51 protein-coding genes and 1 tRNA gene (2 of these 52 cut by a window edge) are annotated in these 55886 nt (G+C 67.0%); 22 read left to right on the top strand and 30 right to left on the bottom strand.

From position 1 onward, the window contains the following. The 4 genes in view from AC07S4_RS13180 to AC07S4_RS13165 are tightly spaced (at most 1 nt apart) and all read left to right on the top strand, a layout consistent with a single transcriptional unit that may run on beyond the window. Window positions 1-312 carry the final stretch of a GNAT family protein gene (locus tag AC07S4_RS13180; protein WP_494987075.1) on the top strand. Its footprint begins 597 nt before the window's first position, so the window shows 312 of its 909 coding nt (coding positions 598-909); its start codon lies off the left edge, out of view; its stop codon occupies window positions 310-312. A 1-nt stretch (window position 313) separates the two neighbouring features. Beyond that, window positions 314-1198, top strand: coding sequence for a WxcM-like domain-containing protein (locus tag AC07S4_RS13175; protein WP_494987074.1), 885 nt, complete (start codon window positions 314-316; stop codon window positions 1196-1198). Beyond that, window positions 1199-1621 carry a GtrA family protein gene (locus AC07S4_RS13170; protein WP_494987073.1) on the top strand — a complete coding sequence of 141 codons (423 nt, stop codon included), beginning with the start codon at window positions 1199-1201 and terminating at the stop codon, window positions 1619-1621. After that, on the top strand, window positions 1618-3918 hold the full coding sequence (locus tag AC07S4_RS13165; protein WP_494987072.1) for a DUF7024 domain-containing protein: 2301 nt from the start codon (window positions 1618-1620) through the stop codon (window positions 3916-3918). Before AC07S4_RS13170 ends, AC07S4_RS13165 begins: the two co-directional genes overlap by 4 nt. Window positions 3919-3996: 78 nt before the next feature. Here AC07S4_RS13165 and AC07S4_RS13160 read toward each other — a convergent pair whose 3' ends face one another. Next, window positions 3997-5547: a DEAD/DEAH box helicase gene (locus AC07S4_RS13160; RefSeq protein ID WP_494987071.1), complete on the bottom strand. Its 1551-nt coding sequence runs from the start codon at window positions 5545-5547 to the stop codon at window positions 3997-3999. A 180-nt stretch (window positions 5548-5727) separates the two neighbouring features. Between AC07S4_RS13160 and AC07S4_RS13155 the strand changes: the two genes are divergently transcribed. Both AC07S4_RS13155 and AC07S4_RS13150 read left to right on the top strand, forming a co-directional pair. After that, window positions 5728-8895 (top strand): diguanylate cyclase, encoded by a 3168-nt coding sequence (locus AC07S4_RS13155; RefSeq protein ID WP_494987070.1) that lies wholly within the window; start codon window positions 5728-5730, stop codon window positions 8893-8895. Next, the gene (locus AC07S4_RS13150) at window positions 8892-9071 is read left to right on the top strand and encodes an oxidoreductase-like domain-containing protein (protein ID WP_494987069.1); all 180 of its coding nucleotides are present in this window, start codon (window positions 8892-8894) and stop codon (window positions 9069-9071) included. The genes AC07S4_RS13155 and AC07S4_RS13150 overlap by 4 nt, the downstream gene beginning before the upstream one ends. Window positions 9072-9074: 3 nt before the next feature. Here AC07S4_RS13150 and AC07S4_RS13145 read toward each other — a convergent pair whose 3' ends face one another. Beyond that, entirely contained in the window at window positions 9075-10802 is a 1728-nt protein-coding gene (locus AC07S4_RS13145) for a methyl-accepting chemotaxis protein (protein ID WP_494987068.1), read from the bottom strand. 148 nt (window positions 10803-10950) lie between these two features. On the opposite strand from AC07S4_RS13145, the gene AC07S4_RS13140 reads away from it, so the two are divergent. Beyond that, window positions 10951-11292, top strand: coding sequence for a hypothetical protein (locus AC07S4_RS13140; protein WP_494987067.1), 342 nt, complete (start codon window positions 10951-10953; stop codon window positions 11290-11292). On the opposite strand, the gene lpxO is transcribed toward AC07S4_RS13140, so the two are convergent. Beyond that, window positions 11279-12178 carry a lipid A hydroxylase LpxO gene (gene lpxO, locus AC07S4_RS13135; RefSeq protein WP_494987066.1) on the bottom strand — a complete coding sequence of 300 codons (900 nt, stop codon included), beginning with the start codon at window positions 12176-12178 and terminating at the stop codon, window positions 11279-11281. The two genes, AC07S4_RS13140 and lpxO, sit on opposite strands and share 14 nt — an antisense overlap. Window positions 12179-12272: 94 nt before the next feature. Here lpxO and AC07S4_RS13130 point away from each other — a divergent pair, with 94 nt between their 5' ends. Beyond that, window positions 12273-12587: a hypothetical protein gene (locus AC07S4_RS13130; protein ID WP_494987065.1), complete on the top strand. Its 315-nt coding sequence runs from the start codon at window positions 12273-12275 to the stop codon at window positions 12585-12587. Here the strand turns inward: AC07S4_RS13130 and AC07S4_RS13125 are convergent, their stop codons facing one another. Further along, window positions 12588-13583, bottom strand: coding sequence for a hypothetical protein (locus tag AC07S4_RS13125; RefSeq protein ID WP_494987064.1), 996 nt, complete (start codon window positions 13581-13583; stop codon window positions 12588-12590). 106 nt (window positions 13584-13689) lie between these two features. On the opposite strand from AC07S4_RS13125, the gene AC07S4_RS13120 reads away from it, so the two are divergent. Beyond that, on the top strand, window positions 13690-14340 hold the full coding sequence (locus AC07S4_RS13120) for a hypothetical protein (RefSeq protein ID WP_494987063.1): 651 nt from the start codon (window positions 13690-13692) through the stop codon (window positions 14338-14340). On the opposite strand, the gene AC07S4_RS13115 is transcribed toward AC07S4_RS13120, so the two are convergent. Both AC07S4_RS13115 and AC07S4_RS13110 read right to left on the bottom strand, forming a co-directional pair. Continuing rightward, window positions 14337-15236 carry a hypothetical protein gene (locus tag AC07S4_RS13115; RefSeq protein ID WP_494987062.1) on the bottom strand — a complete coding sequence of 300 codons (900 nt, stop codon included), beginning with the start codon at window positions 15234-15236 and terminating at the stop codon, window positions 14337-14339. The genes AC07S4_RS13120 and AC07S4_RS13115 overlap by 4 nt on opposite strands. After that, entirely contained in the window at window positions 15233-15706 is a 474-nt protein-coding gene (locus AC07S4_RS13110; protein WP_494987145.1) for a winged helix-turn-helix transcriptional regulator, read from the bottom strand. The genes AC07S4_RS13115 and AC07S4_RS13110 overlap by 4 nt, the downstream gene beginning before the upstream one ends. Before the next feature lie 88 nt (window positions 15707-15794). Between AC07S4_RS13110 and AC07S4_RS13105 the strand changes: the two genes are divergently transcribed. The 6 genes from AC07S4_RS13105 to AC07S4_RS13080 all read left to right on the top strand — a co-directional run bounded on the left by AC07S4_RS13105 (window position 15795) and on the right by AC07S4_RS13080 (window position 22811). Further along, window positions 15795-17018, top strand: coding sequence for an MFS transporter (locus AC07S4_RS13105; protein ID WP_494987061.1), 1224 nt, complete (start codon window positions 15795-15797; stop codon window positions 17016-17018). A 19-nt stretch (window positions 17019-17037) separates the two neighbouring features. Further along, entirely contained in the window at window positions 17038-18282 is a 1245-nt protein-coding gene (locus AC07S4_RS13100) for an AMP-binding enzyme (RefSeq protein ID WP_494987060.1), read from the top strand. Then, a complete protein-coding gene (locus AC07S4_RS13095; protein WP_494987059.1) occupies window positions 18279-18668 on the top strand; it encodes a phosphonate transporter in 390 nt (129 codons plus the stop codon). The genes AC07S4_RS13100 and AC07S4_RS13095 overlap by 4 nt, the downstream gene beginning before the upstream one ends. Next, entirely contained in the window at window positions 18665-19993 is a 1329-nt protein-coding gene (locus AC07S4_RS13090; RefSeq protein WP_494987058.1) for a sensor domain-containing diguanylate cyclase, read from the top strand. Before AC07S4_RS13095 ends, AC07S4_RS13090 begins: the two co-directional genes overlap by 4 nt. Beyond that, window positions 19990-21756: a putative bifunctional diguanylate cyclase/phosphodiesterase gene (locus tag AC07S4_RS13085; RefSeq protein ID WP_494987057.1), complete on the top strand. Its 1767-nt coding sequence runs from the start codon at window positions 19990-19992 to the stop codon at window positions 21754-21756. The genes AC07S4_RS13090 and AC07S4_RS13085 overlap by 4 nt, the downstream gene beginning before the upstream one ends. 104 nt (window positions 21757-21860) lie before the next feature. Further along, window positions 21861-22811 (top strand): alpha/beta fold hydrolase, encoded by a 951-nt coding sequence (locus tag AC07S4_RS13080; RefSeq protein WP_494987056.1) that lies wholly within the window; start codon window positions 21861-21863, stop codon window positions 22809-22811. A gap of 12 nt (window positions 22812-22823) precedes the next feature. Here the strand turns inward: AC07S4_RS13080 and AC07S4_RS13075 are convergent, their stop codons facing one another. The 8 genes from AC07S4_RS13075 to ybiB all read right to left on the bottom strand — a co-directional run bounded on the left by AC07S4_RS13075 (window position 22824) and on the right by ybiB (window position 31880). Then, window positions 22824-23096 carry a DUF4242 domain-containing protein gene (locus AC07S4_RS13075; protein WP_494987055.1) on the bottom strand — a complete coding sequence of 91 codons (273 nt, stop codon included), beginning with the start codon at window positions 23094-23096 and terminating at the stop codon, window positions 22824-22826. A gap of 850 nt (window positions 23097-23946) precedes the next feature. Then, a tRNA-Ile gene (locus AC07S4_RS13070) sits at window positions 23947-24025 on the bottom strand. 57 nt (window positions 24026-24082) lie between these two features. Further along, a complete protein-coding gene (rpoD, locus tag AC07S4_RS13065) occupies window positions 24083-26281 on the bottom strand; it encodes an RNA polymerase sigma factor RpoD (RefSeq protein WP_494987054.1) in 2199 nt (732 codons plus the stop codon). Between the two features lie 491 nt (window positions 26282-26772). Then, a complete protein-coding gene (dnaG, locus tag AC07S4_RS13060) occupies window positions 26773-28569 on the bottom strand; it encodes a DNA primase (protein ID WP_494987053.1) in 1797 nt (598 codons plus the stop codon). Window positions 28570-28657: 88 nt separating this feature from the next. Continuing rightward, the gene (locus tag AC07S4_RS13055) at window positions 28658-29107 is read right to left on the bottom strand and encodes a GatB/YqeY domain-containing protein (RefSeq protein WP_494987052.1); all 450 of its coding nucleotides are present in this window, start codon (window positions 29105-29107) and stop codon (window positions 28658-28660) included. A 133-nt stretch (window positions 29108-29240) separates the two neighbouring features. After that, the gene (gene rpsU / locus AC07S4_RS13050; protein WP_008451879.1) at window positions 29241-29453 is read right to left on the bottom strand and encodes a 30S ribosomal protein S21; all 213 of its coding nucleotides are present in this window, start codon (window positions 29451-29453) and stop codon (window positions 29241-29243) included. Between the two features lie 193 nt (window positions 29454-29646). Beyond that, on the bottom strand, window positions 29647-30855 hold the full coding sequence (locus AC07S4_RS13045; RefSeq protein WP_494987051.1) for a BaiN/RdsA family NAD(P)/FAD-dependent oxidoreductase: 1209 nt from the start codon (window positions 30853-30855) through the stop codon (window positions 29647-29649). Window positions 30856-30926: 71 nt separating this feature from the next. Continuing rightward, on the bottom strand, window positions 30927-31880 hold the full coding sequence (gene ybiB, locus AC07S4_RS13040) for a DNA-binding protein YbiB (RefSeq protein WP_494987050.1): 954 nt from the start codon (window positions 31878-31880) through the stop codon (window positions 30927-30929). Window positions 31881-32007: 127 nt separating this feature from the next. On the opposite strand from ybiB, the gene AC07S4_RS13035 reads away from it, so the two are divergent. Then, window positions 32008-33066: a 3-deoxy-7-phosphoheptulonate synthase gene (locus AC07S4_RS13035; protein ID WP_161073912.1), complete on the top strand. Its 1059-nt coding sequence runs from the start codon at window positions 32008-32010 to the stop codon at window positions 33064-33066. 4 nt (window positions 33067-33070) lie between these two features. Here AC07S4_RS13035 and AC07S4_RS13030 read toward each other — a convergent pair whose 3' ends face one another. Continuing rightward, complete coding sequence (locus AC07S4_RS13030; RefSeq protein WP_494987049.1) at window positions 33071-33385, bottom strand: Rieske (2Fe-2S) protein; 315 nt, start codon at window positions 33383-33385, stop codon at window positions 33071-33073. 171 nt (window positions 33386-33556) lie between these two features. On the opposite strand from AC07S4_RS13030, the gene tsaD reads away from it, so the two are divergent. Beyond that, window positions 33557-34597, top strand: a complete 1041-nt coding sequence (gene tsaD / locus AC07S4_RS13025; RefSeq protein WP_494987048.1) for a tRNA (adenosine(37)-N6)-threonylcarbamoyltransferase complex transferase subunit TsaD — start codon at window positions 33557-33559, stop codon at window positions 34595-34597. Window positions 34598-34607: 10 nt separating this feature from the next. On the opposite strand, the gene AC07S4_RS13020 is transcribed toward tsaD, so the two are convergent. The 5 genes from AC07S4_RS13020 to AC07S4_RS13000 all read right to left on the bottom strand — a co-directional run bounded on the left by AC07S4_RS13020 (window position 34608) and on the right by AC07S4_RS13000 (window position 39654). Then, a complete protein-coding gene (locus tag AC07S4_RS13020; RefSeq protein WP_494987047.1) occupies window positions 34608-35411 on the bottom strand; it encodes an ABC transporter ATP-binding protein in 804 nt (267 codons plus the stop codon). Window position 35412: 1 nt separating this feature from the next. Further along, complete coding sequence (gene ntrB / locus AC07S4_RS13015) at window positions 35413-36321, bottom strand: nitrate ABC transporter permease (RefSeq protein ID WP_494987046.1); 909 nt, start codon at window positions 36319-36321, stop codon at window positions 35413-35415. Window positions 36322-36330: 9 nt separating this feature from the next. Further along, window positions 36331-37566, bottom strand: coding sequence for a CmpA/NrtA family ABC transporter substrate-binding protein (locus AC07S4_RS13010; RefSeq protein ID WP_494987045.1), 1236 nt, complete (start codon window positions 37564-37566; stop codon window positions 36331-36333). A gap of 171 nt (window positions 37567-37737) precedes the next feature. Further along, window positions 37738-38646 carry a LysR family transcriptional regulator gene (locus AC07S4_RS13005; protein WP_494987044.1) on the bottom strand — a complete coding sequence of 303 codons (909 nt, stop codon included), beginning with the start codon at window positions 38644-38646 and terminating at the stop codon, window positions 37738-37740. Window positions 38647-38700: 54 nt separating this feature from the next. Then, window positions 38701-39654 (bottom strand): LysR family transcriptional regulator, encoded by a 954-nt coding sequence (locus tag AC07S4_RS13000; protein WP_494987043.1) that lies wholly within the window; start codon window positions 39652-39654, stop codon window positions 38701-38703. 109 nt (window positions 39655-39763) lie between these two features. On the opposite strand from AC07S4_RS13000, the gene AC07S4_RS12995 reads away from it, so the two are divergent. Next, window positions 39764-40615 (top strand): oxidoreductase, encoded by an 852-nt coding sequence (locus tag AC07S4_RS12995; RefSeq protein WP_494987042.1) that lies wholly within the window; start codon window positions 39764-39766, stop codon window positions 40613-40615. Between the two features lie 20 nt (window positions 40616-40635). On the opposite strand, the gene AC07S4_RS12990 is transcribed toward AC07S4_RS12995, so the two are convergent. The 6 genes from AC07S4_RS12990 to ybaK all read right to left on the bottom strand — a co-directional run bounded on the left by AC07S4_RS12990 (window position 40636) and on the right by ybaK (window position 45312). Beyond that, window positions 40636-41862 (bottom strand): metal-dependent hydrolase, encoded by a 1227-nt coding sequence (locus AC07S4_RS12990; protein ID WP_494987041.1) that lies wholly within the window; start codon window positions 41860-41862, stop codon window positions 40636-40638. A gap of 37 nt (window positions 41863-41899) precedes the next feature. Then, complete coding sequence (locus AC07S4_RS12985) at window positions 41900-42190, bottom strand: DUF427 domain-containing protein (RefSeq protein ID WP_494987040.1); 291 nt, start codon at window positions 42188-42190, stop codon at window positions 41900-41902. Window positions 42191-42211: 21 nt separating this feature from the next. Continuing rightward, the gene (locus AC07S4_RS12980) at window positions 42212-43267 is read right to left on the bottom strand and encodes a sensor domain-containing diguanylate cyclase (RefSeq protein ID WP_494987039.1); all 1056 of its coding nucleotides are present in this window, start codon (window positions 43265-43267) and stop codon (window positions 42212-42214) included. Between the two features lie 123 nt (window positions 43268-43390). Beyond that, window positions 43391-44053: a DsbA family oxidoreductase gene (locus AC07S4_RS12975; protein ID WP_494987038.1), complete on the bottom strand. Its 663-nt coding sequence runs from the start codon at window positions 44051-44053 to the stop codon at window positions 43391-43393. A gap of 58 nt (window positions 44054-44111) precedes the next feature. Next, the gene (plsY, locus tag AC07S4_RS12970) at window positions 44112-44741 is read right to left on the bottom strand and encodes a glycerol-3-phosphate 1-O-acyltransferase PlsY (RefSeq protein WP_494987037.1); all 630 of its coding nucleotides are present in this window, start codon (window positions 44739-44741) and stop codon (window positions 44112-44114) included. Between the two features lie 79 nt (window positions 44742-44820). Beyond that, entirely contained in the window at window positions 44821-45312 is a 492-nt protein-coding gene (gene ybaK / locus AC07S4_RS12965) for a Cys-tRNA(Pro) deacylase (RefSeq protein WP_494987036.1), read from the bottom strand. Window positions 45313-45348: 36 nt separating this feature from the next. Here ybaK and AC07S4_RS12960 point away from each other — a divergent pair, with 36 nt between their 5' ends. Further along, complete coding sequence (locus tag AC07S4_RS12960) at window positions 45349-46329, top strand: endonuclease/exonuclease/phosphatase family protein (RefSeq protein WP_494987035.1); 981 nt, start codon at window positions 45349-45351, stop codon at window positions 46327-46329. On the opposite strand, the gene AC07S4_RS12955 is transcribed toward AC07S4_RS12960, so the two are convergent. Together AC07S4_RS12955 and AC07S4_RS12950 are read right to left on the bottom strand one after the other, a co-directional pair. After that, entirely contained in the window at window positions 46326-48764 is a 2439-nt protein-coding gene (locus AC07S4_RS12955) for a putative bifunctional diguanylate cyclase/phosphodiesterase (RefSeq protein WP_494987034.1), read from the bottom strand. The two genes, AC07S4_RS12960 and AC07S4_RS12955, sit on opposite strands and share 4 nt — an antisense overlap. A gap of 319 nt (window positions 48765-49083) precedes the next feature. Next, window positions 49084-49386 (bottom strand): hypothetical protein, encoded by a 303-nt coding sequence (locus AC07S4_RS12950; RefSeq protein WP_494987033.1) that lies wholly within the window; start codon window positions 49384-49386, stop codon window positions 49084-49086. 446 nt (window positions 49387-49832) lie between these two features. On the opposite strand from AC07S4_RS12950, the gene AC07S4_RS12945 reads away from it, so the two are divergent. The 3 genes from AC07S4_RS12945 to AC07S4_RS12935 are packed head-to-tail and all read left to right on the top strand — an operon-like array spanning window position 49833 to window position 55006. Then, the gene (locus AC07S4_RS12945) at window positions 49833-51095 is read left to right on the top strand and encodes an efflux RND transporter periplasmic adaptor subunit (protein WP_494987032.1); all 1263 of its coding nucleotides are present in this window, start codon (window positions 49833-49835) and stop codon (window positions 51093-51095) included. Between the two features lie 3 nt (window positions 51096-51098). Next, window positions 51099-54230 (top strand): efflux RND transporter permease subunit, encoded by a 3132-nt coding sequence (locus AC07S4_RS12940; RefSeq protein ID WP_494987031.1) that lies wholly within the window; start codon window positions 51099-51101, stop codon window positions 54228-54230. Continuing rightward, on the top strand, window positions 54230-55006 hold the full coding sequence (locus AC07S4_RS12935; RefSeq protein ID WP_494987030.1) for a hypothetical protein: 777 nt from the start codon (window positions 54230-54232) through the stop codon (window positions 55004-55006). The genes AC07S4_RS12940 and AC07S4_RS12935 overlap by 1 nt, the downstream gene beginning before the upstream one ends. Before the next feature lie 127 nt (window positions 55007-55133). Here AC07S4_RS12935 and AC07S4_RS12930 read toward each other — a convergent pair whose 3' ends face one another. Further along, entirely contained in the window at window positions 55134-55736 is a 603-nt protein-coding gene (locus AC07S4_RS12930) for an immunoglobulin domain-containing protein (protein ID WP_494987029.1), read from the bottom strand. A gap of 116 nt (window positions 55737-55852) precedes the next feature. Further along, a protein-coding gene (locus AC07S4_RS12925; RefSeq protein ID WP_494987028.1) for a hypothetical protein crosses the window boundary here: on the bottom strand, window positions 55853-55886 show its end. Its footprint extends 143 nt past the window's final position; only the last 34 of its 177 coding nucleotides appear in the window; its start codon lies beyond the right edge, outside the window; its stop codon occupies window positions 55853-55855.

The following is a 55886-nucleotide window of genomic DNA, read 5'->3' as shown; positions in this document are numbered from 1 at the left end:
CGCGGCTTTGCCGACGACGTGATCGTGCCGGCCGAGGGGCCGGCGGACGCCTTCCTGACCGCCAACCACCTGGCCTCCCCCGCCAGCCTGGGCTTGGGCCAGCTGGGCCGCATGTCGCTGCTGGCCTCGCTGCGCCCGGGCTGGGCGGCGCGCATGATCTGCGGCCTGAGCGCGAAATTCCACGCGGCCGGTTTCGACGCCGCCTTCATCACCACGCAGGCCACCAACCGCGCCGTGCTCAAGGTGTGCTCGCAGGTCGGTTTCCGTATCGGCCGCGGCAGCCACATCTTCTCTACCTACAGCAGAGGCTAATATGCAACAGAACTCCTCCGCCGTCGTGCACGACGGCGCCCAGGTCGACGCCAGCGCCCAGCTGGGCGACTACGTGGTGGTGTACGGCGGCGCCGAACTGGCCGCCGGCAGCGCCGTGGCCGGCTTCACCCAGGTCTGGCCGGGCGTGCGCCTGGAAACCGGCGCCCGGCTGGCCGCCGGCGTGACGCTGGAGCGTCCCGACGAGGCCAGCGGCCACACCGTGTTCGGCACCCACAGCAAGGTCGGCGCCGGCGCCACCATCTGCGCCGGCGTCAAGGTCGGCCAGGGCGCCGTGGTCGAGGCCGGCACCGTGGTGAGCCACAGCGTGCCGCCCTACGCCATCGTGTCCGGCTCGCCGGCGCGCATCGTCGGCTACGTGGAAACGCTGACCCAGGCCGAGCGCCCGAACTGGCACCGCCAGGCCGAATTCCCGGCCACCCAGTCCACCGTGCCGCTGGGCGTGGGCGGCGTGACGCTGCACCGCTTCAAGGCCGTCAAGGACCCGCGCGGCGACCTGTCGGTGGGCGAATTCGCGCGCGAGATTCCGTTCGAGCCCAAGCGCTACTTCCTGGTCTACAACGTGCCGACCGAGAAGACGCGCGGCGAGCATGCGCACCACAAATGCCACCAGTTCCTGATCTGCGTCAAAGGCAGCTGCGCGGTGGTGGTGGACGACAACGCATCGCGCTGCGAAGTGCTGCTCGAATCGCCCGACCAGGGCATCTACCTGCCGCCGCTGACCTGGGGCATCCAGTACAAATACTCGAGCGACGCGGTGCTGCTGGTGTTCACCTCCGACTACTACGAAGCGGCCGACTACATCCGCGACTACGACGAGTTCGCCGCCGTGGTCGGCGCCAAAGCCAACGACAAACAGGGCGCCTGAGTGAGCCGGCAAGCCATGCTGGCGCGCTGGGCGCGCTTCCTGGTGGGCGGCGCCATCAACACCGGCTTCAGCTATCTGCTCTACCTGCTGCTGGCGCTGGCCCTGCCCTACCAGCTGGCCTATCTGCTGGCCTACGCGGCCGGCGTGGTGTTCTCCTACTGGTTCAACGCGGTGGTGGTGTTCCGCGTGCCGCTGTCCTGGGCCGGCTTCCTGGCCTTCCCGCTGGTGTACGCGGTGCAATACCTGATCTCGGCCGCCCTGCTCGGCCTGCTGGTCGAATGGCTGAAGGTGCCGCACAAGCTGGCGCCGCTGGCGGTGGCCGCCTGCATGGTGCCGCTCAGCTATGTGATCAGCAAACTGGTGCTGGCCTGGTCCGCGCGCCGCGTCGCCGCCGGGACGATTAATACAACGGAAATTAAATGAAAAACCATAACCATAGCGGCGCCGCAGACACGGCGCTGCTGGCGCCCCAGTCGCTGGGCGCCATCACGCGTGCCGAATGGCGCTGGTGGCTGCCGGGCGCGCTGCTGTGCTGTGTGCTGGCCAGCCTGATCACCTTCGGTTGGCCGCAGGGCCTGCTGCCCAATCTGAACCTGCCCATCTGGTACACCGGCGATGGCCTGAGCCATTCGTGGTTCATGAAACGCGTGATTGAAGGCTGGGTCCTGAGCAACGAGCACAGCGGCTACCCCTTCGGCTCCGACTTCCACGACTATCCGGGCGCCGATGTCGGCAGCCTGGTGCTGATGAAACTGCTCGGACTGATCAACGGCAACTTCGCCACCGTGTTCAACCTGTACTACCTGGGCGGCTTCGGCGTGTGCTTCGCCAGCGCCTTCGTGGTGCTGCGCGCGCTGCGCCTGGAGCGCCCCTACGCGGCGGCCGGCGCGCTGCTGTTCACCTTCATGCCCTTCCACATGATGCGCGTCTCGCATCTGTTCTACACCTGGTATTTCGTGGCGCCACTGTATTTCTACGCGGCGCTGCGCATGGCCGAGGGCAAGCTGTTTGAAGGCAAGCTGGCCAGCCGTCCGCTGGCCAAGCTGCTGAGCGCCGCCGGCCTGATGCTGATGGCCAGCTTCGGCGTCTACTACGCGCTGTTCGGCGTGCTGGTGTTCGCCACGGTCGCCTTCGCCGGCCTGTGCCGCAGCGACTGGCGTCCGTTCAAGTCGGCCGTGATCGCCTCCACTTTTGTGGTGCTGGGCGTGGCGCTCAATATCGCCCCCAACCTGGCCTACCAGCGCGTGCACGGCGCCAATCCCGAAGTGGCCAACCGCGAGATCGCCAACGGCGAGGTGTATGGCTTCAAGCTGATGCAGCTGCTGTTGCCGCGCGGCGGCCACCGCAGCAGCACCTTGAGCGGCCTGGCCGCACGCTACGAGGCCAGCACGCCGCTGGTCAACGAAAACAGCACCGCCGCGCTGGGCGCGGTGGGGGCGCTGGGCTTCGCGGCCATGCTGTGCGTGGCGGCGGCGGCCACGGCCGGCCGCCGCCCCGGCCGCCGCCTGGGCCTGCTGGCGCTGATCGTGGTGGTGCTGTTCCTGTTCGGCACCATAGGCGGGCTGGGCTCACTATTCTCCATCACGGTGTCCTCGTCGATACGCGGCTGGAACCGCATCAGCGTGTTCCTCGGTTTTGGCGCGCTGGCCGGGCTGATGCTGCTGCTGCAAAGCTGGCTGGCCGGCCGCCTGCAGGGTCGTCGGCTTGCGCTGGGCTCGGCCGCGCTGTGCGCCGCGCTGGCCGGCTTCGGCATGTGGGACCAGTCCGGCGCCGTGTGCACGGCCTGCCGCGTCCTGGTGGAAAAAGAGGTCAAGCAAAACCAGGACTTCGTCGGCGCCATCGAGGCGGCGCTGCCCAAGGGCGCGGCAGTCTACCAGCTGCCCTATATGGCTTTCCCCGAGGTGCCTCAGCTGCACCAGATGTCGGTGTACGACCATATGCGCGGCTATCTGCATTCCAAGGACCTGCATTGGAGCTATGGCGGCATGAAAGGGCGCGAAGGCGACCGCTTCTTCCGCAACCTGTCCGAGCAGCCTATGGAGCGCCAGCTCGACACCATTGCCAAGCTGGGCTTTTCCGGCATCTATCTCAACCGCAACGGCTACGCCGACAACGGCGCCGCCGTGGTCGCCAGCCTGACGGCCCTGACCGGCGCCCCGCCCGCGCTGGTCCGGGCCGACGGCCAGGTGCTGTTCTTCCGCGTGCCGCCGCCGGCCACGCCGCCGGTGGCGGTGCAGGGCAAGAGCGCGCGGCAAATCCTGCAGGCCCTGTACGGCGGCGCCAACGGCAAGCTGAACACGCCGGCCGCGCTGGCCGACGGCATCCGCTTCAGCGACAAAGCGTATCCGGTGATCGTGGCCGCGGTGCGCGGCGTGTCCGTGCCGGAAGCGTGGGGACGCTGGTCGGACGCCATGACCGGCCCCGCTGTGCAGATCGATTTCGTCGAGCCGCTGAGCAAGCGCTTCACGCTGGCCCTGACCTTGCAGCCCTTCGGCCCCAACGCCGGCCAGCCGCTGACGGTGCGGATCGGCAAGCAGAGCCACAGCGTGGTGTTGCAGCCCGGCCCGCAGACCTACCGCCTGCCCTTCGACCTCGGCGCGGATAGCGCGGACCGCCTGGAACTGGTGCCGCCACAGCCGGTGTCGCCGCAATCGCTCGGCGGCGGCGGCGACACCCGCCGCCTCGGCGTCGGCCTGATCCAGGTCAGCATCACGCCCTAGGACGGATTAGCGGCGGACGCAAAAAAAGCGCCGGGACGATATCATCGTCCCGGCGCTTTTTTATTGGCGCTGCGCGGTTCAGACCTTGCGCAGGCCGCCCAGCAAGGCGGCGATTTTCTGTTTCGGCTTGCTGCTCGACGGCAGCGGGGCCGGCGCCGGCACGCTGCTCTGGGCCGGCTCGTAAGGCTTGAGGAACCACGGATCGACCTTCTCGCGGCGCGGCAGCGGGCCGGAGCTGGAACGGCTGCGCTCCGGGCGCGCGCCGGCATAGCCGCCGGCACTGCCGCCGCCGCTGCTGCCGCCACCGCTGCGTTCCGGCGCCGCGCGCGTTTCGCCTTCCGGACGGCGGCTGCTGCCGTGACGGCGTTCGCCGTGGCGCTCGTCGCCGCGTTCGCCTCGCGCGGACGACGGCGCGAAGCCGTCGAGTTCGCCGCGCTTGATGGTCTGCTTGATCAGTTTTTCAATGTCGACCAGCAGGCGCTCGTCCTTGTCCGTGTAGATCGAGATGGCGTCGCCCGAGGCGCCGGCGCGGCCGGTGCGGCCGATGCGGTGCACATAGTCTTCCGCGTTGTACGGCAGGTCGTAGTTGATGACGCAAGGCAGGTCGGAGATGTCCAGGCCGCGCGCCGCCACGTCGGTGGCCACCAGCACGTCGATCTCGCCCTTCTTGAACGACTCCAGCGCGGCCATGCGTTCCTGCTGCGTCTTGTCGCCGTGGATGGCGGTGGCTTTCATGCCCTCCTGTTCCAGGCTGCGCGACAGGCGCGAAGCGCCGATCTTGGTGTTGGAGAACACGATCACCTGCTTGAGCTCGCGCTGGCGCAGGATGTGGGCCACCACGTCGCGCTTGTGCTCTTCGCTGACCTTGTACACCACCTGGGTCACGCGCTCGGCGGTGGCGTTGCTGCGCGCCACTTCGATCAGCTGCGGGTCCTTCAGGAAGCTGTTGGCCAGCTTCTTGATCTCGCCCGAGAAGGTGGCCGAGAACATCAGGTTCTGGCGCTGCTTGGGCAGCAGGTTGATGATGCGCTGCAGGTCCGGCAGGAAGCCCATGTCCAGCATACGGTCGGCCTCGTCCATGACCAGCATCTGCACCTGGCCCAGCGAGATGTTCTTCTGCTCGATATGGTCCAGCAGGCGGCCCGGGGTGGCGATGACGATCTCGACGCCGGCCTTCAGCGCCACGGTCTGGCCCTTCATGTCCATGCCGCCGAACACCACGCAGGAGCGCAGCGGGGTGAATTTGCAATAAGCCGCCACGTTCTCGGCCACCTGCACCGCCAGTTCGCGGGTCGGCGTCAGGATCAGCGCGCGCACCGGGTGGCGCGCCGGCGACATGGAGCTGTTGGCGGTGGCCAGCAGCAGCTGGATGATGGGCAGCGAAAAACCGGCGGTCTTGCCGGTGCCGGTCTGGGCCGCGCCCATCACGTCGCGCCCTTGCAGCACGACGGGGATCGCTTGCGCCTGGATCGGGGTCGGGTGGACGTAGCCTTGCGCGGTCAGCGCGCGCAGAATGTCGGGCGACAGGCCAAAATCGGCAAAGCGGACCTGCTCGGCAGCTTCGGTAGCGGCGGCCGGATCGGCAGCGGGGACGGCTTCTGGCGTGGAAATGTTCTCGATGTCGGACATAAATTTTTCAATAAACAGCAAAATCCGCGCGAAGCGGCGAGGCGGGAGGACAGCAGGGCGGGGCCAGCTTGCGCGGATACAGGATACAAATTCAGCGGCCTACACGATACCCTAAATTTCCGCCACTGTACACGGAAACAGTAGCTTTCCCGCGATTCTGTTACATGAATGAAATGTATAATGGCAATGATGGCAACCCCCTTCCTCCCCCTTTTTCAGCGCCCCCGCTGGCCGCGCTGGCAGCAGCTGCTGGCCGCCCTCCTCCTGCTAGGTGTCTGCGGCCTGGGCTGGCCCCAGCCGCCGGCGCACAGCGCTCCGCCCTCGCTGCGCTTCAAGAAACTGGGGCCGCTGGACAATGACGAGCCGTCCATGCTGTCGCTGCTGCAGGACCGCCAGGGCTTTGTCTGGATAGGCACCCACAGCAACGGCCTGTACCGCTATGACGGCTACCGCGCCGTCAAATTCGCGCACGCCCGCAACGACGCGCGCAGCCTGCCGCACGACCGCGTGGCCGCCATCTTCGAGGACCAGCGCGGCCGCCTGTGGGCCGGCACCGCCAACGGCCTGGCGCGCTACAACCCGGACAGCAACGATTTCACCGTCTTCGCGCCCCCTTCCGGCCCGGTCAACCGCCTGATCGTCAAAAACATCATCTCCGACGGCAAGGACGGCATGTGGATAGGCACCTGGGGCGGCCTGCAGCATTTCAACCCGGACAGCGGCAAATTCACCGTCTATGCGCACGACGCGGCCGATCCCGGCAGCCTGGGCAGCAACGACCTGAACGCGCTGGCGCTGGACAAGGACGGCGGCCTGTGGGCCGGCACCTGGCCCGGCGGCGTGGACTACCTGGCGCCCGGCGCCAGCGCCTTCGTCCACTACCGGGTGGACAGCGCGGCGCAGCCCGACAGCCGCAGCAACATCGTGCGCGCCATGCAGTTCGACCGCGACGGCACCCTGTGGCTAGGCACCGAGGCGGGCGTGCTGAGCCAGCCGGCCGGCAAGCCGTGGGCGCCGCGCCGCCCGGCCGCCAGCCCGTCCAGCCGCATCACCAGTTTCTATGTGGACCAGGCCCAGACCCTGTGGGCCACCACGCTGTCGGCCGGCCTGCTGCGCTGGAATGCGGACACGGCCAGCTTCGACCAGTACCAGCACCAGGCCAGCGATCCCTATTCGCTGCCGGGCAACAATCTGCGCGCCATGCTGCAGGACCGGGGCGGCATGCTGTGGGTGGCCTCGTTTACCGACGGCATCAGCCTGGCCAACCTGAACAGCCGGGGCTTCCGCCGCCACGTGCCGCACCGCCTGGACCAGGGTTCGCTGTCGACCAACGCGCTGCTGGCGCTGGCGGCGGCGCCGGACGGCAAGGTCTGGCTGGCGGCCAACCTGGGGCTGAGCCTGTACGACCCGGCCAGCGGCGCCGTGCTGCAAAGCTACCGCAGCGCGGACGGCAAGCCGGGCGCCCTGAGCCACGACATCGTCTACAGCCTGTACCAGGACCTGGGCCAGGGCAAGGACGCGGCCGGGCCGCTGTGGGCCGGCACCGCCAACGGCCTGAACCGGCTGGGGCCGGACGGCCGCTTCCAGGTAATCCGCTTCGGCAACACCGCCAGCGACTACATCAACGCCATCGCGCCCGGCCGCGACAATGTGCTGTGGCTGGCCACCGGCAACAGCCTGGTGCGCTACGACAGCAAGCGCGGCAGCCACCACATCTACTACAACGACCCGGCCGACCCGGCCAGCCGCAGCGTCAACGGCACCTCGGCGGTGCTGGAAGACCGCGCCGGCCGCGTATGGGCCGGCTCGGAATGGAACGGCGGCGGACTGGACATGCTGGACCCGGCCAGCGGCAAGTTCCGCCACCTGCGCCATGCGCCCGACAGCGGCAAGAACAACGGCAAAGACGGCGGCCAGCCCTCGCTGTCGGACGACAACGTCTCCAGCCTGCACGAGGACGCGGCCGGCCGCCTGTGGGTGGGCACGGCCAAGGGCCTGGACCTGGTGACGGTGGCGGCCAATGGCGCGCTGCGAGTGCAGCCCTACGCGGCGGCGGTCGGCTCGGGCAAGGTACTGGCCATCCGCAGCGACCAGGACGGCATGATCTGGGCCAGCACCATCGCCGGCCTGTACCGGCTGGACCCGGCCAGCGGCAAGGTGGAGCGCTACAGCCCGGCCGACGGCCTGACCGACGGCTACACCACCAACTCGTCGGCCAGCGGCAGCGACGGCACGCTGTACTTCGGCGGCGTGCACGGCATGACGGCGGTCACGCCGCGCGCGGTGCGCAGCGACACCGTGGCGCCGCAGGTGGCCATCACCGACATCACCGTGTTCAACCGTTCGCTGGGCGAAGGCCAGCGCAGCGAGGGCGCCGAGCTGCAAGGCCCGGTGACGGCGCCGCGCGTGCTGACCCTGTCGGCCCAGGCTTCGGTGTTCTCGATTGAATTCGCGGCGCTGCACTACACCGATCCCGGCCAGAACCGCTACGCCTACCAGCTGGCCGGCTTCGACCGCGACTGGGTGCTGGCCGACGCCTCGCACCGCAACGCCAGCTACACCAACCTCTATCCGGGCACCTACACCTTCCGCGTGCGCGCGGCCAACCACCGCGGCGTGTGGAGCGCCGAGCCGGCCAGCATGACCATCGTGATCACGCCGCCGTTCTGGCAGCGCTGGTGGTTCCGCGCCGGGCTGGGCCTGCTGGTGCTGGGCAGCCTGCTGGCCGCGCACCGCTGGCGCATCCGGCGCCTGACGCGGCGCCAGGCCGAGCTGGCCGCGCTGGTGACGGCGCGCACCGCCGCGCTGGAGGAGTCGAACCGCAAGCTGGCCGCGCTCAGCACCACCGACGGCCTGACCGGGGTGCGCAACCGGCGCGGTTTCGACGAGGCGCTGGCGGCCGAGTGGCGGCGCGCCGCGCGCACCGGGCAGACGGTGGCCCTGTCGCTGCTGGACGTGGACCACTTCAAGAAGTATAACGACCACTACGGCCACCTGGCCGGGGACACCTGTTTGCGCACGGTGGCCGAACTGATCACCAAGCACGGGCGCCGCAGCACCGACCTGGTGGCGCGCTACGGCGGCGAGGAGTTCGCGCTGCTGGCGGCGGCCACCAACGCGGCCGACGCGTTCGGCGTGGCGCAGGATATCTGCGCGGAGCTGGCCAAGCTGGCGCTGCCGCACGCGGACGCGCCGCTGGGCATCGTCACCATCAGCATCGGCGTGGCGGTGCTGGCGCCCACGGATCACAATACAGAGGAAATGCTGGTGGCGCTGGCCGACCAGGCGCTGTACCGCGCCAAGGAGAAAGGCCGCAACCAGGCGCTGCTGGCATTAGGAACGGAATGAACGAAATGACTGAAACGAAGCTGGACGCGGAAGACCCGCGCCCGGAACCGCCGCAGCCGCCCGAACCGGGCGACTGCTGCCATAGCGGCTGCGCGTATTGCGTGGATGATATGTATCAGGATGCGCTGGACAAGTACCGGGCGGAGTTGAAGGACTGGCTGGCGCGGCATCCTTAGCAGCTAGAACTCCTCCCATTCGTCGGCGGCAGGTTTGGATGCGGCTTTGGCCGGCGCCTTGACGGCGGGGGCGCGGGCCGGCGGCAGGGCTTTGGCGGGCGCCGGACGGACCGGCGCCGCCGCTGCCGGCGCTGCCTTGCGCGCGCGCGGCGGCGCCTGCGTGGCGCTGGCGGCCAGGGCGCTGGCGTTGAGCTTGAAGGCGCTGACCACCTGGCTCAGGTGCGCGGCCTGGTCCATCATCGATTCGGCGGCGGCGGCGGCCTGCTCCACCAGCGCCGCATTTTGCTGCGTCACCTGGTCCATCTGCACGATGGCCGTGTTGACCTGCTCGATGCCGCTGCTCTGCTCCTGGCTGGCGGCCGTGATCTCGGACATGATGTCGGTCACGCGCGTGATGCTGGCCACGATTTCATCCATCGTGGCCCCGGCCTGGTCCACCAGGCGCGAGCCGGCGTCCACTTTCTCCACCGAATCGCCGATCAGGGTCTTGATGTCCTTGGCGGCCGCCGCCGAGCGCTGCGCCAGGTTGCGCACCTCGGACGCCACCACCGCGAAGCCGCGCCCCTGCTCGCCGGCGCGCGCCGCTTCCACGGCGGCGTTGAGCGCCAGGATATTGGTCTGGAAGGCGATGCCGTCAATGACCGCGATAATGTCCACGATCTTGCGCGACGACTCGTTGATCGAGGCCATGGTGCCCACCACCTGCCCCACCACGTCGCCGCCCCGGATGGCAATACCGGAGGCCGACTGCGCCAGCTGGTTGGCCTGGCGCGCATTGTCCGCGTTCTGCTTGACGGTGGAGGTCAGCTCCTCCATCGACGAGGCGGTCTCCTCCAGCGAACTGGCCTGCTGCTCGGTGCGCGAGGACAGGTCCTGGTTGCCCGAGGCGATCTGGCCGGACGCGGTGGCGATGGTGTCGGTGCCGCTGCGCACTTGGGCCACCAGCGACTGCAGGCTCCCCGTCATGTCCTTGAGCGCCCCCATCAGCTGGCCGGTTTCGCATTGCGACTTGACCTCGATCTCCTGGGTCAGGTCGCCGCCGGCCACCTGCTTGGCCACCGAGACCGCCTCCTGCAGGGGGCGGGCCACGATGCGCGCCACCCACAGCGCCAGCAGCATGCCCAGCACCACGGTGGCCACCAGCAGCACCACGATGATCAGACGCGACTGGTTATAGGTGGCGGTGGCCGCGTCGCTGGCGGCGTCGCCGCCGTCGATGTTGATCTTGACCAGCTTGTTGAGCTGCTCGCTCAAGCCGGTCATGATCTGCGCCGAGTTGCCCGAGGCCAGCGCGCGCGCTTCATCCTTGAGACCTTTGCGCGAGGCGTCCACCAGCTTGCCGCCTTCGCTGACGAATTGCTGCCACTGGGTCGCGAAGGCCTCGTACTGGGCTTTTTCTTCGGGGCTGGAAATGAGCTTCTGATAGCGTTCGCTGTCGGCCTTGAAAGTGGCCAGCGTGTCGCTCATGCGTTTTTCGTAGGTGTCGTACAGCTTCTCGTCGTTGCCCAGGATGTGGGCCAGCTGCCAGCGGCGGTAATCGCCCACGTCGATACGGAGTGCCATCACGGCCTGCACGCTGGGCATCCAGTTTTGCGCCATGTCGTCCGAAGCCTGGTTGATGCGGCCCATGGCGGCGATGGCGTTGAGGCCCAGGATCAGCGACAGGACCTGCACTGCGCCGAAAGAGACGATCAGTTTGGTCGCGATTTTGAGGTTGTAGAACCATTTCATGGCATCTCCCACTCTATCTGTCCGGAGATCCAGTATAGACCGATGCCGGTATGGCTACCGGAAATCCACGCACGGTTTTTGCGTCAAGACAACAGCATCGGGCGCGGCGATCGGGTAAGCTGGGGCTTTCCCTGAACGGACCCGCACCATGTGGAAACGACGCAGCCTGGCACTGCTCTTGATATTGCCCCTGCTGGCCCTGGCGGACAGCCGCCCCTTCCCGCCCAACGCCAAGCGCGGCAAGATGACGCCGGCCTGGCATCCCTCGATTGTTATCGACGGCAAGACGCGCACGCTGTCGCCGGCGGCCCGCATTTTCAACCAGGACAATATGATAGAAATGCCCGCCAGCCTGCGCGGCGAGAATTTCTTGGTGAACTACCAGGAAGACAGCGACGGCCAGATCCTCAACGTGTGGATACTGACCAAGGAAGAGGCCAGCCAGCGATTGCCGGCCGGCCAGACAGGCAGAAGAGTTACAGGAGAATAATGGCGGCGGCCACGCCGATGATCAGGCCGAACTTGGTCAGTTTGTAGGCGGTCTTGTTCCAGGCCTTGTAGCGGCGGCGGTACTGGCCGGCCACATAGGACACCTTGAACAGCTTGCTCACCAGGCCGGTCTGGTCGCCCTGCTCGTTGGGCGAGGCGGCGGCGGTCATCATGGTGCGGCCCAGCCAGCGGTTGACGGCCTGCGCCCAGCGGTAGCGCATGGGACGCTCGACGTCGCAGAACAGGATGATGCGGTCGCTCTCGCTGCCGTTGATGGCCCAGTGGATATAGGTTTCGTCGAACATCACGCCCTGGCCGTCGCGCCAGCTGTGGCGCTCGCCGTCCACGTCGATAAAGCAGCGGTCGTCGTTCGGCGTGGCCAGGCCCAGGTGGTAGCGCAGCGAACCGGCGAAGGGGTCGCGGTGCGGATTGAGCTTGCCGCCCGGCGGCAGCTCGGCGAACATGGCGGCCTTCACGGTGGGGATGCCCTTGAGCAACGCATAGGTCTGCGGGCACAGCTGTTCAGCGGACGGATGGCTGGCGTCGTACCACTTCAGGTAAAAGCGTTTCCAGCCGTTTTTGAAGAAGGAATTGAAGCCGGCGTCGTTGTTCTGTTCGGCGGCCTTGATCTTTTTCAGCGCCAGCAGGTTTTCCGCTTCGGCGCGGATGATCTGCCAGTTCTGCTGCAGGGGCTCGAGCTCCTTGAACTGGTCCAGCGACAGATAGGGCTTGGACGGCACCTTGGAGAACACGTGCATGAACAGGTTGATCGGCGCCATGAACGAGGAATGGTCGAACAGCTGGCGCATGAACGGCAGCCGCACCTTGCCACGGAAGTGGATGTGGAAAATAGCTAACAAATAAAACGATACCAGTGCCAACTTCATGGCGCCTCCAGCGTACACAATCCACCATGATATCGCCAAACGGCTTTTTTTGCCCGATCTTCGTGGGCCGTAAACTTCCGGCTACAATGCTTGGATGGCAAGAAAAACTCCCACCTTCCCCGGCCCGCAAAGCGCGCGGGCAGCCGTGCTGGCGGTGCTGCTGTCGAATAGCGACCAGACCGGCGCCGAGCCGCTGCAGGGGCGCGTCTCGCTGGCGGCCATCGTCAAGGCCTTGAAACGCAAATACCACTGGCCGATCGAAGCCAGCAGCTTTCCGGCCAACAGCGGCGACGGGCGCGCCACCTGGGCCACGGTGTACAGCCTGCCGCCGGACGTGATCGCCGCCGCGCTGGCCAACGGCGGCGCGGACTGGCTGGCCAGCCGCCGCGCGGCCAAACGCGCGGGCTGACTATTTCTTCGCCGCCTTGCTGATGGCGCGGCAGCGCGCCGTGGCGCGGTTGGCCGCATCGCAACGCGGCTTGGCCGCTGCGGCGGCCTTGCGCGCCGGCTTGGCGGGCGCCGCCTGCTTGCGCGGCTCGCGCACGGCGCCGGCCTTGGCGGGCTTGGCCGGCTTCTTCGTTTTCTTGACCGCAGCCTGGGGCGCAGCGCTACGCGCACCGGTACGCGCGGCCGTCTTCAGCTTGGCCGGAGCGGGTTCCGCTGACGGCAACTGCAGCGCGGCGACGGTACGGCTGGCCGGCGGCGCAGCGGCCCGCGCCGTCGCGGCGGCCAGACCGGCTCCGATCGCGGCGGCCGGTGTGGCGGCAGGCGCGGCGGCGATGGTGCCGCTGGCGCTGGTGCCCGCCGGGGCGGCGGAATTTGCCGCCGACGGTGCCGCCAAAGGTGCGGCGGCGGCCGCGCCGGGCGGAACGGGCGGGGCCGGCACCGCATGCTGCGGCTCGGACGGCGCCACCAGGGCCGACTGCACCACCGGCGGCGGCGCGATCTTCTGCACGTCCGGCGCCGGCAGCGCCTTGGCGCTCATGCCGGCCGGAGCGGCCAGCGCCGGCGGCTGGTGGCGCTGTTCCTGGGCCGTGTTGCCGATCCACACAATCGCCCCGACCAGGCCGGCCGCCAGCGCGCCGCCCAACGCCATGGTCTTCAGCGGCAGCGGCTTCCTGGCCGACTGCGGCGTGGCGGCGTCCGACGTGGCATCGAGCGCGGCAGCCCCAAGCTCCCCAGGCGCCTCCGTAGGGCGGGTTAGCGCAGCGTAACCCGCCAAATGCTCGGCAGCCGCTCCCGAAGGCGGCGCCATATGCGGTTCAGTATGAGGTTCATCGGCCTCGGGCCAGGCGGTAAAATCAGCCCCGGCGGCCTCCGCGCCGGCTGGCGCCGTAGTGGAGGCGGAGGAAATCGGGTCGTCCCCGAAAGTCGGTTCAACGCGCGGCGTAGTCTGCATCTTCATGGGTCTGGAATTCTGGGATGTGCGCAAAAAGCGAACAGGACTCTACCACACCTGCCCGCCCGCCAGACCCCTGCGCCGCAGCAAATGCCCGTAGTATACTGCGCGCATGACCTTACCTGCCCCACAAACCACCCTCACCCTGGCCGAACTGGCGGCGCGCTGGAACATGAGCACGCGCGAGCTGCTGGAACTGTCCCTGCCCGAGCCGCTGCCGGTGTATTTCTACTTCGACGGCCTGGTGTTCGACTTCGGCGACAAATGGCTGCGCGCCAACGGCGACGTGAAGGATGCGCAAGACCTGGAAGCCCACCAGCAGCACCTGAGCGCGCTCGACATCGACCTGCAGCGCCAGACGCTGCACAAGCAAGGCCTGCTGAAACTGAGCCAGTGGGAAGAAGCCATGAGCGACGTCGAACTGCAGCGCCAGCGCGCCGAAGCCGAGCGCCTGCGCAAGGAAACCACCCGCCTGGGCACGCTGCTCAAGGAGCGCAGCGAAGAGCGCCAGCGCCATGTGCGCAACGGCCTGCTGCGCGCCGCGCCGCGCACGCTGCACGAATTGGCCCGCAACGGCAGCGCGCGCTTCCCGCAGTTCGCCTTCCTGCCCGCGCGTCCGGAGCAGCCGTCCGACCGCTTGCTAGTGGCGCTGGAGGACGGCTTCCCGGTCCAGCAGCTGCTGACCGAGGCCGACCTGGTCGTGTCCCTGCAGGACGTGACGGCGGCCGAGGCGGCCCGGCCGGGCCTGGCACCCGCAGCCTAGTCGCTGCCCGCCGCGCGGCGCCGCTGCCCCTCCAGCCACGCGGGCGGCAGGCGGCCCAGCAGCGGATCGTCGCGCCGCAGGCTGGCCCAGCTCACGCCGCCGTCGCCGGAATAGCTCAGCATATAGGGCTTGTCCTCGTCGTCGCCGGCCTGCGCCGCCGCCAGCCAGATTTCCTTGTCATTCACGGCATAGCTGCTCACCAGCGGCGCGCCTTGCGCCGGCACCTTCACCTTGCGCCAGCGCCGCCCGTCCGCCGAGCGCAGCAGTGTCTGCGCAGCCGAGCCGGTGATCCACCAGCCGCCCGCTTTGGACGCCGCCAGCTCCACCAGCAAATCCGGATTCCCCAGCGCGGTGCTGTGCGCCACCTTGCACGAGGCCGCGTCGATCAGGCTGGCGGTGTAGCCGGACACCTTGCCGCCCGCGCCCAGCTGCGTGGCCAGCCCCACCACGCCGCGCGGCGACGACGCGAACGCCACGCTGGCGTCCTTCATCGCCTGCAGCGCGGACTTGCCGCCGCCAGCGTTGAGCTTGCTCAACGGCAGCAGGCAGTCGCGGCCCGGCGTGGCGCTGCTGCGGAAACGGTAGCCGCCCGCTTCCGGCGCCACCTGCACGCCGTAAGGCAAGGCCAGCACGTCGCGCCCGCCCGCTTGCAGCACGCGGCCGCTTAGCGCGTCTATCACCGTCCCGCCCACATAGATGCGGCCGCCGTCATCGACCACCAGCGGCGGCCAGATCCGGCCGCCGGGGCGCAACGCCAGCCGGACCGGCTCGTGCGCGTGGATCACGATGCCGTGCTCGTCCTCGGTAATGCCGGTGGCGCCGATGCGGAAGTCGAACACCGCCGCCCCGGCGGCCTGCGCCAGCGCGGCGCTGCACAGAGCAAAGACCAGCTTCATGCCAACTCCTCCTTCATGCCAACTTCCTTCAGCTTGCGGACCACGGTATCGGCCGCGGCCAGCGCGCGCCCCTGTTGATCAAGCAGCCGCAGCGGCGGCACGGGTTCGCCCGTCTCCTGCAGCACCAGCGTGGAATGCGGCTCCCCCTCGCGGTACAGAAACTGTTCGCTCCACTGGCGCAAGCTCACCAGTAGCGGGAACAGCGCCAGCCCCTTGGCCGTCAGCACGTATTCGCCGTAGGCGGTGCCGTCCGAGGCCGGCGACACCGCCAGCACGCCGTGCTCCACCAGCTTGTGCAGCCGGTCCGACAGGATGTTGCGCGCCACGCCCAGGTTTTTCTGGAAGGCGCTGAACCGGCGCACGCCGTCAAACGCGTCGCGCACGATCAGCAGCGACCAATGGTCGCCCACCACATCCAGGCCGCGCGCCACAGGACACGGGTCTTCTTTCAGCGTTTTTCGTTTGACCATCATTCACCCTCTTAAGTGGTTGCATTTTAATACTGGATTGCCTACACTCGAAACTAGTTTCAATTTGCAACCAGATTAGGGATCCACCATGCCTACCTCCACGCGTCTGATGACGCTGCTTATTTCCATCTCCTGCGGCGTGAGCGTCGCCAATGTGTATTACGCGCAGCCGCTGCTGGACGCGCTCGCGCTCGATTTCGGCCTCTCGCACGCCGAGGTCGGCATGGTGATGGCGGCCACGCAGCTCGGCAGTGCGCTGGCGCTGCTGTTTGTCCTGCCGCTGGGGGATTTGCTGGACCGGCGCCGCCTGATGCTGGTCCAGCTGGGATTGCTGAGCTGCGCCTTGCTGGCCGTCGGCTATGCACCGGGCGCGGCGCCGCTGCTGGGCGGCATGCTGGCGGTGGGCCTGCTGGGCACGGCCATGACGCAAGGCCTGATCGCCTACGCGGCCGCCACCGCGCCGCCTGCGGAGCGCGGGCGCATCGTTGGCACCGCGCAGGCTGGCGTGCTGATTGGATTGCTGAGCGCGCGCACGGTGGCGGGCCTGCTGGCCGACCTGGCCGGCTGGCGCGCGGTCTACTGGACCTCGGCCGCGCTGTCGCTGCTGCTGGGCGCCGTCCTGTGGCGGGTGCTGCCCGCGCCGCCGGAAGAGCCGGTGCGCGGCGCCGCATGCCCCGGCATGGCGCGGCGCTACGTCCAGCTGCTGCGCTCCATGCCGGCGATGCTGCGCACCGACCGCACGCTGCAAGTGCGCGGCGTCATTGCCATGCTGATGTTCGGCGCGCTCAGCATCTTCTGGACCGCGCTGGTGCTGCCGCTCAGCGCGCCGCCGCATGCGCTCTCGCACACGGCCATAGGCGCATTCGGGCTGATCGGCGTCGTGGGCGCGCTCGCCGCCTCGCGCACCGGGGCCATGGCGGACCGCGGGCTGGGCCAGCGCACCAGCGGCGCGGCGCTGGCTTTGCTCTTGGCGGCATGGCTGCCGCTGGCGTACACCGGGCAATCGCTGTGGGCGCTGGCGGGCGGCATCATCATGCTCGACCTGGCCGGACAAGCCATCCACGTCACCAACCAGAGCATGATCTTCAGCAGCCATCCGCAAGCGCACAGCCGCGTGGTGGGCTGCTACATGATGTTCTACGCCGCCGGCAGCGGCCTGGGCGCGCTGGCCTCCACCCGCATGTACGCGGCGGCCGGCTGGCTGGGCGTGTGCGCGCTGGGCGCCGCCGTCAGCCTGGCGGCGCTGCTGTTCTGGGCGCTGACCCTGCGCAGCGGCGCAATCCGGCAGCCCCGGCCCGACGTGGCCGGCTAAATCATTCTATACTGCCCCCATGCCACCAATCGCCTCCCCCCCATCCGCCCCTGCATGGTGGCAGCACGGCAGCCTGCCGCGCTATGTCGCCGACCTCGTCGGGGCCGAGCTGGCGGCCCTGCGCCGCAGCCATGCGGGCCTGCCCGCCACGCCTTGGCATGGAGAATTGAATTTTGAACAAGACCTGGGCACGGACTCGCTGGAGCGCTTCCAGCTGGCCACGGCCCTGAGCGCCGCGCTGCACATGGAGCAAAGCGGCCTGGACCAGCAGTTGCCGGCGCTGCCCACGCTGGCCGGCTGGTGCGGCGCCGCGCAGGCCAGCCTGGCGCTGCAGGACGCGCGCATCAGCTTCCGCACCTCGGGCAGCAGCGGCGCGCCCAAGCAATGCCAGCATGCGCTGGCGCAGCTGGAGCAGGAAGTGCGGCACTGGGCCGGCATGCTGGGGCCGGTCCAGCGCATCTTCTACACCGTGCCGGCCCACCATATCTACGGTTTCCTGTTCACCGTGCTGCTGCCGCAGGCGCTGCCCGGGGCGCCGCAGCTGATCGACGCGCGCGGCACGCTGCCGGCGCGCCTGGCCGGACTGGCCCGCAGCGGCGACCTGGTGGTCAGCTTCCCGGATTACTGGGCCGGCGTGGCCGCCGCCGGCCAGCCCTTCGCCCCCGGCGTGGTTGGCATCACCTCCACAGCGCCCTGCCCCGACCCGTTGGCGCTGCAGCTGCAGGCACTGGGCCTGGACCTGCTGCAGATTTACGGCAGCAGCGAAACGGCCGGCATCGGCTGGCGCGGCCAGGCGGGCGAGGCCTACACGCTGCTGCCCTACTGGGGCCGGACGGCGCAGCCGGGCCTGCTGCTGCGCGACGGCCGGGAGGTGGCGCTGCAGGACACGCTGGACTGGCGCGGCGAGCGCGCCTTCGTGCCGTCCGGGCGGCTCGACCAGGCGGTCCAGGTGGGCGGCGTGAACGTGCACCCGGCCGCCACCGCAGCGGTGCTGGCGCGCCACCCGGGCGTGGCCCAGGCCAGCGTGCGGCTGATGCGGCCGGACGAGGGCCAGCGCCTGAAAGCCTTCATCGTGCCGGCCGACGCCGGCGCGCCGGAAGCCGCGCTGGCCGCCGAATTGACGGCCTGGGCGCGCGCCCATTTGACTATGGCCGCGCGCCCGGTATCATTCACCTTCGGCAGCAATTTGCCCAGGACAAAACAAGGCAAGCCGGCGGACTGGATTATCGACGCCGGCCACGAATCAACCCCGGAGCAACCATGACTGAAGCAAACACCCTCACCTTTACGCAAGCCGGCCTGGGCGAGCGCCTGGACCAGCTGGACCAGGCCGCGCTGGACGCGCTGCCGTTCGGCGTGATCGGCTTTGACGAGAGCAGCCGCGTGCGCCGCTACAACGCCTTCGAATCGCGCGCGGCCGGCCTGAGCCCCGAACGCGTGCTGGACCAGGAGCTGTTCACCATCGTGGCGCCGTGCATGAACAACTTCCTGGTGGCGCAGCGCTTCGACGACGCGCACGACAGCGGCACGGCGCTGGACGCCACCATCGACTACGTGCTGACGCTGCGCATGCGGCCGACCAAGGTGATGCTGCGCCTGCTGTACTCGCCAGCCTCGGCCATGCGCTACGTGCTGGTGCAGCGGCTATGAACGCCGTGGCCGACGCGCCCGACGCGGCCGAGCACGAGGCGCTGCTGCAGTTCCTGTACATGGCGCCGGTGGGCCTGGTGCAGGCCGGCAGCGACGGCGCCATCCTGATGCTCAATCCGCTCTCGGCCCAGCTGCTGATGCCGCTCAGCGCCGACGGCAACCTGCTCAACCTGTTCGAGGCGCTGGCGCCGGTGGCGCCCGACCTGCGCCAGCGCTGCGCCGGCTACAGCGCGCCCAGCGGCAATGTGTGCGAAGGCATGCGGCTCTACCTGAACGGCGCCCGGGGCGGCCCGGAAGTGCTGTCGCTGACGCTGCTCAAGCTGGACGAGGCGCGCCTGATGGCGGTGCTCAGCGACATCACCGAGCAGGACAGGCGCGAGCGCCAGCTGCGCAACACCGACGCCTGGCTGAACGCCATCATGACCAATATCGCCGACTACGCGCTGGTGAGCCTGGACCAAGACGGCCGCGTGGCCGCCTGGAACGACAGCATAGGCCGCGTCACCGGCTTCGACGAAGCCGGCACGCGCGCCCAGCCCTTCGGCCTGTTCTACCCGGCCGAGGACGCCTCTGAAGCACAGCAGGCGCATCGCCTGCAGCAGGCCAACCTCAACGGCTGGCACCTGGACGAAGGGCTGCGCCGGCGCGCCGACGGCAGCCAGTTCTGGGGCAGCGCCATGCTCTCGCCGCTGCCGGGGCGCAAGCGCGACGACGGGACGCTGGCGCCGGCCGCGCCGGGCGAACCGGCCTACTGCCTGATCCTGCGCGACATCACCGACAAGCGCGCACTGAGCGAAAACCTGCGCAGCGCCACCTATGGCGACCACCTGACCGGGCTGGCCAACCGGCGCGCCTTCTTCGAAGCGGGCGAGCTGGAAATGCTGCGCCGCACCAAGATGCCGCAGGCGCCGGCCCTGATCCTGATCGACGCCGACCATTTCAAGGCCATCAACGACAGCCATGGCCATCCGGCCGGCGACGCCGTGCTGCGCCACCTGGGCGCCACGCTGAAGAGCATGTTCCGCCAGGTCGACACCGTGGCGCGCATAGGCGGCGAAGAGTTCGCCGCCATCCTGCCGGGCGCCAGCCTGGCAGACGCGGCCATTGTGGCCGAGCGCCTGCGCGAGCGGGTGCAGGCTGGCCCGGCGATGTTCGACGGCGCCGCCATCGCCTATACCATCAGCATCGGGGTGGCGGCCATGGATGACCCGGCCTGCACCCTGGCCGGCTTCCTGCAGCGCGCCGACGACGCGCTGTACGCCGCCAAGCGCGGCGGACGCAACCGCGTGGTGTGCTGGCCCGCCGAAGGGGAGGTCCAGGCATGACGAGCGACAGCGACGACGCCTACGAGGCGCTGATCCAGTTCCTGTACCAGGCTCCGGTCGGGCTGATCCAGCTGCAGCAGGACGGCAGCATTGAAATGCTCAACCCCATGGCCTCGCAATTGCTGATGCCGGTGTCGCCGGACGGCAACCTGGCCAATCTGTTCGACGTGCTGCAGCGGCAGGCGCCCGGCCTGCGCGCGCAGTGCCAGGCCTATCCCGGCGCGCACGGCGTAATTGCCGATGGCATGCGCCTGGTGCTGGGTAGCGCGGGCGCCGCCGAGCCGGGCGGGCGCGGCGCGCGGCCCGAAGTGCTGGCGCTGGGCGTGCTGAAGGTGGACGCCGGGCGCATGATGGCGGTGCTGGTGGACGCCACCGCCGAAGTCCAGCGCGAACAGCGCACCCTGGCGCGCCGGCTCGACAGCGCGGCGCGCATCGACACGCTGACCAAGCTGCCCAACCGCGCCGCCGTGCGCGAGCTGCTGCAGCGCATGGCCGCGCGGCCGCGCGCCGCCAGCGGCGACGAAGCCGCGCTGCTGTTTATCAATGTGGACCGCTTCCGGCAGGTCAACCACACGCTGGGCAGCCCGGTGGGCGACCAGGTGATGGTGCTGATGGCCGAGCGCCTGCGCGCCAGCGTGCGCTCGGGCGCACGCCCGGGCGGCGACGGCAGCGCCCAGGGCCTGGGCGAAGTGGCCGCGCGCGTGGGCGGCGACGAATTCACGCTGGTGCTCGACGGGCTGGCCGGCGCCGGCGTGGCCGAGAGCATCGCCGCCCGGCTGCAACAGACGCTGGGCAAGCCCTACCGCATCGGCCTGCACGACATCAGCCTGCAGTTCAGCATAGGCGTGGTGTACCTGGGCGCGGGCGGCGCGGCCGCCGACGACGTGCTGCGCGACGCCAGCGTGGCCGTGGCGGTGGCCAAGGCGGCCGGCGGCGGCCAGACCGTGCTGTTCCAGCCGGCCATGCGCGAGCAGGCCGCGCGGCGCGGCGGCATCGAAGCGGAGCTGCGCAGCGCGCTGAGCCAGGGCCAGCTGTTTACGGTCTACCAGCCGGTGGTGGGGGTGCTGCCGGACGGTGCCATCGACCGCTCGGCCGGGGTGGAAGCGCTGGTGCGCTGGCAGCACCCGGCGCGCGGCGTGGTGGGGCCTATCGAATTCATCGAGATCGCCGAGCAATCCGGCCTGATCGACGCCATCGGCGAGTTCGTGCTGCGCGCCGCCTGCCGCGACTTCGCCGCCTGGCAAAGCGAGCTGGGCGCACGCGCGCCGCGCCTGCTGGCGGTCAACCTGTCGCGCGCGCAGCTGGGCGATGCGTCGCTGTGCGACAAGGTGGCGGCCATCCTGGCCGCCAGCGGCATGCAGCCGGCCCAGCTGCAGCTGGAAGTGACCGAAAGCCTGGCCGCGCAAGGGGCCGATATCCAGCAGCAGCTGCAGCGCCTGAAAGCGCTGGGCGTGAAGCTGGCGCTGGACGACTTCGGCACCGGCTACTCCTCGCTGTCCAGCCTGCACCTGCTGCCGGTCGACACGGTGAAGATCGACCGCTCCTTCGTCAGCCTGTCCGACACCAGCCACCACCACGAAGTGCTGATCGAGGCCACCGTCAAGGTGGCGCGCAGCCTGGGCATGAGCACGGTGGCCGAGGGCATCGAAACCGAGGCCCAGGCCGCCGTGGTGCGGCGCCAGGGCTGCGACAAGGGCCAGGGCTATCTGTACAGCCGACCGCTGCCCGCCGCCGCGCTGGCCGCGTGGATACAGGCGCCGTAGCGGCGCAATTTCGCCGCGCGCAACAGTCAATTGACCGCAGAGCCCTTTCTGCCGCCCGGCGCGCCCGCTACATTGGTGGCACTCAACCACCACCGGAGCCCATCATGCACAGCCATCCCCCTGGCGCCAACGCGCTGGCAGCCGCAGCACTCACCCTGGCTTCCGGCATCACCGCCGCGCATGCCGCGCCGGTGGCCTATCGCACGGTGGCGGTGGAAGGCGTGCAGATCGCCTACCGCGAAGCGGGCGACGCCAGCAAACCAACCATGGTGCTGCTGCATGGCGTGCCCAGTTCGTCGCGCATGTACGACGGGCTGCTGCGCAAGCTGGGCGACGAGTACCACCTGATTGCGCCGGACTACCCCGGCTTCGGCAACAGCGAGGCGCCCGATCCGGCCAGCTTCCGCTACAGCTTCGACCACCTGGCCACCGTGATGCAGAAATTCACCGATGCGGTGGGCGCCACGCGCTACGTGCTGCTGATGCAGGACTACGGCGCCCCGGTCGGCATGCGCATGGCCATGGCGCACCCCGCCGCGATCCAGGGGCTGATCTTCCAGAACGGGAATGTGTACGAAGAAGGCCTGGGCGCCATGTGGGCCAAGCGCAAGCCGTTCTGGGCCGACCGCGCCGCGCACGAGCAGGACGTGATCGCGGTGCACCAGTCGCTCGCCGCCACGCGCGCGCGCCACATCGGCGACGATCCGGCGGTTGAAGCCTACGATCCGGATTTGTGGATGGACGAGTACGCCTACCTGAACCGCCCCGGCCAGGCCAGGATCCAGGCCGACCTGATCTACGACTACCAGACCAACCTGGCCGCCTACCCGGCGTGGCAAGCCTGGCTGAAACAGCGCCAGTTGCCGACGCTGGTTCTGTGGGGCAAGCACGACCTGGCCTTTACCGTGCCCGGCGCGCACGCCTTCCGGCGCGACAATCCGGCCGCCGAAGTCCACATCCTGGACGGCGGCCACTTCGTGATGGACACCAGGCTGGACCAGGTGGCCGCGCTCACCGGCGCCTTCCTGCGCAAACTGGGCGGCGCGGCGCGCTAAGCGGCAGGGGGCTTACTCCGCAGTGACCGGGTCGATGATCTCCCGCACCTGCGACACCCGATTGGCAGGAAAGCCGCCGCGCCGCGCGTGCTCGCGCACCATCTCTTCATTGGGAGCGTTGTAGATGCAGTAGACCTTGTCGTCGGTCACATAGCTGTGCACCCATTGTATGGACGGCCCCAGTTCGCTGAGCACGCTACAGGACTTTGCGGAGATGCCCTGAAGGTCGGGGCCGCTCAGCTTGCCGGCGCCGGGGATATCGCGTTCGATTACAAATTTAGGCATGGTTACTCTCCTCGTGACCGGCAACGGGCATACGGGACCGGAAATTTTGGCGCGCCGGTTGTTGTAGCCTAGACCAAGCAAACGGAATGTCAACGCGGGCGCGCAGGCTCGTCGTTGAGGCAGATGGGGGCTCGGGACGCGTAACTCGCGCAAGCGCGCGCAAAGCAGGCCGCAGCAGCTTCGCCGGCCCTGTCCTTGCACCGCGCCAGCCGCTGCTCGACGCTGGCGGCGGACATCGGGCGCTTCGAAGTGCGTGCTGGCGGCCGGGGCCGGGCCAGCGCCCTGGACCGGACAGCCGGACGCTTCACCATGTAGCCCTGCTTCACTGTGGCTTTCACCGGGGAAATTTGCGCAGGCGCAGACGGAGTCACCGCGACAGCAGCGAGGGCCCGGGGCGCTGGCGCTGGCGCTGGCGCTGGAGTTGGAGTTGGGGCTGGTGCGGGGGCTGGCCCTTGCTCCGGCATTGGCGCTGGCGGCCTGGTTGGCGTGGCGGCAGCCATGGCAGCGCCGCTAGCGCGCGCATCCTGCCTGACCGACTGCGCCACCAGGGCAATCGCCTTATCCGCCTGCAGGCCGCGCCAGACCAGCAGGCCAGCGCCCAGCAGGGCTGCAACGGCCACCAGCAGCGTCGCCCACATTACCGTGGTGTGCACTTTGCCCGCCGGCCTGGCGGCACCCGGCTTTGCCGCCTCGCCGTCCGGCACCGCCTCCGCTTGCTGTTCATCCATCATGCGCCCGGAAAAGATAGTCCCAGCAGCAGATTACTCAAAACAAGCCAAGCCCGGCGCAACATTCCGCAATAGTGCCCGGAAATGAAAAAAGCCAACCCCGCAGGGTTGGCTTTCTTATTTGGTAGGCCCTCGCGGAGTCGAACCGCGCACCAAAGGATTATGAGTCCTCTGCTCTAACCAAGCATGAGCTAAGGGCCCGAAAACTTGTGGACAACGACCCGGCAGCATAGGGGCTGCGCGGGCTGTCGTCAAGTGCTAGTTACCTTCCAGGAAGCTTTTCAGCTTGTCCGAACGCGACGGGTGGCGCAGCTTGCGCAGCGCTTTCGCTTCGATCTGGCGGATGCGCTCGCGCGTCACGTCGAACTGTTTGCCGACCTCTTCCAGCGTGTGGTCGGTCGACATTTCGATGCCGAAACGCATGCGCAGCACCTTCGCTTCGCGCGGGGTCAGCGAGTCCAGCACATCCTTGACCACGCCGCGCATGGACGCGTGCAGCGCCGCGTCGGACGGGGCCAGGGTGTTGTTGTCCTCGATGAAGTCGCCCAGATGGGAATCGTCGTCGTCGCCGATCGGCGTTTCCATGGAGATCGGCTCTTTGGCGATCTTCATGATCTTGCGGATCTTGTCTTCCGGCATTTCCATCTTGATGGCCAAAGTCGCCGGATCGGGCTCGGCGCCCGTTTCCTGCAAGATCTGGCGCGAGATGCGGTTCATCTTGTTGATGGTCTCGATCATGTGCACCGGAATACGGATGGTGCGCGCCTGGTCGGCGATCGAACGCGTGATGGCCTGGCGTATCCACCACGTGGCGTAGGTCGAGAACTTGTAGCCGCGGCGGTATTCGAACTTGTCCACCGCCTTCATCAGGCCGATGTTGCCTTCCTGGATCAGGTCCAGGAACTGCAGGCCGCGGTTGGTGTATTTCTTGGCGATGGAAATGACCAGGCGCAAGTTAGCCTCGGTCATTTCGCGCTTGGCCTTGCGCGCCTTCATTTCGCCGGCCGCCATCTGGCGGTTGATGTTGCGCAGGTCCGGCAGCGGCAGCACCACGCGCGCCTGCAGGTCGATCAGGCGCTGCTGCAGTTCCTTGATGGTCGGAATGTTGCGGCCCAGGATGGCGCTGTAGGCGTGGCCGGCTTCCACTTCGCCGTCCACCCATTCCAGATTGGTTTCATTGCCAGGGAACACCTTGATGAAGTGGGCGCGCGGCATGCCGCACTTGTTCACCGCCACGTCCAGGATCTGCTTCTCGATGTGGCGCACTTCGTCCACCTGGCCGCGCAGCGTGTCGCACAGCTTTTCCACCACCTTGGCGGTGAAGCGGATGCCCAGCAGTTCGTAGGAAATTGCTTCCTGCGCCTTGACGTAGGCTTTCGAGCTGTAGCCGTCCTTTTCGAAGGCGCGGCGCATCTTGTCGAACTGCTGCGAGATCAGGTCGAATTTTTCCAGCGCAGCATTTTTCATCTGCTCCAGCTGTTCGGCCGAGTAGCCGGCCGCGCCCGAGGCGCTGGCCGCTTCTTCTTCCTCTTCGGCTTCTTCCTCTTCCTCTTCCTCGTCTTCTTCCTCCTCGTCCGAGGCGGCGGCGGCCGGGGCGGGCGCAGGCTCGCCTTCGCTCTCGTCGACCAGGCCGTCGACGATCTCGTCGATCTTGATCTCGTCGTTACGGATGCGGTCGGACGCGGCGATGATTTCGGCGATGGTCACCGGGCAGGCGGAAATGGCCTGGATCATGTCCTTCAGGCCGTCTTCGATGCGCTTGGCGATCTCGATCTCGCCTTCGCGCGTGAGCAGCTCGACCGAGCCCATTTCGCGCATATACATGCGCACAGGGTCGGTGGTGCGGCCGAAGTCGGAGTCCACGGTGGACAGGGCCGCTTCGGCGGCCGCTTCGGCTTCGTCGTCGCTGGTGACGGTGGCCACGTTGTCCGACAGCAGCAGGGTCTCGGCGTCCGGCGCGTGCTCGTAGACGGCGATGCCCATGTCGTTGAAGGTGCCGATAATGCCCTCGATCGCTTCCGGATCGACGATATTTTCCGGCAGGTGGTCGTTGATCTCGGCGTAGGTCAGGAAACCGCGTTCCTTGCCGAACTTGATCAGGGTCTTGAGTTTCTGGCGACGGCGCTCGAGCTCCTCCTCGGTCGCTTCGGTGTCGGACGAGAAGGCGTCCTTCAGCAGCGCTTTTTCCTTGGCCTTGCGGTCCTTTGCCTTGGCCTTGTCGACCGCCTTCAGCTCGGCGCGCTCGACCGCGTTGAGCGCGGCCACTTCGTCGTTCTCGGGCTGGAATTCTTTCGGCTTGCGGCCACGGCGGCCCGGCACCTTCACTGAAGGCAGCACATAGCCTGAAGTATCGATGGCGGCCAGGGCGGCGGCATCGGTGGTCTGGCTTACCGCCGGCGGCGTGTTGGTAACACGCGTTTCCGGTTTGTCGGCCGTTTTGGCGGCCTTGGCGGTCACTTTGCTCGGCTTTGCAGCCGCTTTGGATTCAGGTTTCTTTGTTGGCACAGGCGCTTTCGATTACACAACGACTTGCTTTACGGGTTAGGATAAAGTTCTTGCAACACCGCTACGAATACTTATACCTTCTGGCTCCTGCGCACACAGGAACCTCCACCGCCGGCCCGAACCCGGGGCCGTACTCGGCAGAAATTCTACTGTAGACAGCGCAAGGGGGCTAGATCCACCAGTGTCCGGAGGCAGGCGCCGCGCCTGGGCGGTTATCGACTGCGCCATCCGGCCACGATCCGGCAAATTCCGGCCCCGGCCGCCGGTGCCGCAGCCTTACCGCCCGCCGCACCGATCAAGAGCCTAACTTACTGAAAACAAACAGAATTCCGAACTGAAATACCAAAGCTAAGCACTCAATACTTAGCGTTTTATTATAGCACGCTACTTTACAATTTCCAGACCCCGCCCGGGCCGCCTCATAGGGGCGCAGCCCCGGGAGACTAGCGAGCTGATAGCTCTGCTTCGGCCTCCCGCAACAACTGGTCTTGCATAGCCGTAATTTCGCGGTAGCGTACACCAATTTCGCTGGAAGACAAACCGGACGCGAACAACTGTGCCAGCTCGGCTTTCAGCGCGTCAGTCCGGATTTGCCGGATGGCGCTGCTCAAATACGTCTTGATGGCCTCGAAATCCGACTCCGGCTCGGCGGCGATCTCGCTGATGATGCCGTCGTACTCGCTGCCCTGCTCCTTCAAATGCTGCGCCAGCGCGGCAAAGCTGCCCTGCGGCCCGAGCGCGATGGCCGCCGCGATCAGCTGGTACAGGCGCTCGGCCGCTTCTTCGCCGAAGTTGGCGAAGGCGCCCAGGCCGGCCTCGTCTATCGTAAAGGCCAGCGGCGGGTGCGCCACCAGGTGCCGCACGATCTGCAGCTCCAGGCCCACCGGCTGCGGGCGGCTGCTGCGCTGCGGCGCCCTGCGCACCTCGGCCACCGGCTTGCTCAGCTCGTACAACTGCTCGATCTCGCCCGGGCTGCTCTGCGTCATGGTGGCCAGGCCGCGCACGATCTGCAGCCGCAGCGCCGACGGGGTCATGGCCTGCAGCAGCGGCTTGGCCTCGAACTGCACCCGCGCGCGCCCTTCCGGCTCGCTCAAATCATGCTCGGCGGACACCACGCGCAGCAGGAACTGCGACAGCGGCATGGCCTCGTGCACCTGCTGCTCGAAGGCCGGCGCGCCATATTCGCGGATATAGCTGTCCGGGTCGTGCTCGGCCGGCAGGAACAAGAACTTGATGGTCTTGTTGTCCGACACATGGGGCAGACAGGCTTCCAGCGCGCGCTGGGCAGCGCGGCGGCCGGCCTTGTCGCCGTCAAAACTAAAGATCACGGTGTCTGTTTGGCGCAACAGTTTCTGCACGTGGGTGCTGGTGCAGGCCGTGCCCAGGGTCGCCACCGACTGCGGGAAACCCATTTGCGCCAGCGCCACCACATCCATATAGCCTTCCGTCACCAGCACATAGCCGGCGTCGCGGATGGCCTGGCGCGCTTCGAACAAGCCGTACAGCTCGTGCCCCTTGGAAAATAAAGGCGTTTCGGGGGAATTCAAGTACTTCGGCTCGCCCTGCTCCATGATGCGCCCGCCAAAGGCGATGACCTGGCCCTTGGTGTTGCGAATTGGAAACATCACGCGTTCGCGGAAACGGTCGTAGCGCTTGCGGTGGTTGCCTTCCTCGTCCACGCGGTCGATCACCAGGCCGGCCTCGACCAGCGCCAGCGCCTCGTAGTTGGGGAACACGCTGCGCAGATTGTCCCAGCCGTTGGGGGCGAAGCCGAGCGCGAAGCGGGCCGCGATTTCGCCGGTCAGGCCGCGGCTTTTCAGGTAGCCGATGGCGTTCGGGGCCGAGCGCAGCTGGGATTTGTAGTAGTCGGCGGCCAGGTTCATGGCCTCGGACAGGGCCATGCTCTGGGCCTGCATCTGGGCGCGCTGGGCGGGCGGGATCTTGTCGTCCTGCTCGGGCACCACCATGCCGCAGTTCTGCGCCAGCTCCTTGACGGCATCGACAAAGCCCATGCCGGAGTATTCGATCATGAAGCCGATCGAGGTGCCGTGCGCGCCGCAGCCGAAGCAGTGGTAGAACTGCTTGGTGGGGCTGACCGTGAAACTGGGGGATTTTTCGTTGTGGAAGGGGCACAGGCCCATGAAGTTGGCGCCGCCCTTCTTGAGCTGCACATAGCGGCCGACCACGTCCACGATGTCGACGCGGTTCAATAGATCGGAGATAAAGGATTGAGGTATCACGGCGATCAGTCTTGTTCTACATCAGAGGCTATACTGCCGCGCGCGGCCGGGATTTGATCCCGGTCAACGGCGCGGCAGGGCAAGGACATCAAGCCGGGGTCAGCGCTTTTTTGATCAGGGCGGACACCACGGCCATGTCGGCCTTACCGGCCAGCTTGGGCTTGACGATGGCCATGACTTTGCCCATGTCCTGCGGACCGGCGGCGCCGGAAGCGGCCACGGCGGCGGCCACTTCGGCGGCCACCACTTCGTCCGACAGGCCGGCCGGCTTGTAGGCGATCAGCACTTCCAGCTCGGCTTTTTCGATGTCGGCCAGGTCCTGGCGGTTGCCGGCTTCGAACTGGGTGATGGAGTCCTTGCGCTGCTTGATCATCTTGTCGACGATGGCGACCACTTGCTCGTCGCTCACTTCGATCTGCTCGTCCACTTCCTTGCGCTTGATTTCCGCCAGCATCAGGCGGATGGTGGCCAGCTTGCCGGCCTCCTTGGCACGCATGGCGGCCTTCATGTCATCGGTAATCTGTTGTTTCAAGCTCATGTTCGTTCTCACTGGGAAAAATCGTGGCGCAAAATGCGAAAACCCGCTGCGGCGAACCGGAGCGGGCATGCGACTGGACAGGAAGGACCCGCGGCGCGACGCCGTACTGCCGGGCCATCCTGAAACAACAGTCTTAGAACAGTTTCTTAGGCAGTTGCTGGCTGCGGATGCGCTTGTAGTGACGCTTCACGGCAGCTGCCAGCTTGCGCTTGCGTTCTGCGGTTGGCTTCTCGTAGAACTCGCGTGCGCGCAGTTCGGTCAGCAGGCCGGTTTTTTCGATGGTGCGTTTGAAGCGACGCATTGCAACTTCGAACGGCTCGTTTTCTTTAAGGCGGATAGTGGTCATGTAAAAATTCAAACCGTTAGATTTTAGGAAGATAAAGATATTAGCAGTATTCGGCCAAATTGGGAAGACCTTTGGACGGAAAACCGGCTCAACAGGCCAGTTTCATCTAGAAAACTGTCTGTTTTTGAGCAACCTTTTCGTCCTGCCAACACCTGACTCCGGCGGCAAAAACACACGCCGGAATGCAATCATATCAGACTGCTTGGCCGGCCGCCACACCCGAAGCCCAGGCCCACTGGAAATTGTAGCCGCCCAGCCACCCCGTCACGTCCACCGCCTCGCCGATAAAGTACAGGCCAGGCACTTTGCCCACCATCATGGTTTGCTGCGACAGCTCGCGCGTATCCACGCCGCCCCGGGTCACTTCGGCCTTGCGGTAGCCTTCCGAACCGTTGGGGGTGATGGTCCACTGGTTGATGGCCGCGCCCAGCTTGCGCAGCACCGCGTCCTGCATATCGGCCAGGCGGGCGTCGGCGGCCAGGCCGTGCAGCTCCAGCAGGCCTTCGGCCAGGCGCGCCGGCAGCCATTGCGCCAGCACATTGCCGAGCTGTTTCTTGACGGTCTGCTTGCCCTCGATCAGCTCCTGCGCCACGTCCATCTCCGGCAGCAGGTTGATGACGATGGGCGCGCCCGGCTGCCAAAAACTGGAAATCTGCAGGATGGCCGGGCCGGACAGGCCGCGGTGGGTGAACAGCAGGTCTTCGCGGAAACGCGCGCCGTCGGGCTTGCGGCCCTTCAAGCTGCCGGTTTCCACGTCCACTTCCAGCGAAATGCCGGACAGGGGCGCGAACGGCGCCCAGGTGTCGGCGTCGAAGGTCAGCGGCACCAGCGCCGGGCGGGTAGGCACGATGTTCAGGCCGAACTGCTCGGCGATCTGGTAGCCGAAGCCGGACGCGCCGATTTTCGGGATCGACAGGCCGCCCGTGGCGATCACCACGCTGTCGCATTCGATGTCGCCGGTGTCGGTGGCCAGGTAGAAACTGCCGTCGTCCATCTGCTCCACGGAGGAGACCTTGGACGGCATGCGCCAGTGCACGTCGCCGGCCGCGCATTCGGCCTTCAGCATCTCGATGATGCGTTCGGCCGAGTCGTCGCAGAACAGCTGGCCACGGTGCTTTTCGTGGTGGGCGATGCGGTATTTCCGCACCAGCGCCAGGAAGTCCGACGGCGTGTAGCGCGACAGCGCGCTCTTGCAGAAGTGCGGATTCTCGGACAGGAAGTTGGCCGGGCTGGTGTTTATATTGGTGAAGTTGCAGCGGCCGCCGCCGGAAATGCGGATTTTTTCGGCCAGCTTGGCGGCGTGGTCGATCAGCACCACCCGGCGCCCGCGCTTGCCGGCCTCGGCCGCGCACATCATTCCCGCCGCGCCCGCGCCGATTACCGCCACATCAAATTTCGCCATAACTGCTCCGATTCCGCTTCAAAACCGGCCATTGTACTCTGCCTTGGCGGCCGGGCCGCCGGCGCGCCCCCTCACAGGCTGCGGGCCACCTTGGCGACCTGGGCCACCTGCTCGGCGATGGAGGCCGGCACGGCGATGTCGCCGCGCAGCACGGAGGCGATCCAGGCGGCGGTGGCGGCGGCGCTTTTGTCCTCCGGCAGCACCACCTCCTGTTCGGCCGTGAGCTGCTTTTCCACCAGCACGGTGCGCTCGCCGCCGTGGAACCAGTCGATGCGCTGGCCCTTGTTGGCGTTGGCCACCGTTTCGCCTTCGGTGCCGCGCATCAGGAAGGCGTGGCCGCGTTCGTGCGCCGCCGCCGTGCAGAAGTATTCGCCCAGCATCTCCAGGTATTCCGGGTGGGTGTAGGACACCAGCCGCAGCGCCGGGCCGGCGAAGGGCTGCATCATCTTCACCAGCGTGTGGGTGGAGTTGCGCACGCCCAGGATGCGGCGCAGCGACAGCATATGGGCCAGCTTGGGCGCCAGCGTGTCGATGGTGATGAAGGCCAGCTTGCCCGCCGCCAGCGCCGCCTCGGCTTCGGCATGGCTGCCCGCCGCCTGGATGCCCAGCTCGGCGAACACCTCGGCGGTGGCGACGCGCCCCAGGTCGTGCGGCACGCCGTGCACCAGCACCGGCACGCCCTCGCGCGCCAGCAGCAGGGCCAGCAGCGGCGTCAGGTTGGCCATCTTGCGGGCGCCGTTGTAGGTGGGGATGAGCACCGGCGCGCAAGCGCCCGCCGGCGCCTGCAAGGGCGTGAACGAGGCTTCCGCCGCGTCCAGGAAGCCGGCGATCTCGTCCACCGATTCGCCCTTGATGCGCATCGCCAGCAGGATGCCGCCCAGCTCCAGCTGGGAGACCCGGCCGTCCAGGATGGCTTGATACAGTTCTTGGGCGTCGGCGCGCGTCATGCTGCGCGCGCCTTTCTTGCCACGGCCGATTTCTTTGATGAACCTTGCCGCAGGGAATGGATTGGGATGTGTCGTCATGGTGGAGAGCTTACTACACGCGCTGGCGGCAAGGAATGCTGCATTGCAGTGCCGCCCGCATCAAACTGCCAATTCGGCTACACTTATAGGTCCCCCTGATTAAAATAATGAGTTGAGGCACCGAATCATGATCTCGCCAGACATCGAAAACGTAAACGTTACCAACTTCGCGTCCATGCCGACTCCGTCCGCACTGCACGCGAAACTGCCGCTGACCGACGCCGCGTCGGCCGTCGTCATGCAGGGCCGCGCCGACCTGCGCGCCATCCTGGACCGCAAGGACAAGCGCCTGTTCGTGGTGGTCGGCCCCTGCTCCATCCACGACCCGGTGGCGGGCCTGGACTATGCGCGCCGCCTGAAGGCGCTGCAAGCCGAAGTGGCCGACACCATGCTGCTGGTAATGCGCGTGTATTTCGAGAAGCCGCGCACCACCACCGGCTGGAAGGGCTATATCAACGATCCGGACATGGACGACTCCTTCCGCGTGGACGTGGGCATGGAAAAGGCGCGCCAGTTCCTGCTGGACGTGTGCGAACTGGGCCTGCCCACCGCGACCGAAGCGCTGGACCCGATCTCGCCGCAGTACCTGGGCGACCTGATCGCCTGGACCGCGATCGGCGCGCGCACCACCGAGTCGCAGACGCACCGCGAAATGTCGTCCGGCCTGTCGACCCCGGTGGGCTTCAAGAACGGCACCGACGGCGACATCAGCATCGCCATCAACGCCATTTTGTCGGCGGCCAATCCGCACGCCTTCCTGGGCATTAACGGCGAAGGCAATGTGTCCATCGTGCGCACGCGCGGCAACGGCTACGGCCACGTGGTGCTGCGCGGCGGCGACGGCCGTCCGAACTATGACTCGGTGTCGGTGACCATCGCCGAGCAGGCGCTGGCCAAGGCCAAGCTGCCGGCCAACATCGTGGTGGACTGCTCGCACGCCAACAGCTACAAGAAGCCTGAGCTGCAGCCGCTGGTGATGACGGACGTGGTGAACCAGATCACGCACGGCAACCAGTCGCTGGTGGGCGTGATGATCGAGTCCAACATCGTGGGCGGCAACCAGAAGATCCCGGCCGATCTGAGCGAGCTGAAGTACGGCTGCTCGGTGACCGACGGCTGCATCGACTGGGATACCACGGCGGAGATGCTGCGCAAGGCGCATGCGGAGCTGCTGAAGCGTCCTTAAGGCATCAAGCCCAGGGGTTGGCTCCCACGTGGGGCGCGACCCCGAACGCTCCCGCCAGCGCCGCTTCCGCGCGGCTGGCGGGGGCGTTCAGTTCATTCAGGTCCAGGTAGATCTTGCCGTCTTCGACCTTGACGGCGTAGTGGCGCACGGCGCCCTGGTCGGGACGGCCGCCGTCCAGCACCGCGAAGACCTGGTCGTCCAGCGTGCGGATCACCGCCACGCCCGGCAGTTCCTGCCACGCCAGCCCGCGCGGCACCAGCCGCACGCCCTGCGGGGCGATGTCCTTCAGCTTGCAGATCAGTTTCCAGTACTCAGCCATAGCTTGGCTCCTTAAGTTCTATACAGCATGCCAAGCAAGAGCGATGCCAAGCCAGGCATGGCGTTTTCCCCATTCCTGCCCTACGGGTGTGCATCGGCAGCCCCCTTTGGTGCGGGCTGCGCCCTCTTTCCATTACAATGGCGGATTCCCCTTTCACTTTGCACGGTCCCAATGATTGTTCTCGGCGTTGAATCCTCCTGTGACGAAACCGGCCTGGCTCTGTACGACACAGAGCACGGCCTGCTGTCCCATGCCCTCTATTCCCAGGTGGCCATGCACGAGGAGTACGGCGGCGTGGTGCCCGAACTGGCTTCGCGCGACCATATCCGGCGCGCCATCCCGCTGCTGGAGCAGTCGCTGACCGGCGCCGGCAAGCAGCTGGCCGACATCGACGCCATCGCCTACACGCAAGGCCCCGGCCTGGCGGGCGCGCTGCTGGTCGGCTCGTCCATCGCCTGCAGCCTGGGCATGGCGCTGGACAAGCCGGTGCTGGGCGTGCACCACCTGGAAGGCCATCTGCTGTCGCCGCTGCTGGCCTCGCAGCCGCCGGAGTTTCCGTTTATCGCGCTGCTGGTGTCCGGCGGCCACACGCAGCTGATGCGGGTGGACGGCGTGGGCCAGTACACCCTGCTGGGCGAAACACTGGACGACGCGGCCGGCGAGGCCTTCGACAAGTCCGCCAAGCTGCTGGGGCTGGGCTATCCGGGCGGCCCCGCCATTTCGCGCCTGGCCGAATTCGGCGACCCGGCCGCCTACAAGCTGCCGCGCCCGATGATGCACACCAAGGATTTCAACTTCAGCTTCTCCGGCCTGAAAACGGCGGTGCTGACGGTGGTGAAGAACCACGAGGAAAAGGTGATCGCCAATATCTGCGAGCAGGACAAGGCGAATATCGCGCGCGGCTTTGTGGACGCCATTGTGGAAGTGCTGACGGCCAAGTGCATGTCGGCGCTCAAGCACACCGGCCTGAAGCGGCTGGTGATCGCCGGCGGCGTGGGCGCGAATGCGCAGCTGCGCGCCGCGCTGAACGCGGCGGCAGCCAAGAAGCGCTTCAAGGTCTACTACCCCGAGCTCGAGTTCTGCACCGACAACGGCGCCATGATCGCCTTCGCGGGCGCCATGCGCTTGATGATCAACCCGGACGCAGCCAAGAAGGACTACTCCTTCAATGTGCGTCCGCGCTGGCCGCTGGACGAGCTGCGGGTCATTTAAGCATGGCGGGTTACGCGGCCCTTTGCGCAGGCCGCCCCTGCCGGTGGTACAGGAACTCCAGCACGCTGCTGCGGTAATCGATATACAGCGGGTCCTGCGCCAGCGCCAGCCGGTCGCGCGGACGCGCCAGCCGCACCTGCACGATATCGCCTATGGTGGCCGCCGGCCCGTTGCTCATCATGACAATCCGGTCCGACAGCAGCACCGCCTCGTCCACGTCATGCGTCACCATCACCACCGTCGATCCGGTGGCGGCCACGATGCGCAGCAGCTCGTCCTGCAGATGCGCGCGCGTGAGCGCGTCCAGCGCGCCGAAAGGCTCGTCCATCAGCAGCACTTTCGGCTCCATCGCCAGCGCGCGCGCAATGCCCACGCGCTGCTTCATGCCGCCCGAGATCTCGTTCGGCCGCTTGCCGGCCGCCGCCGTCAGGCCCACCAGCGCCAGCGCGGCCCAGGTGCGCTCCTGCAGCTGCTTGTTGTGTTCCTTGGCGCTGAACACGCGCTCCACCGCCAGGTACACGTTCTCGTAGCAGGTCAGCCACGGCAGCAGCGAATGGTTCTGGAACACCACCGCGCGCTCGGGCGACGGCCCGGCGATCTCGCGGCCGTTGCAGATCATGGTGCCGCCGGTGGCCGTGGTCAGCCCGGCGATCAGATTCAGCAGGGTGGACTTGCCGCAGCCCGAGTGGCCGATCAGCGTGATGAACTCGCCCTGCTCCACCGTCAGGTTCACATTGGCCAGCGCATGGAACTGCCCCTTCTTGGTGTTGAACACCATCTCGGCGTTGCTGATGTCGATGAATTTCGCGCTCATATCAGTTCTCCACTTGTTCGTAGGTAAAGGCCTTCGCCAGCGACACCAGCGCCCACTCCAGCAGCAGCCCCACCACGCCGATCACGCCGATGGCGATCAGGATGTGCGGCACGTTCAGGTTGTTCCATTCGTCCCAGACCCAGAAGCCGATGCCCACGCCGCCGGTCAGCATTTCCGCCGCCACGATCACCAGCCAGGCGGTGCCGATGGCCAGCCGCACGCCGGTGAGCATATAGGGCAGCACGGACGGCAGCAGGATCTTGGTGACGATCTTCCATTCCGACAGGCTGAGCACGCGCGCCACGTTCATATAGTCCTGCGGCACGCGCTGCACGCCCACCGCCGTGTTGATGATCATCGGCCAGATCGAGCAAATAAAGATCGACCAGATGGCGGCGGGATCGGCGGCCTTGAAGACCAGCAGGCCGATAGGCAGCCAGGCCAGCGGCGACACCGGCTTGAGCAGGCTGATGATGGGGCTGAACATGCCGTACATGAAGGGGAAGCGGCCGATGATGAAGCCCAGCGGAATGCCCACCAGCGCCGCCAGGCCGAAGCCCAGGCCCACGCGCTGGAGCGAGGCCAGCACGTTCCAGCCTATGCCCTGGTCGTTCGGGCCCTTGCGGTAGAACGGGTCCGAGAACAGCTTGACCGCCTCCTCCCAGGTGGCCCACGGCGTGGGGAAGCTGCTGTTCTTGGACGCCAGGATCTGCCAGGCCAGCACCAGCAGCGCCAGGCCGATCAGCGGCGGCAGATACTTCATCACGTAGGGCCGCATGCGCGCACTCCCCGATTCAAGTTTGATGCCCTTGGCGGCGATGCGTTCGCTGCGCGCGGGCTTTTCCGGTGCAACTTCCTTCACGGCGTCCTTCACCGGTACGGCGGCGATATTGTGCAGAACTGCGCTCATGGCTGCTCCTTATGCTTTGATCTTGAATGAATCGGCGTAGGCTTTCGGATTCTTGCCGTCCCAGGTGGTGCCGTCGATCAGCTTCACGCTGCGCATGGCGGACTTCGGCACGGCCACCTTGGCCATGGCGGCGGCGTCCTTGTACACGTCGATCTGGTTGATCTGCGTGGCCACCGCCAGGTAGTCCGGCTCGGCCTTGAGCAGGCCCCAGCGCTTCTGCTGAGTGAGGAACCACATGCCGTCCGACAGGTAGGGGAAGTTCACCGCGCCGTCGTTGAAGAACTTCATCGAATTCGGATCGTCCCAGGTCTTGCCCAGGCCGTTCTGGTAGCGGCCCAGGATGCGCTGGTTGATCACGTCCACCGAGGTGTTCACATAGGACTTGTCGGCGATGGTTTCGGCCATCTTCAGCTTGTTCGACAGCGACGCGTCGATCCAGCGGCCGGCGTCGAGGATGGCGGCGGTCAGCGCGCGCGCCGTGTTGGGGTACTTCTTCACCCATTCGGCGCTGGTGCCCAGCACCTTCTCCGGATGGTCGCGCCAGATCTCCTGGGTGGTGGTGGCGGTGATGCCGATGCCGTCCACAATGGCGCGGTGGTTCCACGGCTCGCCCACGCAGAAGCCGTCCATATTCCCGATGCGCATATTGGCCACCATCTGCGGCGGCGGCACGGTGATCATCTTGGCGTCCTTCATGGGATTGATGCCGTAGCTGGCCAGCCAGTAGTACAGCCACATGGCATGGGTGCCGGTGGGGAAGGTCTGCGCGAAGGAATACTCGCGCGGATCCTTCTTCATCAGCGCGGCCAGCGAGGGGCCGTCCACGCCGCCCTTGTCGGACACTTTTTTCGACAGCGTGATGGCCTGGCCGTTGTGGTTCAGGTTCATCAGCACCGCCATATCCTTCTTGGGGCCGCCCGCGCCCAGGTGCACGCCGTAGATCAGGCCGTACAGCACGTGGGCCGCATCCAGCTCGCCGTTGACCAGCTTGTCGCGCACGCTGGGCCAGGAAGCTTCCTTGCTGGGCACGATCTTGATGCCGTATTTCTTGTCGAAGCCCAGCACGGAAGCCATCACCACCGAGGCGCAGTCGGTCAGCGGGATGAAACCGATTTTGACTTCTTCTTTTTCAGGCTTGTCCGAGCCGGCGGCCCAGACGCCCTGCGTGGCAAGGCCGGAGATTGCAGTGGCGGCGCCGGCTTTCAACAGGCTGCGGCGAGTCAAGCTGATTTTGCTGTCCATCATATCCCCATGGCAAGTTCGTGACATTCGGCAAGCGGACGCCTGCCCCGCCACTAGCTTTGCAATAGCTGTGCCAGCCCATTCCCGGGGGAAAACCGGGGCGGACACGGCAAACGCGGGGAAAGAAGTGTATTTTCAGCACCGATATTGTGCGGCGCACCAAAAGCAGGCGCACTAAAGCGGCTGCAGCACCGGCACGGCGCGCAGGCGCTCCGCCATCAGGTCGACAAAGCTGCGGATGCGGGCCGAGCCCTGGCGGCTGTCACGGTGCACGATGCTGACCGGCACGCCGGGCGTGGCGTAGTCCTCCAGCAGCAGCACCAGCTCGCCAGACGCCAGCAGCGCCTCGGCCTGGTAAGACAGCAGGCGCGTAACGCCGAAGCCGCGCCGCACCGCTTCGATGGCCGCGTCGTTGCTGTTGACCACCAGGCGCGGCTTCAGGCGCAGCGACTGGGCGCGGCCCGCCTGCGCAAAGCGCCAGTCCGGCGCGCCGCTCGACCCGGACGAGGCCACGATCACATGGTCCGCCAGCGCCTCGGGCGCGGACGGCGTGCCGTGTTCCGCCAGATAGGACGGCGCGGCGCAGATCACGCGGCGCACCTGGCCCACGGTGACGGCGCGCAGGCTCGAATCGGGCAGCTCGCCGATGCGCACCGCCACGTCGATGCCCTCCTCCAGCATATTGGTCACGCGGTCGACGAACATGGCGTTGACCTCCATGCCCGGATAGCGGCGCAGATAGTCGACGATGCCGGGCGTGACGTACTGGCGGCCGAACAGCACCGGCGCCGTCACCGACAAGTGGCCGCGCGGCGCGGCGTTGCTGCCGGCGGCGGCCTCGTCGGCCTCGTCCACCTCGGCGATGATGCGGCGCGCATCGTCCAGATAGCGCTGGCCGGCCTCGGTCACGCGCACATGGCGCGTGCTGCGGTCCAGCAGGCGCACGCCGAGGCGCTCCTCCAGCATCGCGATGGCGCGCGTGACGGCCGGCGGCGACATCCCCAGCCGCCGCGCCCCACCCGCAAAACTCTGCTCCTCGCCCACGGCGACAAACACCCCCATCAAATGCAGTCTATCCATCATTTCTCCAAACAAAACCGGGGTCAGTTCTACCATCGCGTCACGGACTCAAGCATGTTAAGGCTGAGTTCGTGACGTGATGGTAGAACTGACCCCGGTGGGGGGCTTTATTTTCGGGAACAGGCGGGGGGCGCGCTCGGAGGCGAAGTCGATGAACTGGCGCACGCGCTGCGGCATCTGGGTGCGCTGCTGGTAGTACATGTAGACGCCGCTGTTGACCGTGACGGTGTGCGGCAGCAGGTGCACCAGGCGGCCGGCGGCGATGTCGGCCTCGGCCATGTAGGCGGCCAGCTGGCCGATGCCGATGCCTTCGCGCACCGCCTGCACTTCGCCTTCCACCGTGTTGAAGCTGGCCACCGTGGGGATGTCTTTGTACACCGTGCCGCCGTCTATGCGCAGCTCCCACGGCACCAGGCGGCCGGTGTTGGGCTGGCGGAAGCCGGTGCAGCGGTGCGCCAGCAGCTCGTCCACCGTCTGCGGCGCGCCGTGCTTGTCCAGGTAGCGCGGCGCGGCGCAAATATACAGGCCGATGTCGCCGATGCGGCGCGAGACCAGGTTGCGCTCGGGCGGGTTGCCGCCCCGGAAGCCGACGTCGATCTTGGCGTCGATCAGGTCGGTGAAGTGGTCTTCCAGCAGCAGGTCGAACTGCACGCCGGGATGCAGTTCCTGGAAGTCGCGCACCAGCGGGATCAGCATGTGCTTGCCGAAGGAGGTGGGCGCGGCCACCCGTATCACGCCGTCCATGTCCTTGCGGCTGTTGCGCACGTGCTCCAGCGCTTCGTCCAGCAGCCGCAGGCCGGGACTGGCCAGCTCGAACAGGCGCTCGCCTTCCTCGGTCAGGCTGAGGCTGCGCGTGGTGCGGTGGAACAGGCGCACGCCCAGGCTGTCTTCCAGCTGGCGCACGGCCTTGCTGACCGCCTGCGGCGACAGTCCGGCTTCGGCCGCCGCCTGGCTGAAGCTGCCGGCGCGGACCACGGCGATAAACAAAGTGATGACGCGGGTAGTATCCATTTACAACCAGAAGGTGAAAATCAAACGCCTTTATGGTGGCTAGTGTAGCAGAGGCGGGCGGCCTAAACTGGCTTCCATCAACACCCCACCACCTCTCAAGGAGAACAGCATGTCTAAAGTATGGTTTATTACCGGTGCATCGCGCGGCTTCGGCGTCCTGATGGCGAAAGATGCGCTGGCGCGCGGCGACAGCGTGGTTGCCACCGCCCGCAATCCGCAAATCGTGACCGACGCCGTCGGCGCCCATCCGAATCTGCTGGCGCTGCGCCTGGACGTGACGCAGGAGGCGGCCGCCGTGCTGGCCGCGCGCGCCGCCGTGGACCGCTTCGGCCGCATCGACGTGCTGGTCAACAACGCCGGCTACGGCCTGCTGGGCGCGGTCGAGGAGGCCAGCGACGCGGAGGTGCGCGCGCTGTACGACACCAATGTGTTCGGCCTGCTCAACGTCACCCGCGCCGTGCTGCCGCAGATGCGCCGGCAGGGCGGCGGCCATGTGATGAATATCTCGTCCGTGGGTGGCTACACGGCCCATGCGGGCTGGGGCGTGTACGGCTCGACCAAGTTCGCCGTGGAGGGCATCAGCGAGGCCATGGCCGAGGAAGTGCGGCCGCTGGGCATCCATGTGACGGTGGTGGAGCCGGGCTATTTCCGCACCGAGTTCCTGGAAGGGAATTCGCTGGTCTCCACCGATGCGCGCCTGGACGACTATGCCGGCACCGTGGGCGCCATGCGCACCTTCGCCGCCAGCGTCAGCCTCAAGCAGCCGGGCGATCCGCGCAAGCTGTCGCTGGCGATCCTGAAACTGGCCGACAGCCCGCAGCCCCCCGTGCGCCTGATGCTGGGCAGCGACACGGTGCGCATGGTGCGCGAGAAGAACCGCTTCGTCGAGCAGGAGCTGGGCCAGTGGATCAGCCTGTCGCTGTCCACCGACCACGACGACGTGCTGCAGCAGGCGGCCTGAGGCCAGCGCCGCCCCGGCCGCTAGCGGGCCAGCAGGTCGGCGCGGGGCGGCGTCCAGGCGGGGACGCCGGCGGGACAGGCGCGTCCCGCTGTGGCCGCCAGATCCAGCGTGGTGAAGTTGCCGCGCGGCGTGGTGGCGAAGCGCATGTCGCTGGCGGTGGCGCCGACGATGGCGGGCATGCGCGCAAAGCGCAGCCAGGCCGATAGCCAGCAGTTGCCGTCCGCCTGGCTGCGCAGCTCCGCCAGGCTGCCGCCCACCTCGCTGTACAGCTCGACGCCGGCTGCGGCGGCGCTGTGCGGCGGCGGGTCCAGCAGGCCGGAGGGGCATTGCAGCGGCGGCAGCCAGCCCGGCATCAAGCTGACCAGGCCGCGCCGCAGGCGGTAGCTGCCAGCAGCCTCATTGGACTCGATCGAGACGAAGGCCCAGCACAGCGGCTGCGCGGGGAAGGCGGTCATGGCGACGTCGTGGATGCGCGCCTGCGGATCGGCCGCCTGCAGCGCGGCCTGCACGCGCTGCCGCCCTGCCGTGCCGGCCACGCCTTGCACGGCGACAAAGCCCACGCTGGCCAGCAGCGCCAGCGCCATCGCGCGCCGGCTGCGCCGCCGCGCCGCTTTCAGGCAGGCCAGCCCGGCGCCCAGCGCCAGCAAGGCCGCCAGCGACACCGCTCCCAGATAGCCGCGCGCGGCGAAGTAGCCCAGCGCGCCGGCCAGCCCGGCCAGCATCAGCCAGCGCAGCCACGGCGGGCCGATGGCCATAATCAGCGGCACGCCGAAGGCCACCCAGAACACCGGTTCGATAATAAAGATCATGTCGCCATAGAACCAGCGCCCGTCGAACGGGTAGAAGGGATGCACGCCATAGGAATTGAGGAAATCCATGCCGATGTGGAGCAGGAAGCCCAGCACGACGGCCGCGCCCAGCCCGGCGCGCGCGTGCCGGCTGCGCCGCAGCAGCGCACGCGCATTCGGCCACAGCAGCCACAGCAGCGCCACCAGCAGCAGCGCCTGCGGCACTTCATAGAGCAAGGTGTGCGTGTGGCCGCGATGCTGCAGCAGATAGCCGAGCGGCTCGGGCAGCAGCCGGGTCAGGAACAGGTCGAGGTCGGGGAAGTTGCTGGCGGCGGCGCAGGCGGTGAGCAGCAGGCGGTGCCGCGTGCGCTGGCCTGCTTCGTCCGGTTCGGCGGGCAGGCTGCGCTGCACCAGTTCGCCGACGCCCAGGCCGACGACGGTGTGGGTGATGTTATCCATGCCCCGGATGTTACCCGAACCCGGGGCCTAAGGTTGACTAGCGCTGCACTTCCACGCCGTGCCAGAAGGCGACGTGGTCTTTGATGTGCTGCGCCTTGTCCGAGGGATGGCGGTAGAACCAGGCGGCGTTTTCGTTGACCTTGCCGTCCACCAGCAGGTGGTAGTAGTTGGCCTTGCCCTTCCACGGGCAGGTGGTGGTGTGCTCGCTTTCCTGCAGGTATTCCTCGGCCACTTTTTCGATCGGGAAGTAGACGTTGTTCTCCACGATCTGCACTTCGTCGTCGTTCGCTTCGGCGATCACCTCGCCGTTCCAGATTGCTTTGGGCATGGCTGCCTCCTGTGGTCTGAATTAACTTTCTACGCGGTCGCGTCCGTTCGCCTTGGCGCGCGCCAGCGCTTGCTCGGCGTGGCGCAGCAGGCTATCGCCGTCGCTGATGTCCATGTGGTTGAAGGCGCCGACGCCGATGCTGGCCGTGACCGGCAGCAAGCGCCCCGCTTCGCGGTGGATTTGCGCGGCCAGCTTGGCGCGCAGGTTTTCGGCCAGCTTGAGCGCACCCTCGAGCGGCGTGTTGGGCAGCAGCACGCAGATTTCCTGGCCGCCGTAGCGCCCGGCCAGGTCGATCACGCGCACATTCTCGCGCACCAGGCGGCCCACGTTGGCCAGCACCAGGTCGCCCGCGTCGCGGCCGTGGCGTTCGTTGACGGCCTTGAAGCCGTCCAGGTCGATAATCAGGGCCGACAGCGGCGTGCGGAAGCGGCGCGTGCGCGCCACTTCGAAGCTCAGCTTGCCCAGCAGGGCGCGGCGGTTGTGCAAGCCGGTCAGCTCGTCGGTGGTGGACAGCTCGGCCAGTTCGGCCCGGGCCGCCTGCAGCGCGTGCCGCGCGGCGCGCGCTTCCAGCAGCGCCATGGCCTGCGCGGCCAGGCGGCGCAGGCTGCGCGCCTGCTCGGGACCGAGACGGCCCGGGCGGCTGTCCATCACGCTCAGCGCGCCGATGGCGTGGCCGTCCGGCGAGGTCAGCGCCACGCTGCTGTACATGCGCATATGGGGCGCGGACACCGTCAGCGGCATCCCGGCGGTGCGCGGGTCGGCGCTCAGGTCTTCGATTTCGGTGGCTTGCTGGCCCAGCACCGCCAGCGAGCAGTAGCTTTGCTCGCGCGGCAGCGTGTCCAGCGCCAGGCCGGCGGCGGCCAGCACCCAGGCGCGCCCGGCGTCCACCAGCGTGATGAAGGCGTAGGGCACGCCGCACAGCTGCGCGGCCAGTTCGGTCAGGAAGGTGAATTCTTCACAGGCGGGCGTGTCCAGCACGTGGTAGCGCTGCAGCGCGGCCACGCGGCGCGCGTCGTCCGGCGGAACAGCGTAACTGAGTGGGTATATATTCGGGTAAATATTCTCTGCGGCCAGCATGGCGTCCCTTCGTAGCGTCGTTGCGCTTGTCTAGTCTATAAGCTTCGGTGCTACATCGACAAGTTTAGCGCAAAAAAACCGCGAACGGAGATCCGCCCCGCCTTTCGGCCGCAGATTGCCCGCTCAGGCCGGGGCCGTGTCGGCCATGATCTGGCGCAGCGCGCGCTCGAACAGCTCGGCGGGCTGGCCGCCGGAGATCAGGTGGCGGTCGTTGATGATGACGGCCGGCACCGAATTGATGCCCTGGCGCTGGTAGAACTGCTCGGCCGCGCGCACCTCGGCGCCGTAGCTGTCCGAGGCCAGCACGGCGGCGGCGCCGGCCGGGTCCAGCCCCGCCTTGACGGCGGCCGCCTGCAGCACCGCGTGCGCGCTCGGGTCTTCGCCTTCGGTGAAGTAGGCGGTGAACAGCGCGTGCTTGAGCGCGCGCTGCTGCTCGGCGCCTTCCAGGCCGGCCCAGTGCAGCAGGCGGTGCGCGTCGAAGGTGTTGTAAATGCGGCTGCGCTTGCCCATGGCAAAGTCAAAGCCGACGTCGGCGCCGCGCTGCCGTATCATGGCGCGCGACTGCTCCTGCTGCTCCGGCGTGGCGCCGTATTTCTGGGTGATGTGTTCGGTGATGTCCTGCCCTTCCGGCCCCATGTTGGGGTTCAGTTCGAAGGGCTGGAAGTGCAGCGTGGGAGCGGCCTCGCCGCCTATGCTGCGCAGCGCCGTTTCCAGCGCGTTCAGGCCGACTGCGCACCAGGGGCAGGAGACGTCGGAAACGAAATCGATTTTGATGGGGGTGGTCATGGCGGCCTCGCGGGAAAGTATCCCTGCGATATGGGGCCGCCACGGCCTATTTCAACGCTTACTTCTTCTTGGCGGCGGCCTTGCTGCCGATGCGGCTTTCCTTGCCCGCGATCAGGTTGGAAATATTGGCGCTGTGGCGGAACAGCAGCAGCATGGACATGGCCACCACGGCGATCAGGATAGAGTCCACGCCGAACAGCAGGCCGTAGTAGAACGGCGCAAACACGGCGGCGGCCAGCGCGGCCAGCGAGGAGTAGCGGAAGGCGTAGGCCACGATCAGCCAGGTGGCCAGCGTGGCCAGGCCCAGCCAGACATTCAGCCCCAGCAGCACGCCGGCGGCCGTGGCCACGCCCTTGCCGCCCACAAAGCGGAAGAAGATGGGCCACAGATGGCCCAGGAACACGGCTATCGCCGTCAGCGCAATGGCGATGTCTTCCACGCCCAGCTGCTCCTGGTAATGCACGGCCAGCCACACCGCCAGCCAGCCTTTGGCGGCGTCGCCGATGAGGGTGGCGATGGCGGCTTTCTTGTTGCCACTTCGCAACACATTGGTCGCGCCCGGGTTCTTGGAACCGTAGGTGCGCGGGTCGGCGATGCCGAACAGCTTGCTGGCCACGACGGCGAAGGAGATCGAGCCCAGCAGGTAGGCGCCCACGGCCATGGCCACTGTTATCAGTGCTGTATTCATACGTTTCTCTCTTTTATTTTTTCTTGCTGCCACTGCGGCGGCTGACGACTATACAACAAGCGGCCGGCACTGAGTAGCCTCAGTCGGCCAGCGCGCAGTGCACCGGTTTGGCCGCAACCAGCTCCAGCAGCACCTGCGGCTTGATGCCCACCAGGTAGCCGCGCCGTCCGCCATTGATATAAATCGTATCGAGCGCCAGGATGGATTCCTCGACGTACACCGGCAGCGCCTTCTTGGTGCCGAAGGGCGAGGTGCCGCCCACCATGTAGCCGGAATGGCGCTGCGCCACTTCCGGCTTGCACGGCTCGACCGACTTGCAGCCGATGCCGCGCGCCAGGTTCTTGGTCGACACCTTGCAGTCGCCGTGCATCAGCACGATCAGCGGCTTGGCCGCCTCGTCCTGCATCACCAGGGTCTTGACCACCGCGTGCTCGTCCACGCCGAGCTCGCGCGCGGACACCGTGGTGCCGCCGTGTTCTTCATATTCGTAAGGGTGTTCGGAGAACGCCACCTTATGCTTGCGCAGCATCTGGGTCGCGGGCGTTTCGGAAATATGCTCTTTTTTGGCCATGCCGTGATACGCTAACCGTTCAATAGGAGTTTCGTTATGCGGGAAGAAATTCGCTTCGCCACGTTCAATGTCTGCAATCTCGCCCCGCCGGGTGCTCAATTGTACGACAACCTGCCGCCGCTTTCTGAGCAGGAATATGAGGCCAAGGTGGAATGGACCGCGCAGCAGCTGGACCAGCTGGATGCCGATGTCGTTGGTTTTCAGGAAATCTTTTCCCAGGCTGCGCTGCGCGACGTGCTGTCGCGCACCCGCAAATACCGCGACGCCATCCACGCCGGCTTCGACCCCGATCCGCACGCCACGCGCCTGACGCCCAATGTGGCGCTGGTGTCGCGCCTGCCGCTGGCGGCGGCGCCCGCCGTGTATGCCGAGTTCCCGGCCGGGGTGGTGTCCGACTCCGGCAATCCCGACGCCGACCGCTTCGCGCGCGCGCCGCTGCACGCGCAGGTGGTGCTGCCCAATGAGACCACGGTGGACGTGGTGGTGGTGCACCTGAAGTCGCGCCGCCCCGACTACCGGCGCGACGACTGCGATGACGACCCGCTGCACTACGCGCTGGCCAATCTGCGCTCGCTGGTGTGGCGCGGCACGGAGGCGGTGGCGCTGCGCGTGCTGCTAAGCAAGGTGATGAAGGACGGCCAGCGGCCCTGCGTGGTCATGGGCGACTTCAACGACACGGCCGACGCCGTCACCACCACCATCGTGTTGGGGGGCAATCCGAACTGCGAGCCGGGCGACGAGCTGCGCGGCCGCATGTTCGACTGCGAGCAGATCCAGCAGCGGCAGGACCATCTGCACCACATGGGCTACACCACCGTGCACGAGGGGCATTACAGCACCATAGACCACGTGCTGGTGTCGGAAGAGTTCCACCCGGATTCGCCGCGCGCCATCGGCGAGGTGTACGACGTGACGTATATGAACGACCACCTGAGCCAGCAGCGGCCGGAGACCTCGGACCACGGGCAGGTGCTGGTGCGGCTGCGCTTGCGGCGGGTTACGCCGCTGCGCGGCTAACCCGCCAAGAGCTGCCCCAGCGCGCTGGCCTGCACCTGCGCATCCGCCAGGTAGCCCTGGTACTGGTCGCAGCCCGCGCTGCGCAGGAAATCCAGCTGCTCCTGCGTCTCCACGCCCTCCGCGATGGCCACCATGTCCAGGCTGCGCGCCATGGCGATAATGGCGCCGATGACGGCCGTGTTGCCGTCCAGCGTGGCCACGAAGGACTGGTCTATCTTCAGCTTGTCCACCGGATAATCCTTCAGATAGCCCAAGCGCGAATAGCCGGTGCCGAAATCGTCTATGGTCAGCCGCACGCCCAGCGCATGCAGCGCGTCCAGCGTGGCGTGCGCGGCGTTGCCGCCCTTCATGATGATGGCCTCGGTCAGCTCCAGCTCCAGGCTGGCCGGCGCCAGCCCGCTGGCCGCCAGCGCCTCGCGCACGATGTCCAGCAGATTCTTCTGCGCAAACTGCGCCGCCGACAAGTTCACCGCCACCACCAGGCTGTGCCCGGCGTCGCGCCAGCGCCGCGCGCTGCGGCAGGCCTGCTGCAGCACCCAATTACCTATCGGCACCATCAAGCCGGCCTCCTCGGCGGCGGCCATGAAGCGCTCCGGGCGCAGCAGGCCCAGCTCGGGATGGCGCCAGCGCAGCAGCGCCTCCACGCCCACCGCCGCGCCGCTGGCAATCTCCACTTCCGCGTGGAAGGCCAGTTCAAACTGCTGCTCGCGCAAGGCCAGCCGCAGGCCGTTCTCCAGCTGTTCGCGCTCGGCAATGTGGGCGTGCATGTCGGCGTTGAAGAACTTGTAGCCGTTGCGCCCGCTTTCCTTGGCGTGGTACATCGCCACGTCCGCATTGTTGATGAGCTGCTCGATGCCGTCGCCGTCGTCCGGGTACAGGCTGATGCCGACCGAGCCGGACACGTGCAGCGCATGCGGCCCCAGCTGGAAAGGCCGGGCGATGGCGCCCACGACGCTGCCCGCCACGTGCGCCGCCTGGTCCACGCCGCCGATGCCGGACAGGATGATGAGGAACTCGTCGCCGCCCTGGCGGCTCACCGTGTCGGCGCCGCGCACGCAGTTCACCAGCCGCGCCGCCACCTCCTTGAGCAGCTGGTCGCCCACGTGGTGGCCCAGGGTGTCGTTGACCTCCTTGAAGCGGTCCAGGTCGATGAACAGGATGGCCAGCATAGTATGGCTGCGGCGCGCCGCCGCCAGCGCCTGGCTCAGCCGGTCCAGCAGCAGCACGCGGTTGGGCAGGTCGGTCAGGAAGTCGTGCTCGGCCAGGTGGCGGGTCTGGTCCTGGTCGCGCTTGCGGTCGGTGATGTCGGACAGCATGCCCATATAGTTGCTGACCCGATCCGCGCTGTCGCGGATGGTGGTCAGCGACAGCCAGCCGGGGAACAGCTCGCCTCCCTGCCGGCGGCAGCTGACCTCGCCCTGCCAGTGGCCGGTGGCGTCCATCTCCTGCCACACCTGGCGCTGGAAGTCGTGCGCGTCCTCGCCGCTGCGGCGCAGCTGCAAGGGCTGGCCCAGCATGGCCTCGGCCGCGTAGCCGGTGATCTGGGTGAAGGAACGGTTGAGCGCGATGATGCGGCGCTCGCGGTCGGTCAGCACGATGGCGTCGCGGCAGTTCTCGAACACCTGGGCCGCCAGATGCAGCGTGCGCTCGGCCTGCTTGCGGGCGCTGATGTCGCGCACCACCACGTAGAACAGGTAGCCGTGGTCCAGCGAAATCGAAGTCATCAGCACTTCGGCCCAGAAAGCCTCGCCGGCGCAGTTGAGGAAGCGCCAGTCGTAGCGCAGGCTGCCGCCGGCGCCCTCGTCCATGCCGGGCGGCCCCGTCTGCTGCTCGCCGTCCGGCGGCTGCTGCGTGGAAAAATCGCGCAGGCGGCGGCCTACCATGCCGTCGCGGTGCGGGCATTTGAACAGGGCCAGCGCGGCCGGGTTCAGGTCCGTCACGCGCTCGCCCTGCAGCATCAGGATGGCGTCGGCGGAGCGCAAATAGAGCTGGCGGAAATTGGCGCCGGCCGCGCGCAGCGCCTCGTCCTCGATGCGGCGCGCGGTGATGTCGGCGTCGACGCAGAACACCTGCCGCACGGCGCCGTCCTGCGCCACCGGGAACAGCGTGGAATTGACCCACAGGCGGCGCCCGGCCGCCGTACTCACCTGCCAGTCCCGGGCCGGCTTGGCGCGTCCGCTGCGCCAGGCGTCCTCCAGCGCGGCGGCGTGCTCGGCGGCCTGCTCGAACGCCAGCAGGCTGGCCAGCGGCTGGCCCAGCGCGTCGGCGGAGGCGATGCCGTACAGTTCGGCGCAGGCGCTGTTCCAGAACAGCACGCAGCCCGCCTCGTCCATGCAGTGCACCGCCACCAGCTGGGACGGTTCCACCGTGTCGATCAGACGGGAGATCAGGTTTAGCGCGTCCGGCACCGCGATGGCGTCGGACGGTATGGGCAAGGCAGGCCCGGTGTCAGGTTGATGCGGCTCCACGGCGCCCTCGATGCGTATGTGCCCGCTTCGGGGCGTAGCATCCATCTTGGCGCGTGCGCGCCGCGCACGTCTTGCGTTTCGTCAAACGTGCGCGCCACCGGTGCTCGTCTATCACCCTGTGGACCGAAATCATGACAGCAGTCACAGTATGCTGACGCTGACGGGCATTCGTTTTAAACAGTCGGTTTTCCCTAAACGCATCAGAAGCTTGATAGCACGGCCTTCTGGCGTTTTAGGGTCACAGCGCTTCAAATAAGCGGCGCTGACCGCCGGACCCAGTACCCGCTCACTTCTTCTTCCATACCTCATAAATAGTGAGCTCCAAGTCCGCTTTGCCATCATCGCGCAATCGAAATACATTTTTGGAACGCCATCCGGTTGAAGGCATTTTTGCGTCAAAACTTAACCAGTTCTCGCCCGAAGCAAGGTTTTCAATTTCGAATACTTCTCCGTCTGAAATACACACGCCAACAACGTGAAAACTGTCGCCATTTGCGGAAATCTCAAACGTAACGTCTGAATCTTCACCTCCGGTAACCCATACGCCAACAAAAGGGTGATTCTCCGGTGCACTAATTATCTTATTCACGGTCTTGCCTCACAGTTTTTCGATGGTTTAAGCCAGAAGGAGTCACTATGGACATGTTGTACTCCAACACAGGCTGCGTACAGCGCGGCCCCAGTCCCATAGTTTCCTGTCAACTGCCAAGATACTGGAATCACTTCGATTAATTCTGCCCGTGCGTGCGCACTTACAAAAATAGAACTGCAACTATCAATTTAGTTTTCATACGACACTTAAAATTTCCATTAGGAAATATACCACCGGACTCTCACTAACATCATCTCCAAATGTCACCAACCTGAATTTGGACACGAAACCTGCTCGGATCTCGCAACGGCACTCCAAGCGGTTCGTCACGAGTTTCTGCAACTCAGCCCCGTTTTTCCCCGTTTCGTCGCACTGGCGTGGTGCGGGCTCTTGAAATTGCCTAGAGTGGCAACATCCCAATCTGGCCTCCAAGAGACACAACAATGAAAATCGAGACCTTGCCCCTCCCCTCCGCTCCCGCCCAGGCCGCCGCACGCGGCAAACGCTGGCGCAAGCCCGCCGCAGTGCTGATCGTGCTGGCGCTGGCGGGCGGCGGCTGGACCGTGATGCAGAGCCGGGCCAAGACGCCCGCCCCCGGCACCGCCACCGTTGCTGCGCCGGCCAAGGCCGACGCGAAAAAAGGCCCGGAAGTCTACGAGCTGGCCGCAGCCGACGTGGCCGCCATCGACGCGCGCGCGCTGGCCGTGAGCTTGCCGCTGTCCGGCTCGCTGGCGCCCGTCAGCCAGGCCACCATCAAGGCCAAGGTGTCCGGCGAGGTGCGCGAGGCGGCCGTGCGCGAAGGCACGCACGTGGCCCAGGGCCAGGTGCTGGCGCGGCTGGACCAGGCCGACCTGCAGGCGCGCCTGACGCAGCAGCAGGCCATGCTGGACGAGGCCCAGGCCAAGCTGGCCATGGCCAGCCGCAACCACGCCAACAGCCAGGCCCTGCTCAAGCAGAACTATATTTCCTCGACGTCCTACGACACCACCGCCAACGGCGTGGAACTGGCGCGCGCCAATGTGAAGTCGGCCAGCGCCATGGTGGACATGGCCCGCATTGCGCTGAACGACAGCGTGATCCGCGCGCCGATGAGCGGGGTGGTCTCCAAACGCCATGTGCAGGCGGGCGAAAAAGTCGCGCCTGACATGCCCGTCTACACCATCGTCAACCTGGCCGAGCTGACGCTGGAAGCGCAAGTGCCCACGTCCGAAATTCCGCGCGTGAAAACCGGCCAGGACGTGGCGTTCAAGGTGGACGGCTTCCAGCGCGAATTCCACGGCAAGGTGGCGCGCATCAACCCCACCGCCGAGCCGGGCTCGCGCGCCATGCTGGTCTATATTTCCGTGGACAACAAGGACGGCGCCCTGCTGGGCGGCATGTTCGCCAAGGGCAATATCGTCACCGAACGCTCGGCCGTGATGCCGGTGGTGCCGCTGGCGGCGCTGCGCAGCGACGGCGGCAAACAGGTGGTGTACCAGGTGGACCAGGGCAAGGTGGTGGCGCAGCCGGTCACGCTGGGCCTGCGCAACGAGGACACCGGCTACGCCGAAGTGACCGGCGGCCTGCAGCAGGGCGCGCAGGTGATCGTGGCCAAGCTGGACGCGGTCAAGCCGGGCGCCAAGGTCAAGCTGGCCGCACCCGCCGATGCGGCATCGGTGAGGGAGTCAACCACGGCCAAAGCCAGCGTGCCTGGCGCGCGGAGCTAAGCCATGTGGATAACCAAAGTCAGCATTAAAAATCCGGTGTTCGCCACCATGGTGATGGTGGCGCTCATGGTGCTTGGCCTGTTCGCCTACAAGCGCCTGGGCGTGGAGAGCATGCCCAACGTCAGCCTGCCCTTCGCCGCCATCGAGATCGAATATCCGGGCGCTTCGCCGGAGGCGGTGGAGAACGACATCACGCGGCCGGTGGAGGACATCGTCAACACCGTCAGCGGCGTGAAGACCATACGCGCCAACTCCTGGGAAGGCCGCGCCGGGGTCTACCTGGAGTTCCAGCTGTCCACCAATATGGACCGCGCCATGCAGGAGCTGCGCGACAAGGTGGCCCTGGTGCGTCCGCGCTTCCCCAAGGAGGCCAAAGACCCCTTCATCGCCCGCGAGGAAGGCGACAACGAACGCCCGGTGGTGACGCTCTCGCTCAGCTCGGACAAGCACAGCCTGCGCGAGCTGTCCACCATGACGGACCAGATCATCAGCAAGCGCTTCCAGAACGTGGCCGGCGTGGGCCAGGTGCGCGTGCTGGGCACCACCAAGCGCCAGGTGCTGATCAGCCTGAAGCCCAACGAGATGACCGCGCAGGGCATAGGCGTGGACGAGATCATCCGCGCCATCCAGGCCACCAACGCCAACCTGCCGGCCGGTAACATCAGCCAGCCGGTCACCGAGCAGCTGGTGCGGGTGGAGGGCAAGATCAAGGACGCGCGCGAATTCAACAAAATCATCGTGGCGCGCCGCGCCAACGGCCCGGTCTACCTGGACCAGGTGGCCAGCGTGGTGGACGGCGAGGAAGAAGCGCAATCGTACTCGCGCATCGACGGCAAGCCCGGCATTTCGCTGGAAGTGACCAAGGTGCAGGACGCCAACGTGGTGGTGGTGGGCGAAGGCGTGCGCAAGGCCGCCGAGGCCCTGCAGCAGACGCTGCCCGACGGCGTCCGCCTGCACATCCTCGATTCGCAGTCCGAACGCGTGCAGAGCCAGCTCGACAACGTGAAGCGCACCATCATCGAAGGCGCCGTGCTGACCATGGTGATCGTGTTCTTCTTCCTCAAGTCCTGGCGCTCCACCATCATCACCGGCCTGACCCTGCCGATCTCCGTCATGGCCAGCTTCATCGCCATGCAGGCCTTCGGCTTCACGCTGAACTTCCTCACGCTGATGGCGCTGTCGCTGTGCATCGGCCTGCTGATCGACGACGCCATCGTGGTGCGCGAGAACATTGTGCGCCATTTCGGCATGGGCAAGGACCACCACCAGGCGGCCGAAGACGGCACCAACGAGATCGGCCTGGCCGTCATGGCCACCACCTTCGCCATCGTGGCCGTGTTCATCCCGGTCGCGTTCATGGACGGCATTATCGGCCGCTTCTTCCTGCAGTTCGGGATCACCGTGGCGGTGGCCGTGCTGGTGTCGCTGTTTGTCTCCTTCACGCTGGACCCCATGCTGTCGTCGGTGTGGCCGGACCCGGAAGAGAACCGATTCCGCTACCTGCCATGGCTGGGCCGCTTCATGGACTGGGTCGAGCGCGGCGTGGACTGGCTGCACGTGGTGTACGGCAAGGTGCTGGCCGCCGCGCTGAACTGGCGCAAGACCACGCTGGCCGTCACCGCCGCCATCTTCGTGGCCAGCCTGATGCTGGTGCCCATGATAGGCGGCGAGATGTTCCCTGAAACCGATGAAGGCTGGGTCAATATGCGCTTCAAGACCCCGGTCGGCTCCAGCCTGGAGTACACCAACGACAAGGTCAAGCAGGTGGAAACGGCGCTGGCCCAGTTCAAGGAAATCGACAGCATCCTGTCCAATGTGGGCACGCGCGATGGCCGCAACTCGGCCGAGGTGAACCTGAAGCTGACCGACGTGAAGAAAACCCACCGCCGCTCGCAGAAGGAACTGGAGAAAGCCATCCGCGAACGGCTGGCGCCGATTGCCGGCATCCAGCTGTCGGTGGGCCAGAAGCCCATCTTCATCGCCATCCTGGGCACCGACGAGGGCAAGCTGGACGCCGTGGCGCGCGAACTGATGGACAAGATGCGCAAGATCAAGGGCGTGGCCGACCTGGAATACAGCCAGGAAGGCGCCAATCCGTCCACCATGATCAAGATCAACCAGGAGCTGGCCAGCGACCTCGGCCTGTCGGTGCAGCAGGTGGGCGCGGCGCTGCGGCCTTTCGTGGCGGGCGAGAAAGTGAGCCACTGGCTGGCCTCGGACGGCCAGAACTACGAGATCAATGTGCAGCTGCCCAAGTCCGGCCGCCAGCGCGTGATGGACCTGGCCGATTTGTCGATTGCGTCGAATCGGCTGAATGCCGACGGCTCGCCGCGCATGGTGCCGCTGCGCCAGGTGGTGGAGTTCATTCCCTCGTCCAGCCCGCAGGTGCTCAAGCGCCAGGCGCTGCAGCGCCGCGTGGCGGTCTACGCCGGCGTGGAAGGCCGCCCCGGCGGCGACGTGGACGCCGACGTGCAGAAGGCCATCAAGTCCATCGTGCTGCCGGCCGGCGTGCGCTTCGACGTGGCCGGCAACGCGCAGCAGATGCAGGAAACCATGGGCGGCGCCATCACCGCGCTGGGCGTGGCCGTGATCTTCATCTACCTGGTGCTGGCCTCGCAGTTCGGCAGCTTCCTGCAGCCGGTGGCCATCATGACCTCGCTGCCGCTGTCGCTGATCGGCGTGCTGCTGGCGCTGCTCATTACCGGCAGCACGCTGAACATCTTCTCGGTGATCGGCTTCATCATGCTGATGGGCCTGGTGACCAAGAACGCCATCCTGCTGGTGGACTTCACCAACCACGGCCAGAAGGAAGGCCTGGACCAGCGCGCCGCCATCATGCAGGCCGGCCAGGTGCGCCTGCGCCCCATCATGATGACCACGCTGGCCATGATCTTCGGCATGCTGCCCATGGCCATCGGCCTGGGCGACGGCGGCGAGACGCAGGCCCCCATGGGCCGCGCGGTGATCGGCGGCGTGATCACCTCCACCCTGCTGACGCTGGTGGTGGTGCCGGTGGCCTACACCTATCTCGACACGCTGGGCAAGCGCTGCGCGCGCTGGCTGGGCGGCAAGCAGGAAGCCGCCACGGCCGCCGCCGTGGCGGAACAAGTTCACCCTAACAAGAAAACCGCCTGATGAAAAAACCAGTACTGGGCGCGCTGGCCGCGCTGCTGTTGTCGCCCTGCGCCACGTTCGCGGCCGAGCAGGCCGAGCCTGCCAAAGCACAGTCCAAGGAGCCGCCGCCGGTGGTGATCCAGGGCATCCGCAATCCGGAACTGAAAACCTACCGCGTGATGGCGGCGGGGCTAGACGCCTTCGACAGCGAACACGCGCTGGCGCCCGCCGCGCCGGAGGTGCGTTTCAAGCTGCGCGCGCGCAGCGGGGCGAAGAATGTGGAGATGGAGAACCTGGCCATCCGCGTCGCCGGCGACACCGTCTCCATCCACCTGCCGGTGGCGGCCGACCATACCTTCTCGCTGCCGCGCAGCGAGGAGGCGCGCCGGGAAAACGCGGACTTGCTGCTGAACAAACCGAAAGGCGGCTACCGCTGGGAGCCGGACATCCACAGCGCCGGCGTGCCGCAAGGCATGCGGCGGCTGGGCGACCTGCGGCTGGAGTGCAAGGTGCTGGTGGCCACGGCCAAGGAGGAGATCGGGTTCTGGTTCACCAGCATGGTCAACACGCTGCTGCTCACCACGGACTGGTGCGGGCATGAAAAGATCAAGCTGCAAAAAGTCACGCAGCGCACGGTGGCCAGCGCCACGCTGCTGCATGGCGAGCAGCGCGTGCCGCTCAAGCTGAGCAGCGATGGCCTGGGATACTATCCGCCGCTGGGGGAAAAAATCTACGCGGACGACGAGCTGATCGAAATTCAGTTTGTGGAGGCGCCTGACGCAACGCCGGCCGCGTAGGCGCGGACATGGCGGGTTACGCAGCGTTGCTGCTAACCGTCCTGCACAGTACGGTTTTGCTATCGCGCCTGCACAGCGTAGGGCGGGTTAGCGTGCCGCTTGCGGCGCGCGCAACCCGCCAGCGCGCTTATTTCAAGGTCAACGCCACCACCGCGCTGCTGGCGGTGCCGTAGGTGTTGGTGATGACCACGTCATAAGTGGTGGCATCCGCGCTGGTGACGTTGCTCAGCGTGTAGCTGGCCGAGTTGGCGCCGGTGATGTTGGTGCCGGCCTTGCGCCACTGGTAGCCCAGGGTGTCGCTGCCGGTGGCCACCACGGTGAAGGTCACCGAGCCGCCCGCCGCCACGCTTTGCGCGACCGGCTGCGTGGTGATGGCTGGCAGGATGCCCACCACCAGCGTCGCCGTCGTGCTGGTGACGCTGCCGACCTTGTTGGACACGATCACGTCGTACACGCCCGCGCGGGCCGCGATCAGCGGGCTGAAGGTGAATTTCTGCGCGGTGATGTCCGGCAGTACCACGCCGTCCTTGCGCCAGGTGTATTTCAGGTTGCCGCCGGTGGCCACCACGCTGAAGCTGGCATCGCTGCCCGCGCCTGCGGTCACGGAGACCGGCTGGGTGGTGATGACGGGCTGGGTTTCGGTCTCGGTGGAGTCGCCGCCGCCGCCGCCGCAGGCAACCAGAGCCACGGCCATTGCGCAGGCCGACAGTTGAAGCACATACTTTTTCATAGGGGTTCCCGCTGGAATGAAGTCAGCGAGAGTATAGGACCGCCGCAATGCCTGACGACACTAGTTGCTGTAAATTTAAGAAATAAAGTGTATCAGAACGTAACAGCGGCGCGCCCTTATTCCTGTGCCGGCGCCGGCTGGCCGTCCTCG

The sequence above is a fragment of the Pseudoduganella sp. GW821-FHT05F09 genome (assembly GCF_059419605.1).
This window is presented reverse-complemented; position numbering and strand designations above follow the sequence as displayed.

Excerpts from the sequence above, each read along its gene's own strand:
- AC07S4_RS13175 (WP_494987074.1), top strand. The coding sequence starts at position 314 with ATGCAACAGAACTCCTCCGCCGTCGTGCACGACGGCGCCCAGGTCGAC.
- AC07S4_RS13165 (WP_494987072.1), top strand. The coding sequence starts at position 1,618 with ATGAAAAACCATAACCATAGCGGCGCCGCAGACACGGCGCTGCTGGCG.
- AC07S4_RS13160 (WP_494987071.1), bottom strand. The coding sequence starts at position 5,547 with ATGTCCGACATCGAGAACATTTCCACGCCAGAAGCCGTCCCCGCTGCC.
- AC07S4_RS13155 (WP_494987070.1), top strand. The coding sequence starts at position 5,728 with ATGGCAATGATGGCAACCCCCTTCCTCCCCCTTTTTCAGCGCCCCCGC.
- AC07S4_RS13150 (WP_494987069.1), top strand. The coding sequence starts at position 8,892 with ATGAACGAAATGACTGAAACGAAGCTGGACGCGGAAGACCCGCGCCCG.
- AC07S4_RS13145 (WP_494987068.1), bottom strand. The coding sequence starts at position 10,802 with ATGAAATGGTTCTACAACCTCAAAATCGCGACCAAACTGATCGTCTCT.
- AC07S4_RS13140 (WP_494987067.1), top strand. The coding sequence starts at position 10,951 with ATGTGGAAACGACGCAGCCTGGCACTGCTCTTGATATTGCCCCTGCTG.
- lpxO (WP_494987066.1), bottom strand. The coding sequence starts at position 12,178 with ATGAAGTTGGCACTGGTATCGTTTTATTTGTTAGCTATTTTCCACATC.
- AC07S4_RS13130 (WP_494987065.1), top strand. The coding sequence starts at position 12,273 with ATGGCAAGAAAAACTCCCACCTTCCCCGGCCCGCAAAGCGCGCGGGCA.
- AC07S4_RS13125 (WP_494987064.1), bottom strand. The coding sequence starts at position 13,583 with ATGAAGATGCAGACTACGCCGCGCGTTGAACCGACTTTCGGGGACGAC.
- AC07S4_RS13120 (WP_494987063.1), top strand. The coding sequence starts at position 13,690 with ATGACCTTACCTGCCCCACAAACCACCCTCACCCTGGCCGAACTGGCG.
- AC07S4_RS13115 (WP_494987062.1), bottom strand. The coding sequence starts at position 15,236 with ATGAAGCTGGTCTTTGCTCTGTGCAGCGCCGCGCTGGCGCAGGCCGCC.
- AC07S4_RS13110 (WP_494987145.1), bottom strand. The coding sequence starts at position 15,706 with ATGGTCAAACGAAAAACGCTGAAAGAAGACCCGTGTCCTGTGGCGCGC.
- AC07S4_RS13105 (WP_494987061.1), top strand. The coding sequence starts at position 15,795 with ATGCCTACCTCCACGCGTCTGATGACGCTGCTTATTTCCATCTCCTGC.
- AC07S4_RS13100 (WP_494987060.1), top strand. The coding sequence starts at position 17,038 with ATGCCACCAATCGCCTCCCCCCCATCCGCCCCTGCATGGTGGCAGCAC.
- AC07S4_RS13095 (WP_494987059.1), top strand. The coding sequence starts at position 18,279 with ATGACTGAAGCAAACACCCTCACCTTTACGCAAGCCGGCCTGGGCGAG.
- AC07S4_RS13090 (WP_494987058.1), top strand. The coding sequence starts at position 18,665 with ATGAACGCCGTGGCCGACGCGCCCGACGCGGCCGAGCACGAGGCGCTG.
- AC07S4_RS13085 (WP_494987057.1), top strand. The coding sequence starts at position 19,990 with ATGACGAGCGACAGCGACGACGCCTACGAGGCGCTGATCCAGTTCCTG.
- AC07S4_RS13080 (WP_494987056.1), top strand. The coding sequence starts at position 21,861 with ATGCACAGCCATCCCCCTGGCGCCAACGCGCTGGCAGCCGCAGCACTC.
- AC07S4_RS13075 (WP_494987055.1), bottom strand. The coding sequence starts at position 23,096 with ATGCCTAAATTTGTAATCGAACGCGATATCCCCGGCGCCGGCAAGCTG.
- AC07S4_RS13055 (WP_494987052.1), bottom strand. The coding sequence starts at position 29,107 with ATGAGCTTGAAACAACAGATTACCGATGACATGAAGGCCGCCATGCGT.
- rpsU (WP_008451879.1), bottom strand. The coding sequence starts at position 29,453 with ATGACCACTATCCGCCTTAAAGAAAACGAGCCGTTCGAAGTTGCAATG.
- AC07S4_RS13045 (WP_494987051.1), bottom strand. The coding sequence starts at position 30,855 with ATGGCGAAATTTGATGTGGCGGTAATCGGCGCGGGCGCGGCGGGAATG.
- ybiB (WP_494987050.1), bottom strand. The coding sequence starts at position 31,880 with ATGACGACACATCCCAATCCATTCCCTGCGGCAAGGTTCATCAAAGAA.
- AC07S4_RS13035 (WP_161073912.1), top strand. The coding sequence starts at position 32,008 with ATGATCTCGCCAGACATCGAAAACGTAAACGTTACCAACTTCGCGTCC.
- AC07S4_RS13030 (WP_494987049.1), bottom strand. The coding sequence starts at position 33,385 with ATGGCTGAGTACTGGAAACTGATCTGCAAGCTGAAGGACATCGCCCCG.
- tsaD (WP_494987048.1), top strand. The coding sequence starts at position 33,557 with ATGATTGTTCTCGGCGTTGAATCCTCCTGTGACGAAACCGGCCTGGCT.
- AC07S4_RS13020 (WP_494987047.1), bottom strand. The coding sequence starts at position 35,411 with ATGAGCGCGAAATTCATCGACATCAGCAACGCCGAGATGGTGTTCAAC.
- ntrB (WP_494987046.1), bottom strand. The coding sequence starts at position 36,321 with ATGAGCGCAGTTCTGCACAATATCGCCGCCGTACCGGTGAAGGACGCC.
- AC07S4_RS13010 (WP_494987045.1), bottom strand. The coding sequence starts at position 37,566 with ATGATGGACAGCAAAATCAGCTTGACTCGCCGCAGCCTGTTGAAAGCC.
- AC07S4_RS13005 (WP_494987044.1), bottom strand. The coding sequence starts at position 38,646 with ATGATGGATAGACTGCATTTGATGGGGGTGTTTGTCGCCGTGGGCGAG.
- AC07S4_RS13000 (WP_494987043.1), bottom strand. The coding sequence starts at position 39,654 with ATGGATACTACCCGCGTCATCACTTTGTTTATCGCCGTGGTCCGCGCC.
- AC07S4_RS12995 (WP_494987042.1), top strand. The coding sequence starts at position 39,764 with ATGTCTAAAGTATGGTTTATTACCGGTGCATCGCGCGGCTTCGGCGTC.
- AC07S4_RS12990 (WP_494987041.1), bottom strand. The coding sequence starts at position 41,862 with ATGGATAACATCACCCACACCGTCGTCGGCCTGGGCGTCGGCGAACTG.
- AC07S4_RS12985 (WP_494987040.1), bottom strand. The coding sequence starts at position 42,190 with ATGCCCAAAGCAATCTGGAACGGCGAGGTGATCGCCGAAGCGAACGAC.
- AC07S4_RS12980 (WP_494987039.1), bottom strand. The coding sequence starts at position 43,267 with ATGCTGGCCGCAGAGAATATTTACCCGAATATATACCCACTCAGTTAC.
- AC07S4_RS12975 (WP_494987038.1), bottom strand. The coding sequence starts at position 44,053 with ATGACCACCCCCATCAAAATCGATTTCGTTTCCGACGTCTCCTGCCCC.
- plsY (WP_494987037.1), bottom strand. The coding sequence starts at position 44,741 with ATGAATACAGCACTGATAACAGTGGCCATGGCCGTGGGCGCCTACCTG.
- ybaK (WP_494987036.1), bottom strand. The coding sequence starts at position 45,312 with ATGGCCAAAAAAGAGCATATTTCCGAAACGCCCGCGACCCAGATGCTG.
- AC07S4_RS12960 (WP_494987035.1), top strand. The coding sequence starts at position 45,349 with ATGCGGGAAGAAATTCGCTTCGCCACGTTCAATGTCTGCAATCTCGCC.
- AC07S4_RS12945 (WP_494987032.1), top strand. The coding sequence starts at position 49,833 with ATGAAAATCGAGACCTTGCCCCTCCCCTCCGCTCCCGCCCAGGCCGCC.
- AC07S4_RS12940 (WP_494987031.1), top strand. The coding sequence starts at position 51,099 with ATGTGGATAACCAAAGTCAGCATTAAAAATCCGGTGTTCGCCACCATG.
- AC07S4_RS12935 (WP_494987030.1), top strand. The coding sequence starts at position 54,230 with ATGAAAAAACCAGTACTGGGCGCGCTGGCCGCGCTGCTGTTGTCGCCC.
- AC07S4_RS12930 (WP_494987029.1), bottom strand. The coding sequence starts at position 55,736 with ATGAAAAAGTATGTGCTTCAACTGTCGGCCTGCGCAATGGCCGTGGCT.